Source organism: Sphingobacterium yanglingense, assembly GCF_004363245.1.
GTDB classification, from domain to species: Bacteria; Bacteroidota; Bacteroidia; order Sphingobacteriales; family Sphingobacteriaceae; genus Sphingobacterium; species Sphingobacterium yanglingense.
Map to the genome: position 1 here is coordinate 288,358 of NZ_SNYV01000017.1, position 57,671 is coordinate 346,028.

General features: G+C 40.4%; 42 protein-coding genes (2 of these 42 only partly in view). 8 read left to right on the plus strand and 34 right to left on the minus strand.

Annotated elements, in window-relative coordinates; all coding sequences use genetic code 11:
* Positions 1-2,680, minus strand: partial view of a SusC/RagA family TonB-linked outer membrane protein gene (locus CLV99_RS19260; RefSeq protein ID WP_133586138.1) — the 5' portion only. The gene continues 500 nt to the left of window position 1, outside the view; only the first 2,680 of its 3,180 coding nucleotides appear in the window; its start codon is at positions 2,678-2,680; its stop codon lies off the left edge, out of view.
* 311 nt (positions 2,681-2,991) lie between these two features.
* Positions 2,992-3,888, minus strand: a complete 897-nt coding sequence (locus CLV99_RS19265; RefSeq protein WP_133586139.1) for a hypothetical protein — start codon at positions 3,886-3,888, stop codon at positions 2,992-2,994.
* Between the two features lie 915 nt (positions 3,889-4,803).
* Here CLV99_RS19265 and CLV99_RS19270 point away from each other — a divergent pair.
* On the plus strand, positions 4,804-5,226 hold the full coding sequence (locus CLV99_RS19270; RefSeq protein WP_133586140.1) for a hypothetical protein: 423 nt from the start codon (positions 4,804-4,806) through the stop codon (positions 5,224-5,226).
* An 83-nt stretch (positions 5,227-5,309) separates the two neighbouring features.
* Here CLV99_RS19270 and CLV99_RS19275 read toward each other — a convergent pair whose 3' ends face one another.
* Genes CLV99_RS19275 through CLV99_RS19285 form a run of 3 tightly spaced genes read right to left on the minus strand, consistent with a single transcriptional unit; the run spans position 5,310 to position 10,559 of the window.
* Positions 5,310-6,671 carry a RagB/SusD family nutrient uptake outer membrane protein gene (locus CLV99_RS19275; RefSeq protein ID WP_133586141.1) on the minus strand — a complete coding sequence of 454 codons (1,362 nt, stop codon included), beginning with the start codon at positions 6,669-6,671 and terminating at the stop codon, positions 5,310-5,312.
* Positions 6,672-6,682: 11 nt separating this feature from the next.
* Entirely contained in the window at positions 6,683-9,901 is a 3,219-nt protein-coding gene (locus CLV99_RS19280; protein WP_133586142.1) for a SusC/RagA family TonB-linked outer membrane protein, read from the minus strand.
* Position 9,902: 1 nt separating this feature from the next.
* Complete coding sequence (locus tag CLV99_RS19285) at positions 9,903-10,559, minus strand: TlpA family protein disulfide reductase (protein ID WP_133586143.1); 657 nt, start codon at positions 10,557-10,559, stop codon at positions 9,903-9,905.
* Positions 10,560-11,232: 673 nt separating this feature from the next.
* On the opposite strand from CLV99_RS19285, the gene CLV99_RS19290 reads away from it, so the two are divergent.
* Complete coding sequence (locus CLV99_RS19290) at positions 11,233-11,598, plus strand: hypothetical protein (protein WP_133586144.1); 366 nt, start codon at positions 11,233-11,235, stop codon at positions 11,596-11,598.
* Positions 11,599-11,886: 288 nt separating this feature from the next.
* Here the strand turns inward: CLV99_RS19290 and CLV99_RS19295 are convergent, their stop codons facing one another.
* A complete protein-coding gene (locus CLV99_RS19295) occupies positions 11,887-12,780 on the minus strand; it encodes a hypothetical protein (RefSeq protein ID WP_133586145.1) in 894 nt (297 codons plus the stop codon).
* A gap of 187 nt (positions 12,781-12,967) precedes the next feature.
* Between CLV99_RS19295 and CLV99_RS19300 the strand changes: the two genes are divergently transcribed.
* Positions 12,968-13,345, plus strand: a complete 378-nt coding sequence (locus CLV99_RS19300) for a hypothetical protein (protein ID WP_133586146.1) — start codon at positions 12,968-12,970, stop codon at positions 13,343-13,345.
* A 105-nt stretch (positions 13,346-13,450) separates the two neighbouring features.
* Here CLV99_RS19300 and CLV99_RS19305 read toward each other — a convergent pair whose 3' ends face one another.
* The 22 genes from CLV99_RS19305 to nagA all read right to left on the minus strand — a co-directional run bounded on the left by CLV99_RS19305 (position 13,451) and on the right by nagA (position 42,659).
* Positions 13,451-14,272 carry a hypothetical protein gene (locus CLV99_RS19305; protein WP_133586147.1) on the minus strand — a complete coding sequence of 274 codons (822 nt, stop codon included), beginning with the start codon at positions 14,270-14,272 and terminating at the stop codon, positions 13,451-13,453.
* Between the two features lie 63 nt (positions 14,273-14,335).
* Complete coding sequence (locus CLV99_RS19310) at positions 14,336-15,136, minus strand: DUF6597 domain-containing transcriptional factor (protein ID WP_133586148.1); 801 nt, start codon at positions 15,134-15,136, stop codon at positions 14,336-14,338.
* 99 nt (positions 15,137-15,235) lie between these two features.
* A complete protein-coding gene (locus CLV99_RS19315) occupies positions 15,236-15,784 on the minus strand; it encodes an SRPBCC family protein (protein WP_133586149.1) in 549 nt (182 codons plus the stop codon).
* A 44-nt stretch (positions 15,785-15,828) separates the two neighbouring features.
* Positions 15,829-16,377: a hypothetical protein gene (locus CLV99_RS19320; RefSeq protein ID WP_133586150.1), complete on the minus strand. Its 549-nt coding sequence runs from the start codon at positions 16,375-16,377 to the stop codon at positions 15,829-15,831.
* Positions 16,378-16,384: 7 nt separating this feature from the next.
* A complete protein-coding gene (locus CLV99_RS19325) occupies positions 16,385-17,551 on the minus strand; it encodes a TlpA family protein disulfide reductase (protein WP_133586151.1) in 1,167 nt (388 codons plus the stop codon).
* Positions 17,552-17,568: 17 nt separating this feature from the next.
* The gene (locus tag CLV99_RS19330; RefSeq protein ID WP_133586152.1) at positions 17,569-18,690 is read right to left on the minus strand and encodes a TlpA disulfide reductase family protein; all 1,122 of its coding nucleotides are present in this window, start codon (positions 18,688-18,690) and stop codon (positions 17,569-17,571) included.
* A 6-nt stretch (positions 18,691-18,696) separates the two neighbouring features.
* Positions 18,697-19,974: a M43 family zinc metalloprotease gene (locus CLV99_RS19335; protein WP_133586153.1), complete on the minus strand. Its 1,278-nt coding sequence runs from the start codon at positions 19,972-19,974 to the stop codon at positions 18,697-18,699.
* A gap of 19 nt (positions 19,975-19,993) precedes the next feature.
* On the minus strand, positions 19,994-21,460 hold the full coding sequence (locus CLV99_RS19340; RefSeq protein ID WP_133586154.1) for a RagB/SusD family nutrient uptake outer membrane protein: 1,467 nt from the start codon (positions 21,458-21,460) through the stop codon (positions 19,994-19,996).
* 23 nt (positions 21,461-21,483) lie between these two features.
* Positions 21,484-25,017 carry a SusC/RagA family TonB-linked outer membrane protein gene (locus CLV99_RS19345; RefSeq protein WP_133586155.1) on the minus strand — a complete coding sequence of 1,178 codons (3,534 nt, stop codon included), beginning with the start codon at positions 25,015-25,017 and terminating at the stop codon, positions 21,484-21,486.
* Positions 25,018-25,069: 52 nt separating this feature from the next.
* Positions 25,070-26,107: a FecR family protein gene (locus tag CLV99_RS19350; protein ID WP_133586156.1), complete on the minus strand. Its 1,038-nt coding sequence runs from the start codon at positions 26,105-26,107 to the stop codon at positions 25,070-25,072.
* 563 nt (positions 26,108-26,670) lie between these two features.
* Positions 26,671-27,249, minus strand: coding sequence for an RNA polymerase sigma factor (locus CLV99_RS19355; RefSeq protein ID WP_133586157.1), 579 nt, complete (start codon positions 27,247-27,249; stop codon positions 26,671-26,673).
* A gap of 171 nt (positions 27,250-27,420) precedes the next feature.
* Positions 27,421-28,071, minus strand: a complete 651-nt coding sequence (locus CLV99_RS19360) for a hypothetical protein (protein ID WP_133586158.1) — start codon at positions 28,069-28,071, stop codon at positions 27,421-27,423.
* Positions 28,072-28,122: 51 nt separating this feature from the next.
* Positions 28,123-29,151 carry a TlpA disulfide reductase family protein gene (locus CLV99_RS19365; RefSeq protein ID WP_133586159.1) on the minus strand — a complete coding sequence of 343 codons (1,029 nt, stop codon included), beginning with the start codon at positions 29,149-29,151 and terminating at the stop codon, positions 28,123-28,125.
* Between the two features lie 7 nt (positions 29,152-29,158).
* Positions 29,159-30,292 (minus strand): TlpA disulfide reductase family protein, encoded by a 1,134-nt coding sequence (locus CLV99_RS19370; RefSeq protein WP_133586160.1) that lies wholly within the window; start codon positions 30,290-30,292, stop codon positions 29,159-29,161.
* 69 nt (positions 30,293-30,361) lie between these two features.
* On the minus strand, positions 30,362-31,300 hold the full coding sequence (locus CLV99_RS19375) for a hypothetical protein (RefSeq protein ID WP_133586161.1): 939 nt from the start codon (positions 31,298-31,300) through the stop codon (positions 30,362-30,364).
* 2 nt (positions 31,301-31,302) lie between these two features.
* Complete coding sequence (locus CLV99_RS19380) at positions 31,303-32,760, minus strand: RagB/SusD family nutrient uptake outer membrane protein (RefSeq protein WP_133586162.1); 1,458 nt, start codon at positions 32,758-32,760, stop codon at positions 31,303-31,305.
* Positions 32,761-32,771: 11 nt separating this feature from the next.
* Positions 32,772-36,335, minus strand: a complete 3,564-nt coding sequence (locus tag CLV99_RS19385; RefSeq protein WP_133586163.1) for a SusC/RagA family TonB-linked outer membrane protein — start codon at positions 36,333-36,335, stop codon at positions 32,772-32,774.
* A 95-nt stretch (positions 36,336-36,430) separates the two neighbouring features.
* Complete coding sequence (locus tag CLV99_RS19390) at positions 36,431-37,615, minus strand: FecR family protein (RefSeq protein ID WP_133586164.1); 1,185 nt, start codon at positions 37,613-37,615, stop codon at positions 36,431-36,433.
* A 229-nt stretch (positions 37,616-37,844) separates the two neighbouring features.
* A complete protein-coding gene (locus CLV99_RS19395) occupies positions 37,845-38,441 on the minus strand; it encodes an RNA polymerase sigma factor (RefSeq protein WP_133586165.1) in 597 nt (198 codons plus the stop codon).
* Between the two features lie 694 nt (positions 38,442-39,135).
* Complete coding sequence (locus CLV99_RS19400) at positions 39,136-39,843, minus strand: N-acetylmuramoyl-L-alanine amidase (protein WP_211348581.1); 708 nt, start codon at positions 39,841-39,843, stop codon at positions 39,136-39,138.
* A gap of 30 nt (positions 39,844-39,873) precedes the next feature.
* Positions 39,874-41,538 carry a glycoside hydrolase family 10 protein gene (locus CLV99_RS19405; protein WP_246032812.1) on the minus strand — a complete coding sequence of 555 codons (1,665 nt, stop codon included), beginning with the start codon at positions 41,536-41,538 and terminating at the stop codon, positions 39,874-39,876.
* An 11-nt stretch (positions 41,539-41,549) separates the two neighbouring features.
* The gene (gene nagA / locus CLV99_RS19410) at positions 41,550-42,659 is read right to left on the minus strand and encodes an N-acetylglucosamine-6-phosphate deacetylase (RefSeq protein WP_133586166.1); all 1,110 of its coding nucleotides are present in this window, start codon (positions 42,657-42,659) and stop codon (positions 41,550-41,552) included.
* Positions 42,660-43,545: 886 nt separating this feature from the next.
* Between nagA and CLV99_RS19415 the strand changes: the two genes are divergently transcribed.
* Both CLV99_RS19415 and CLV99_RS19420 read left to right on the plus strand, forming a co-directional pair.
* On the plus strand, positions 43,546-43,932 hold the full coding sequence (locus CLV99_RS19415) for a RidA family protein (protein WP_133586167.1): 387 nt from the start codon (positions 43,546-43,548) through the stop codon (positions 43,930-43,932).
* Between the two features lie 136 nt (positions 43,933-44,068).
* On the plus strand, positions 44,069-44,767 hold the full coding sequence (locus CLV99_RS19420; protein WP_133586168.1) for a hypothetical protein: 699 nt from the start codon (positions 44,069-44,071) through the stop codon (positions 44,765-44,767).
* A 4-nt stretch (positions 44,768-44,771) separates the two neighbouring features.
* On the opposite strand, the gene recG is transcribed toward CLV99_RS19420, so the two are convergent.
* A complete protein-coding gene (gene recG / locus CLV99_RS19425; RefSeq protein WP_133586169.1) occupies positions 44,772-46,877 on the minus strand; it encodes an ATP-dependent DNA helicase RecG in 2,106 nt (701 codons plus the stop codon).
* Positions 46,878-46,985: 108 nt separating this feature from the next.
* Positions 46,986-47,972: a hypothetical protein gene (locus CLV99_RS19430; protein ID WP_133586170.1), complete on the minus strand. Its 987-nt coding sequence runs from the start codon at positions 47,970-47,972 to the stop codon at positions 46,986-46,988.
* A 197-nt stretch (positions 47,973-48,169) separates the two neighbouring features.
* Here CLV99_RS19430 and hflX point away from each other — a divergent pair, with 197 nt between their 5' ends.
* Genes hflX through lipB form a run of 3 tightly spaced genes read left to right on the plus strand, consistent with a single transcriptional unit; the run spans position 48,170 to position 50,482 of the window.
* A complete protein-coding gene (gene hflX / locus CLV99_RS19435; protein ID WP_133586171.1) occupies positions 48,170-49,360 on the plus strand; it encodes a GTPase HflX in 1,191 nt (396 codons plus the stop codon).
* Between the two features lie 28 nt (positions 49,361-49,388).
* Positions 49,389-49,748 carry a four helix bundle protein gene (locus CLV99_RS19440; protein WP_133586172.1) on the plus strand — a complete coding sequence of 120 codons (360 nt, stop codon included), beginning with the start codon at positions 49,389-49,391 and terminating at the stop codon, positions 49,746-49,748.
* A gap of 32 nt (positions 49,749-49,780) precedes the next feature.
* Entirely contained in the window at positions 49,781-50,482 is a 702-nt protein-coding gene (lipB, locus tag CLV99_RS19445; protein ID WP_133586173.1) for a lipoyl(octanoyl) transferase LipB, read from the plus strand.
* Positions 50,483-50,534: 52 nt separating this feature from the next.
* Here lipB and CLV99_RS19450 read toward each other — a convergent pair whose 3' ends face one another.
* The 4 genes from CLV99_RS19450 to CLV99_RS19465 all read right to left on the minus strand — a co-directional run.
* Positions 50,535-52,304: a RagB/SusD family nutrient uptake outer membrane protein gene (locus CLV99_RS19450; protein ID WP_133586174.1), complete on the minus strand. Its 1,770-nt coding sequence runs from the start codon at positions 52,302-52,304 to the stop codon at positions 50,535-50,537.
* Positions 52,305-52,316: 12 nt separating this feature from the next.
* Positions 52,317-55,850 (minus strand): TonB-dependent receptor, encoded by a 3,534-nt coding sequence (locus CLV99_RS19455; protein WP_246032813.1) that lies wholly within the window; start codon positions 55,848-55,850, stop codon positions 52,317-52,319.
* Between the two features lie 142 nt (positions 55,851-55,992).
* The gene (locus tag CLV99_RS19460) at positions 55,993-57,111 is read right to left on the minus strand and encodes a FecR family protein (protein ID WP_133586175.1); all 1,119 of its coding nucleotides are present in this window, start codon (positions 57,109-57,111) and stop codon (positions 55,993-55,995) included.
* Between the two features lie 66 nt (positions 57,112-57,177).
* Positions 57,178-57,671 carry the 3' portion of a sigma-70 family RNA polymerase sigma factor gene (locus tag CLV99_RS19465; RefSeq protein ID WP_133586176.1) on the minus strand. It continues 34 nt past the right edge of the window, so the window shows 494 of its 528 coding nt (coding positions 35-528); its start codon lies beyond the right edge, outside the window; it ends in the stop codon at positions 57,178-57,180.

A 57,671-nucleotide genomic window follows, 5' to 3' on the forward strand; every position in this document is an offset into this window, starting at 1 on the left:
TATAATAATCCGTTCCATTATAAACATGTCCACCTATGCGATAATCCAACAGGAATGACAGATTCCAATTTTTATATTGAAAATTATTATTAATACCACCAAATATCTTAGGCTCACGATTACCAATTTCATGTGTAACTAACCCATCAGATTGAGGCATTCCTGATTCCGCATTCAAGACCAAATGTCCCTCAGAACTCCTCAGCCATTTTGAACCAGATATAGCCATAAAGTTCCCGCCATTAAAAGATGCAGCCTTAGCATTACCAACCTGAACATCAGTAACATACAACACATCCATACCAGGCAGAAGGTTCTCAACTTTTCCTTTATTTCGAGAAGCATTAATAGTTAAATCCCATCTAAAGTTTTCTTTCTTGATAGCTGATATTTTAGCTGACAACTCCAAACCATTATTTACAATTTCGCCTGCATTTGTCCACATTAAGATATACCCAGTTGTCTGTGATGTACGAGGTTGCATTAATTGGTTAATACTTCTATTTTTATAATAAGTAAACTCTAACCCTAAACGACTTCCAAATAAATTAACATCTACCCCATACTCTTGTGATTCTGTAATCTCAGGGAGTAATTCTCGATTCCCCCTTAACCAATCATTACGTACACCAACCCCAGTTCCACCATTATATAAAGTATATTCTGCAGGAGTAACCACATAGGTATTGGTAACATAAGGACTAGCATCTTTACCGACACGAGCCCAAGATGCCCTAACTTTTCCAAAAGAAAGAATATCATTCTGTGGGATAAATTCAGAGAAAATAAAACTTCCCGATACCGAAGGGTAGAAATAGGATCTATTATCAATTGGTAAAGTCGAAGTCCAATCGTTCCGTCCCGTTACTGTTAAATAGGCAAAGTTTTTGTAAGCAGCCCGATACTCTCCATAAAAACCAACAAGTCGCTTTCTAGTTTTTTGTTGTGCAGCAGCACGGTCGGTAAGTGCTGTGTTCGTATACGCATAAAAACCAGGAATTATAAAATTCCATCCTTTTCGTCCGTTGTACTCAACATTCGTCATCTCTGCAGTAGACCCCAGTAATAAGTTCATATCAAAATCTCCAATTTTCTTTTTAAAATTCGTCATGATATTTGAACTTACAAACTGGAACTCCGTATCATTTTCTGACAACAGTCCTTTTTGATAAATCTGAGAAACTCCCGAACCTGGCTCAGTAAAACGATTAGTTTTTTGCATATATCTGTCGATACCGACTGTATAGTTAAGATCCCACCAATCGGTAATATCAATACTAGCTTTGAGACTACCAGTTAGACGTTTAGTATTATCAGTTTTAGGCATCTTATTCATTATCCAATAAGGACTATCAAAGTCAGACACTACTTGTTGCCAATCAAAAGGTCTATATTTTGACCCGTCTTCATTCAACCAATGTGACATATCCATATCCCCAGGCCAAATAAAAGCACCTTGAACAGCACCCGCACCACTATATCCATACAAGCCACCTGAAGTTAAAGAGCTTAGCTGGTCTGCATTTGAATAGGCAACGTTAGCGCCCACCTTCAAAATCCCATAATTCTGTTGGCCGTTAAATCTAAATGTCGTTTTATTATAGTCAGTCCCCGGGAGAATTCCATTTTGCCTAAAATCGGATGCAGAAAGATAGAAATTACCTGTTTTTGAACCACCAGATAGACTTACAGAATTGTCCCATGTTGTTGACCCTTGAAAAAAGTCTTTCATGTTATTGTATCTAGCATCATTCGGTCCAAATTTGGCACCCCAAGATTGCATAGTAGTCGTAGCATCCCCCTCCATCAATGTACCATCCTGCTGATAAAAACCTCTTTTATAAAGATTTTGTTGTTCAGGAAAGCGATTAGCCCAATTTGACACAAAACGAGAGTTTACAGCTACACTAGCAGTACCTTCCTTTCCATTTTTTGTGGTGATTAGAATGACCCCAGCTGCTGCCCTAGACCCATAAAGAGCCGCTGCTGCAGGCCCCTTAAGGACCGAAACATTCTCTATATCTTCTGGGTTAATATCCATAACCCGGTTGCTGTACGTAGAGTTCGTCGAAGAACCTCCATCAAACAAGCTATTCCCATTAACACTTGTCGAATTATCATATATAACTCCATCGACAACAAATAAGGGCTGATTGTCCCTTTCTAATGATGTCCCTCCACGCAATATGATACTTGCACCAGCACCGGCACCGCCACTTGTTTGCGTTACATTAACTCCCGCGATTTTACCTGCCAAAGAATTTACAATATTGGCCGTCTTATTCTTCATGAGTTCCTCACTCCCAAGGTCCTGTACCGAATACCCTAGGGCCTTCTTCTCTTTCTTAATACCCATCGCTGTTACAATAACCTCATCGATAGCCTCTTCGGATCCGATCAACTTGATATTGTAAACATTGCCTGATCCCACCAACTGTGAAGTCTCTCCAGAACCAACTGCTCTAAAGATCAATGTTTCGCCTGGCGCAGCCTGGATTGAGAAAGAACCGTCTACATTCGTCTGTACCGAACGCGTAGTACCTTTTACAATAACAGTCACGTTGCTCAGACCACCTCCATCCGAAGAGGTTACCTTACCCGAAACTGCTTTTTGCTGTGCCATCAAACAGGATGCATAAAGACACACCCCGAAGAAAGTAAATAAAAATTTCCTTTTCATGTGTTTGATAGTTTGTTAAAAATTGTGTTTATTTTCTAATAATAGGTTTGTACACCAATAATTTAGTTAGACAAGTGTACGAAAAAAAAAGCGCTTATGCGTTTTTTTGCGCAACTATTTTTCAAAAGTTCACAAATAATAATTCTGCCAACTAACAAATTATTCGAACAAAAACCAAAAAAAGACACACACACCTGAACAAACACCCTTAAAAACTGCAAATCAAACAGATAACATCACAACCACTATTCTTCAGGGATGATTATCAAAAAAGCATGCAAACGCAAAGTGTATTATTACTCCAAAATAAATTATTTCTCTTTCGACTTGAACCACAGCAAAAAATCATCTGCATCATTCTTCGAAACTACAATCTGCTGCGTATAACCTTCAGCCAATTCTAAGATCACTCCCTTATCCGGTCTAGGTTTAGTTCCCGATATTATATCACGGTGTACCACCGCATTACGGCCAGCCTTTCTATACACCTTCTTATCCAAACAACTATACAGTACTGTTAATGTATGATTATCTTCATAAAATTCGCCTACCCCATAATATATTTTATTAATCCCCTCACTATGCCATATCAGTTTTACAGGGATATCCAACAGCCTGATATCCTCACCATCTCGGATCGCGATGACCGGATTCTCCTCCGCTATCGTTTCCTCCTCCTTATCTCCACCTATTACTTCCTCTTCTTTTTTTGTCAATAGCTCGAAATACGCATCTTTGAGCGATTCTATACAGCAGAAAAAACTATATACCAAAGGGACAATTAGTGAAAACGGAATCTGAAACAAACGATAATTCATCCTTACCAACTGCCTATTGGTAATCCGCTCATACACTTCATCGTATGCTTCCATAAACAAAAAACCTCCGACAATAGCCGTTATCATCTGTATAAACATGCGTCCGTAATAGCCATCCTTCCAGGGTTGTCTGACATCGAGATACGCCGTCATTCCGTAAATATATTCCATCACACAACCCACCAATATCCAAGAAAAAAACAGATCAAAATAATAGGCCCAATTGAAAACTACAAGTTCGAAAAACCGTGACCCTTTGCCCATTTTAACGCCCAAAAGCGACATACAAATAGCGATTATAACTGCCCATACCCAACGCAGTATGCGTTTTTCTTTATCACTAAATTTAGGTGATTCGTCATCCCCATTCTCCATAAAATGTAAAATCATAACTCCTCGGTTTAAACACTAAAATACTGGCTAACATAATATTACAAAAACAAACTCACAATTTCAAAAAACTTGGCAGGATATCACCATATCTCACGAATATCCGTGGATAAATACGGGAAAAAGTGGGTTCCTTATTTCCTTTGCTTTAGATCAGACAACGACGGATTAAAAAAATATTGGTGAGCGTACCGAGAGCTGAACCATCTTTCCCGATGGTATATCGTTCTGAGCAAAATAGACACAGGCAGTGAGACCCGCTATTTATATCCTTCGGTACGCCATAGGGCTGGATGGGATAGCTCAGGACACAGGGACGCGGGTACAGCGATACAGTGCAAACAAAACCAGTGGGCAGGACGCGCCAAGGCTGCGCCGCTGAGAACAAGGAGCCTTGGCGGAGCAAATAACAGTATAGAATACCAATTGAGATGAAATATCCATGTAGCAGGACTGCACAAACATGAATGAAAACACTTTGGATATTCCATATGACTATTAAAAGGCAAATTATTTACAGATGAAAAGAGTAGACACAGCATTACACATCATGACAGCATGGCTCGCCAGTATGCGATCACTGTCTCTATCCGCAAGATTACGGATCAAGCTGTGCATACCCTTGACTACCACAGTAGCCTTTAGCTTATTCTATCGACAACCAGACGTGTACATGAGCACACGCTTGCTCCGCCAGAGCCTCTTAGCCCAGCAGAGAGTCATCAACAGAATCTGGTACCGGCTCAAGTTTGCCGTATTCACGGGCAGCTCGGCTGTTCGGCCTCTAGGAGGCTGGCTGACCAAGCCCCCAGCATACTCCGAATGTACTTCGGAAAACCCTCGACCGCATCACTGAGAGGCAAACCCGTGATGCACACTAAACAATAAGATTTAAAAACATTTAAAACAATGCTTATGCGTTCTTTAAAAAACAACTGGCTAAGCGCTGGTATTACATTATTATTTTTATTGGGAGCTTTCTTTGTGGTAAGAGCGATGGAGAAAAAAGAAATCAAAGAAACGATTCCCAAATCAAAACAACCTGTACAAAAAGCAGAAGTTCTTTACACTTTCGAATATAAGGGACCTGACTTCAGTAAGGCAAACGTTGAGAACGAAGCGAATTGGGTTTACACTCCGAATACAGAGCTCTGCGAAGGATCGGAAGAAATCCCCTGCCGGATACAGGTATCACAATCTTATGTTGATAATCCAACAACTTCACCTACATTGAAATCAATGACAAACATTACTGCTGATTTAAACCCAATAAGTAATACTCATTTTGTAGATGGAATAGCAGATGCTTCTGGCGTAATTTCGAATAGAGCATTGTAAACCAAATTACCTCACTCTACTTAACGAATCCCCTCCACCTTACATTATTTTGTAGGAAAGGAGGGGATTTTCTAAACTGCCGACTAGTTTTGTTCTATCCCGGTAATCCGAATAATATCATCAGGTAACGGCAAAGCGTAAAACTTATCATTAGGCTCTAATTGAAAGATTTTTCCATCTACGATCCTAGTCGGTGAAATACCGGCACCTTCTTTATTCAACCTTTTTATATCAATCCACCGAAGACCTCTCATTAACAACTCTTTTCTACGCTCACGAAGTATAAGTTCTAATGCTACTTGAGCAGTTGTAACCTGAAGATGGACATAATTGACCTTATTATTCCACCTTGATTTAAGCAAGCTATTTAAATCCGACATTGCTCTCTCAACATTCCCTAATCTAGCATTGCATTCTGCTCGTATCAAATAGAGCTCATCTACAGCTATTCCTGAAAAAAAGATATTTGCATCAGCAGCATAACTCCCTTTAAATTGATGGTAACCACTATTTGCTCTAAAGAATCCAGCTTTTCTCAAATCATTATCATCATAACTTGCGTATAGTAACGTATCAATTTTCGCTCTTGCAGGTCGGTGAAGTCCAAATCCTGCGAACATCTCGGTATAAAAAACAATCTCTTTATTGAATTTCTTGAAAGGAACAGTGTTACCTATACTACCATTTATATCCGAATCAACATTATAATCCATCAACTTATTCTTTATTGCGAGCGCCCTATCCACATATTTCAATGCGCTATCAGGAATCGACATCGAAAGATACGTACGCGCCAATAGTCCGTAGACAGCAGCTTTTGATGGTCGCATAACGTGCTGCGGATGATCCGGAAGACAAAGCGATGCATCCTTCAGGTCTCCAATGATTTGCTCATATGTCTCCCTCACTGAGGAACGTACCGATTTGACATTGAAATCCGACCCCGTCCGCAGGACTACACCTAAGTCATGACCCGCGGTCGACTCATCGTATACCTTCGCATGCTGCCACGCTAACAAAAGGTAATAATATGATCTAAAAAAAAGAGCAGTACCTCTAACATTGTCCCAACTAGACTTATTAACCATTGACCTTCCGATGTCTTCTAATCGCTCTAGACACAAATTTGCGTTATAAACGACTTGGTAGGATTTAGACCAATCATTTCCATAACTATAATATTCTGGATTATAACTGTAAATTAATGAATATCCTGATGCAATGGACGCCAGTGTTGATGGCGTCAAAAAAATATCGTCAGCCATCGATTCCATAAACCCCGGAGTACTTGTATTCATCGTCACTGCATCATCTAATAATGCTTGTAAATCTTCGATTGACGAAGGAGTAACCAAGCTCTTATCAGATTTCTCTTCTAGGAACTTTTCACAAGACAATGTCCCTAAGAGAATGCCTAGACACAAAATAACACATATATTTCTCATAAATTATCAAATTAAAAACTTGACCTAACTCCCAATGCTATCGTACGTGACTGTGGGTAGGTAGATGGATAGTCAGGGTCAACATTAGCATTATTAGCGCGCCACAGAATTCCAAGATTAGATGCTATAGCATAGAGTTGTAAACGTTCAAAAGGTAGGCTTTTAGTGTTCTTCTTAATCAAAACGTCATAAGAGATATTAATATAATTAAGCCTCACGTGATCCCCTCTAACTACATTAACGTCTGAGGTCGCATAAAAGGCATCTCTACCAGAAACACTCGAAAAATCAAAAGAAGACACATCAGTCAAAAATTCATCACCTGCCTGCCTCCATCTCTTAGCATAATCAGCATGCCCCACTCCTCTATCAACCAATGATGAGTATGAAATTGCAGATTTAAAGAGATAGTACTTGAACTTGTACCCGATATTTACAGCGAGCGACAGCCTATCCCAAACAAATGTATTAATCAGAGAGCCAAAATATTCAGGCACAGCAGTCCCTTTGTATACCACATTCTCACTTCTACCTTCAGAATATGCTTCTTTACTGATCTCTGTATAATCCGTACTAAGCTCTCCATTCAGATATCCCTGAGGATTCCCTGCCTCATCCAGACCTCCCCACTTATAAGCAGCTATCGCATACAAAGGCTGTCCAATTACAGGATTAATACTATTACCCGTAGATGTTGACGCTATTTTTGCACCTGAGCTAAAATAATCAGTAGTCTTGCTCATATTGTAATTAAACAACACAGAAGTATTCCATTGCACACCTTTACTCAGATTCCTTGAATTTAAGACAACGTCAACACCATTTCCTTCCATAGCAGCGATATTCTTTATAATTTCCGAACTCCTTCCCCACGCGGTATAATCATAAGGTGTCGTTCCATAAAGATCGGTTCCTTTCTTCCGATAGTATTCCACCGTCCCACTTATCCTTTTATCTATTGATGCAAATTCAACTTTTAAATTGAGTTGAGCAGACTGCTCCCAGCGTAGCTCAGGGTTATTCAATGTAGATATTCTTGCAAATCGTAATCTTGTAGCAGCATAGGTCGCATAACTAGCGACAGGCAATGCAGACCTACTTAAATCTACATTACCACTATGCCCATAAGTAGCGGTCAATTTCAAAAAAGGCAAAAGAGAGTTAAATATGTAAAATTTTTCGTCAGAGACATTCCACCCCATACCAACTGACCATAAAGGCTTCCACTTATCATTTGTATTAGCACCAAAGATATTCGACCCGTCAGCTCTTGCACTAGCTGACAAAAGATACTTTTTATCATAGATGTAAAGTGCATTGCTATATCCAGAGATAAAACGGTTATTAATATTGGAAAGCACTCCTCCAGAAGGCAAACTTGACATATTTCCGGTTATTAGATTAGGATATGAATTCACAAAATCTACATTCGTATAGGTGAGAGGATCATCATAATATCCATAATATACAGAAGCCATGCTATGATTTTTGGCTTCTCTAGCTTCTGTTCCTACTATAAAAGAAACGCGATGCTGCTTCCATGTACGGTCAAAATCCGCTTGAGCCCTCACTGTATGTGACTCTCGACTCCCCAAGGCACTGTTTCTAACTCCGCCTCTAGGTACAACATTTATGACTAGTCCTGTCGATGGGTTTAACTGGCTATAAGAGTTTACCAAATTTCTAGCATAGAAACTTTCCTCATCCGCTATTGTATTGGACTCGCTAGATTGACGTTGATACTGGTATTTAAGGCTAAAATTAACACCAGGTACTATTTTATAAGTTAGTCCCACATTACCAAACAGCTCGTTCTGTCTATTATGCGTCCTATTATGTTTAAAATCTTCCAAAGGATAATACTTCCAGTCCAACAATTTACCACCCGCCACAGTATCCGTATAAACACCCCTATAGTTAGGAGATACCGCTAGAGAATTACCATATTCATCTGCAAAGCTCAAGTATGATGGCCATCTACCAGACACCTGCGTATTATTATACGCGAGTCTTCCAGATTCCGAGGTACTATTTGTATAGTATAATCCTGTCGAAACCGTGACACTCTCTACTGGTCGAAACATATGATTCGCTTTTAGGTTCACCTTGGCATTTTTACTATAAGATACATCCTTACTATTATCATACCCAGCAGAAACATTATAACTATGTTTATAGCCACCTCCAGCTACGCTCAAGTTATGCTGCTGAGTCACCCCTGTCCCATAAAAGTATTTGTCGTACTCATCTCGAATATCCGTATTGATGAACTTGTTAATTCGCTGCGCAGAATCCGCAGCTGATATCTCTCCCATTCGCCTCTGTAAAAAAACTTCAACAGCAGGAGTTAATGCAGAATAAGGTGTTCCATTAATTCGACTATCAAAATACCCTCTATCAAATAACATACGCTCTACATCAATATAATCTTTGGAAGACATCGTAGGATAATAATATAAATCAGGTTTTGCAGACACTATCATATTTGAATTAAATCCGAATCGCATAGGTTGGTTCAGTCTTCCCCGTTTAGTTGTAATCACAATCACACCATTTCCCGCTCTCGCTCCCCAAATACTTGCAGCCGAAGCATCTTTTAAAACAGAGACATTCTCAACATCATTCGGATTTATATTATTGACATCTCCCTCATAGATGAAATCATCCAGAATAATCAAAGGGTCCAACGGCCCGTTTATGGTACTCAGTCCCCGTATCGAAATATTCGTTTCATTCTGTGGATTACCGTTCTGTCTACCTTTAGTAAATGCAAGACCACTAGTGACACCATCCAGCCTCTGTAGAATATTTACACCTGCCTGCTGGCTCAAGTCCTTCTGGTTCAAACTCACTGTTGATCCATTTATCTCATTTGGTTTTAAGGTTTGATAGCCCGTATTTACAACATTGACTTCTTCAATTAAATTAGCCAGAGGTATCATCTCTAATTCCAACAATCCATCAATCTGATCGACAGGAAATACGAGCCTCTCAAATCCTACATTCGTAACAATTAACGTATCTGGCAGTCGAGGTATCAATATATCGAACAATCCATTTTTTGTCACCGTCACATTTTTGCTCACTAGGGCTCGCACGGTGAATTCGACTCTTTCGAGACCACCATCTTTAATTGAAACACGGCCCCTAAAACGGTTAATTTTGTCCTGAGCTAAGCTAGCTACCGTAATTAAACACAGCACCACAGCCATAATCGTATTTAGCCTCATCTTAATGTTCCTTTAGCTTCAATTCGACATTCCTACCATCCACGACCCCGAAAATATTATCTCGGGTCACTTCCTGAGAAGATGTTATCGCTCTAACTACACCTTCTTTTCCTATCCATACATAGTGAGGGATAAATTTTCTAGGAAACACCTGCTTCAGCACTTTATCATTAACGACAAAAGGAAGGCTAATTGCACTTTCTAAATTTGAGATGAATGTGCCAACTTTTTCATATGAATCTCCTGTTCCTTCAATACTATTCACCAATACAAACTGTATGTCCTCCTTAAGTGAAAAATTAAGTGAGTCTAGTTTAGGAAAGGCCTTAACACAACTCCCACACCATGTAGCCCAAAAATCAAGTATAATCAGTTTGCCACGATAGTCATTTAGGGCAATAGTATCTTTACCTTCAGGATGGTTTATAACCTGCATGGGCATATCCCAAAGTTCTTCTGGAATTGTATCGCCAATCTGCAAAGGCTTAATCTTGTTAAGCCCTACGGCTTCCTGTCCACTAACAGGTAAGACCGTAAGGCAACTAAACAACACACAGAATATTATAGTTAGTGATAATGTTCTAATTGTTAGTAGATTGGAGGGAAATTGGTTTTCAAAAAAGAGCATACCTCTCCCACCCCTTAAAAAATTGTTCATTTTAAAAGATTTAGTTTTAAGGCAAAATCGTAAAACTGCAAAATCGACCTATAGATCGGTTTCACTTAATCCACGGTTTTACCGCACTTAATAAATTGATTCTAAAAAATCGGCAGTCCCCTTTTGGTGGTCTATATCTTGGATTTCATAATGTTTATAATTGGGCTGCACCGAAACGATTGGTCACATGGACCACCTGTCGTCGACCGAACTATTCGGGAGCACAGATTAGATTTTTTTGAAGTTGTTTTTTTAGGATTATCATAACTCACTTTTTAAATTTATCTCTTTAAAAATAGCGAGCGGAGGAAAATGAAAAACGACATAGTCCTCTACTCGTCCCCTCCCCAGCCAGGTCGGAAAGACGAGTGAGCTACCTATGCCGTAATTCCAAATATATGAATAAAATATATAGGCACGATCATAGGAGCATCACTCGAAACATCCTACTTCCTATTATTTGGCTGGGGAGAGTTGGACGTATTAAGTTCGCTCAATGTCAAATACATTCTGACATTCAAACTGATATATACAAAAACTACTAATTCATTTTTCCTTGTTTTGTCTTCAAATATAGGAATAAAAATAAAAACCTCCAAATTTAGGAGGTTTAAAAAACTTATTCGGGGGTTTGATATTCTAAAAAGAACACAATACTCTCCAAATTTGTATCATGGAAGACTCTATAGGTAATTATATTCGTCGATATCTCAGAAATAATGGAATATCTAACACAGAAGCAGGAGATTCTATTGGTTTATCCGAATCTGCTTTTGAAAAGGTATTAATGAAGGATGATATACATATCAATAGGTTGCTAAAGCTATCCTCCTATCTTGATAAAAATCTACTAGAATACTATTATGAAAAGGACCCCTTAGTAAGATTTAAGAAAAACGAAGTTGCAGATTTATTACAAAAAATAGAATTCTTAGAAAACTCTCTTCAACAACAAGCTAAGGCTATCATTGACAAAGATAAAATCATAGAGTTTCAAGATAAGCTAATATCTGAACTTGAAGGAAAACTAAATAGCTAACGACTACATCTTTGGTTCCTCTTTGCAATCTCAAAAACCCTCCCTATATTCGACAACAATCTACGGTTAATACACGCTGGATTCTCCCTTAAACTACCTTGAGTCCGTGTTGAGTCCGAGTCCACTCCATGTTGAGACCGAGCCTACCTTAGACCTAGGGCAGTAGCACCTTAGGCCCAGCTCGCACACAGTTACCTTCTTAATAGGTTCTTAATACTATCTATAGTATAGCTATGATGCAGCACATCTACATCTCCCGGTATAATTAAAGTCCTTATTTGTATAAACTCAAAATTCATTTATATAGAAATAATAACGTCCTGACGCAGGATATTCCTGCCAATAGAAATTAATATCCAGAGGTTGCTGTTTATCGATAAAATCAATAAATGTTGTAGCCTTATCACGTTGCCCCCGATGTATCATAGGATTTTCAAAGCGTCCAGATGCAGCGTTAAGCACGAATGATACTACAAGGTTAGCTGTAGGCATTTGATGTACATTATTAAGCTGAATCTTCACCAAATTTTGCTCAAACAACGCATCCATAACAATCACTTCGTTCAAACCAACTGCTTCAAACGCTACGGTATCCTTAGAAAATGGAGATAAATTGATTGAAACCATAGTCTTAGCAAGCTTTCCATAATAAATAGTAGGCTGCCAAGGAATTTCCTTTACACCATCCAAATACGGAAGGATTTTATTTGACCCCATAAACGTCGGATTACCTCTTTCATCCACATATACTTCCAATTTAGGAATATGTACAACATATTGATTGAAATCAAAATCATTATTCTTTAGATCGGTTAATAGTCTTTTAGCAAACGTCCGATAACCTACACTAGGATATGAAAAGTAATTTGTAAAATTCGGGAAGTCTTCTGATGGTATTGATCGCCCTATTGAGGTATAAACTTCAGTCGAATAAAGGTCCCAATAAGCATTTAAAGAATACATACCTGACTCTAACAATCCCGCTTTTTTAAATATATTCTGAATTTTGAGCAAAATTAGCTCTGAGCCTTGATTGTCACCGTTTCGAAAAACTATTTCTCCGTCATCCTCCACTGTAAACCCCACATTATAACTCATCCCTCTTATTAACTCGTCCTTCAGCACTCCGTTCAAATCGTCAGTGACCGAGCGAGACACCTGCCCAAACGCACAAACATTCATGTAGCATATTAAAACTAAAAGAAAAACTCTCATACTAGATTGATGCTATCTTCATAGGGTTTCCATAATATTTACAATTCAAGACCAAAAATACCAGTCCTGACTAGACCAAGAATCATTACCACAGGAAAGCCAGAGGCCCATAAAATGAACAGGAAAAAAGTGATACATAGAAAGGACATCGCTGGTGGTGCCCCTACTACTGACTATCACTCTCCAATGGCTGATTGCATTGTTATTTGCTTTCAAACCACACCTCATTAGTAGCATACTCATCAAAAACAAAGAACACCAAACCGAAAAGGTATCTTTGCCATTTGACTCAAAAGAGCTCTTAAAATCAGCTTTAGTTATTATCGGCACTACTGTAATACTCTTAAGCCTGCCCGACCTCATCCTTGCAACGGTCAAGTATATAAATTTGGTGCAGACCAACGATCCGAACAAAAGCTTTGACCTTACGAATATTGCGACAAGTGGTCTAAAGATAATCCTATCCTTAGGACTCATTTACTTTTCGGCCCCAATCAGTCTATATTTTTGCAGGTCAGGCATAAACCGATAAATCGAATACCAACCGCTTTATAACACTAAGCTTGAGCAATAGGTTCTTTAAAATTCAAATCAAAGAGTCCTTGCCGGTGCCCCTTGTAATCAACACGAAATCAACCTAACCAATCGGTTTCAAATGCCAGGTCTCCTGCACTTTTCCTTTATTCCTCAACGCTTCTAGCTGCAACGCTGTCCCATGTTCAAAAAGCCGAGCTACACCACTGTATCTCTCAAACTCGGGCACATATCTTTCTATTACCTCAAAACCATTCGCAGAGAAAAACTGCTCGGCCTGTTCGAAACTTTCGAAGAGATGCTGCTTTACGCCCTTCTTTCTAAAGAACGCATCCCATTTTTTATCACCATCACTTCCGACACGATCTGTCTCATGTTTCAAATAGATATCTGCAGTAATCCAAGTACCACCATACGTACACAGAAAACGATGGATATTTTTCAGAATTCGCTCCTGTTCGTCCTTATCGAAATATAGCAACAAACCTTCATTCAAGATTGTCACAGGTCCATCCATCATAGGGTAAGTGTCAAAATCCCTAACATCTAATGATTGTATCTCGAAGTTAACAGGAGCATTGATACGCCAAGTATCCAATATCTCTTTTTTCTTATGGACGATAACCTCCAAGTCCGTATCGACATATCGCATAGCTGGGTTTGTCTGACAAAAATCTAATCCGCGATAAGAAAACCCAGATGAGATTTCCAAGACATTACTGGTCGTAGTCCGCTCCAAAAAATATGTCAGCGAGCGATATCTCATCTCAAAATGAACCACACTCACCCAAAATCCAAAATCTTGAGGTGGCTCTACACCAATTCCAAAATATTGTGCAACCTCTTTAGCATAAGGAATCGTATCTGCGGCCGATTTAAATCTTAACAGCTCGCACGCAGTATCTGTAATCTCTTCTAACATCATATATTCATTTTATGATGCAAATTTCAGTTAATCCAGATTATCAAAATTGTAAAAAGTAGACCGTTATTGTGTTTTTTTAACAAACTGATTTCCCAATCTATTGCTCTTCCCTAAAAAAGAGCCCGGTTTGGTATTCAACATCTTATTAAAATCATGGATAAAATGAGCTTCGTCATAATAAAAATCATACAAACCATCTTTTTTGCCTCGCTCCCTGTCACGAACAAAATGATTATAAACCTCTCTAAAGCGGATTATCGAAGTATACTCCTTCGGTGTACAACCTACCTGAGCCTTAAACAGCTTATTTAAATAGCGTTGCGAACCTTCAACAGAAACCATAAGATCTTTAATCAGAATATTACCTTTAGCTTTGTCAATCTCCTGAACGAGCTGTATAACACGCTGATCAGGCATAAACTTTAATCTCTTCAAAAGTAGCCTAATCAGTTGCCCCAAAGCCCCCTCAACATCTCCACTAAAATCCTCTAATATTATATCTTCGTCCGCTTTAGTCAACGAGGTCACCGAATTAACAAATTGTGACAATTCGCCACCAACAAAAGCATAATAACCATAAGGCTTGAAACTAATACCCAAAGAGTTTACAGGTTCGGCACCTCGTATATCTATTTTAGCCGTATGCAGCCCCACAAGGTGCAGGTCATACAAAGGGTGGACAAACTCCTTGTTGTGCATTAGATGACTATACACTCCTTTATAATTCCAAAGTACCACCCAACGCCCACTCGGCACCACTACAGCCTGTTCGTCTGGGTCCAATGTTTCTGGACTCTCGAACGACCATATGGATTCCACATAAGGCTGTAATGCTTCGGGTATAGGATAGTATCTTAAATGCATTGGATTTCTACAATATAAAAATAGGCATTTATCCTTGTTTCAAACAAAAAAGCGCTCAATTGTATTGAGCGCTTTTCACGATAATCATATAAACAAAAACTAATTCATACGCATCATTTCTACAACCTTAGGCTTGGCATTTAAATATTTAGAATACCCTGCCCTATACGACTGCATCTCTATATTGAGCCGTTTGATCAGTGCATCCTTAGCATCTTTATCGCCTTCAACCCGAACCAACCAGCTGACTCTGGAATTAGAATCATCCAACTCTTTCGTAAAAAATGCGAACATTACATCCTTTATGCCTTTTGGCAGCGATGTATCCTTATAATCAAAGGCTAAAAAACGATGCTGTTCATCTACCTGCTTTAACAACTCTTCTCGTTTACTACCATCCGCAAAAGTAACCTCACGTAATATCGGCTGGATATTATCTTTATTGACAATAGAAGTAACATATCCTTCAGAAAGCTTGCTCACTAAAGTATAATCTTTCAACAGCGACCATAGAGAATCACGCTCGATAGGCACATCCAACTCTACATTAACAGACCACTCCACTTTCTTGGCAGCGGCCATCTGTGCCTTACTATGACCAATATTCAGAAAAATGAATAAGGCTAGAGCAATCAATTTAAAGTTCATACTTAATAAATTTAATCTTTTGATTTGAAAAAACAGAAGAAGTATTATTGCATACGCATCATCGGAACGGCTTGCGTTGTACCTTTTAGGTACTTCGCAAAACCGGACTTATAGGCCTGCACTTCGGCTTCCATCTGTTGTCTCAACAATTCTTTTGCGTCTTTATCTCCCTCAATAATGACATCCCACACGATCTCCGCACCGCCCTCTTTTCTTTCTCTAGCAAAAACAGCTATCTGAGCTGACTTAACTCCTTTAGGCAAAGAGCTATCTTTGAATTTGCTGACATAGAACCGATGTTGCGTCTCAAACTGCGTCAACAATTCCTCTCTTGTCGTACCATTCTTAAGTTTTACCTCACGGAGGATCGGCATAATAGCGTCTTTATTCTCAATAGATAATACGTAGCCATCACTCAATTGAGGCACTATACTATGATCGATCATCAGGCTCCAAAGTGAATCCCGCTCTACCGATACCTCTAGCTTACCTTCTACAGTAGGCGTAATGCGTACCGCAGCAGCCATCTGTGCATACACAGAACTACTAGCAAGCCCGAAAATTACGCCCAATAATAATACAATCTTCTTCATATCTAGATTAGTTAGGCATATATTTAGCCAGTTCTTTTTCTAGGTTTTCACCTCTTAAGTTTCTAGCTACTACCTTACCATTACTATCCAATAGGAAATTCATCGGAATAGCCGTAATGTTATAATACTGTGCTGCTTCATTCTTCCAACCTTTCAGATCAGAAACCTGAACCCAAGGCATTTTATCATCTTTCACTGCCTTTAACCAGTTGTCCCTTTTGTCATCCAAAGAAATTGCAAACACATCAAATCCTTTGCCTTTGAACGCGTTGTAAGCCTTTAATACATGCGGGTTCTCCGCACGACAAGGGCCACACCAAGACGCCCAAAAGTCTACCAAAACGTATTTTTTACCTTTTAAGAAGTCATAAAGATTAACATTCTTGCCATTTGCATCAGGCTGTGTGATATTGATGAATTTAGCCCCATCTTCCGTTTTCTTAGCAGCAGCTTCCGCCTTAGCAATACTCTCTTTTACTTCTTTCGCTTCAGTCAACCAAGGATATTTCTCGATCAGCGGATTGACATACTCCAAAATAAAATCTTTATCTCTTCTAGAGCTTACATATCCTAATGCATACACCATCTGTGGTTCATTTTTGAAAGCACGAACGAAAACTTTCGCCGAGTTACTGTTTCTTTCAAACTGATCCATCACCAAGTCGGACAATGATTTGGTCAATGCCGTATCTTTAATCTGCATAGCCATATATTGACGCTTGCCAGCAGCAATAGAAGTCTGGTAGTTCTGATACGTTTCCCAGTTCAACATATTAATTAACTGATTATCCTTTCCCTCGGACTCAATAAAGATATAGGGTGGGTTTTTGATTTTCATTTTTGCCGTATCTTCGCCGCGGAAATCGATTTTCAAATCATCTTTATCAGCCCAAAAGGTAATACGATCCCAAGCAAAAACATCCAACGTATAAAGACGAGGATTCTTAACGGGCACCTTAATTTCGTACGTACTATCCGCCTTCAATTGGATTGTCTGATAGACCTCTGCATCTTTTCCCCCTTTGTCTTTCAATACAAAAGGAAACTTCTCCTGATGCTCTTTACTTGGTGGAAAATTAACTTTCCCTTTCACCGTGATATAATCACGCTTCTGCGCAAACACACCTGTAGTCATCAATAGACCAGCAACAACACTTAATATTATTCTTCTCATCTTACTATGTTAATATATTAAAATTTAATGTTAAAAATTTCTTCTAATTTCTTCTCCATCTCTCCCCCACCTTTAGGATCAAAGCCGATCTCTTTCATAATAATTTTGCCCGTTGGATCAATCAGGTAGGATGTAGGGACTGCGCTGACGTTAAAAAATTCGTACGACACCTTCCGGTCATCATATAGCTGTGGCCAAGGATTAGCTTCATCGCTTACAGCCTTGAGCCATGCTGACTTATTCTGATCGATGGAGATATTCACGATTTCAAAGTTCTTTCCTTTCAATTTGCTGTACACCTCTCTGATACGTGGGAAAGATGCCCGACATGGCGAGCACCAAGATGCCCAAAAATCCAACAATACATACTTGCCTTTATGTTGCTCAAAAGACTGCGTCTTCCCATGTTGATCCGGCAACTCAAAGTTCTTTACAATAGCTCCTACATACGCATTTTTCAATCCTTGAATCTTAGCATATAAGGTCTTACCTGCATCCGTGGATTTTGATTTATCCGACATGCGGTTGTAATAATCTTCCGCACGCGGCGTAGGTAGATTGGATAATGTATTTAAAACCAACGTAGCCGAAACGATTTTATTACCGTCAAAATATTTATTCAGGAGTGAATCGTAACCTTTGCTGATCAAGCCTTCGCGATAAGTATTCGCCACCTCAAATTGAGCATTCCCCTTTTGGAGTGCTTCTTCACCATATTTCGCGATAGCAGCTTGTCGTGCCCCCATAAACACTTTAGGCCGCTCCTCATTATAGCTAAAATAGGTCACAGCAGAAGGCATACCTTTTACAGTAGCAGACGACAATCCTTTTACAATGTCGAACTCCACATTGATGGTACCCGATTGATCAAAAAACAGCACAAGTGGCGAATACATACGTCTTTTTTTCTGATCATATTGGATAGAAATAGCACGAGATCCAGCAACAGGTTCATTAACATTGATCTCAAATTTACCATTCTTAATCTCTGCAGAATCTTTGGCACTCTGGGTATAAAAATACACCTTATTATACCCTTCGGTATCACCTGTCACAGTACCGGCTACTTTTACTTTTAATTGGCCTATTGCCATTTGGCTGCATAATAATGCGAGGCCTGTATATAATAATCTTCTCATAGTTTTTTATTGTAAGGACCAGGCTTTACGTACTGGCGAACGCTCCATCACGAGTCGTATACGCTCCACCTGTCCCTGTGTCAAACTGTTTCTTAAAGAAGCATAGCGTATATCATCCATTGCGTTATTGGCTAAAAACTTATACCCATCAACACTGACCTTCATCAGCCCCGTTGAGACATTGGCCGTCTGTGAGCTCCCTGTCAAATACTTGCGTGTGTCTGAAACATAATCGGTTATTGTAGTTCCCGAAGAATTCGTAGGATAGGTCGCATAGTAGGATGCGAAATAAGAAGCAAGCTCTATACGGTTACTCCTATTCGGGAAAAAAGCCGTACGATGTAAGGCCAACCCATAGTTATCGTAAAACAAGTTCTGTGGCACATCTGCTTCTGATTGAACAACTTTATCTATCCCAGCAATTGGAGTCCCCTCAGCCGGAACTACTTGATAAATTGGTCTACTTGTCCCAATGTTTGTATTGGCAGGCATCGGTAAGACATAGATATTGACAAACTTACTCTTATTCCACTGATATGCTGGTGTTGCATCTATTTTTGTTTTAAAATTATTTGGAATATAGGCCGCAGTCGGACTTGTCTTCCAAGAAGCATCATACTGAATCTTATTATAACCCGGTATGGGCAACGCTGCGCCTGTAGCATTATATTTTGCTAGTCTAAATTCAACATTTGCATTTCCCCCATTCGGATCCATCCCCACTTTATTACTGAATATCTCATTCACGTAAGCGATACCCTCTTGTAGCATTTTGGGAGTTATGGATTGATAGGTCAATGGATCGTATTGATCATCTGTTGCACTCAGCTCAAAAACGTGAAATATCACATCCACATATCGTTTTTCACCGGCATCTTTTGGTTGACGAATAGTAACCACTTTCGTTGCCGATTTAGCATTACCAATCTGCACATGACAACTTATTGACGTTTTTGACAAGTCTGTTGTACTATAAATAGTCCCATCAATCAATTGCCCATCTACAAAAACCTTTACTTCTTCCTTTGGTAGCACCGTATAATCGACGAACATCAACGTATCTTTTGCGGCACCAGACTTACTTTCTAACCTTACGGTACGAAATGCTTCAATTACAAATTGCAATGCCGCTTTACCATCAGCAATCAAAGTAGGACTACCTGCAGAAAACCCTATAGAATCAATATCGGCCACAGTTGGCTGATATACCTGATACTCAAAACCATCTTTCTTACAGCTCTGTAAAGCCAGTAAAACCATAAGGATATATATAATATTTTTCATCTCTTTCTTTCCTTAAAAATTAAAACACAATGGTTGTCCAACCTTCATTCGGAATGATATCCGGATTTTCCTGTAACTCAGCGACCGGAATAGGCAATGCATAATGATAATCGCCAGGCGTTACCTTCACATTATAATCCTTATTAAAAAAACGTAGGTTTCTATCAATATCTCCGATTTTGTACCGTTTCAGATCCAACCAACGCTTATCTGTATCACAGAAAAACTCTTTACGGCGCTCCTTAACGATTTCATCCAATAACGTCTGTCCACTCAATCCGCCAACTGCTGTAGCACCACGGAAGCCTTTAAACTTATTAAGCGTAGCTAAAGCTTCATCAACCTTTCCATTACGATAGTAACTTTCTGCTAAGATTAAATAAGCTTCTTCAGGAGCGAATATATGCATGCGCATTTTTTTCGTTGTAGCATTATCGGGCCAGCTCGCTGCCAGTCTATCTCCTGTAAAATAAATCTGCTTACGAAAATCGCTCGCATCAAATGAAGCAAAAAAGTCTAAAGGAACTTTCAAACTAGATGGATCTCCAAAATTTGCTCCGTACATCGGGCTCATAGATCCAAAAGCCACACTCTGTACATACACCGCAGGATATTCTGTATTTAAGTTTGTGTGAACATTTAAAAACTCCGTCATTGTTTTCGGAATATAGGTATCTACACCATCGACTGCACTAAAAGCATAGCGCTCTGCCTCGGTATAGTCAGTACTTTCCTTAGAAGATGACTCTGCTTTAAACCAATATATCTGTGCCAAAAAATTTTGTATGTATCGTTGATTAAAGAAAATACTGTATCCGACATTAGGCCCTACTTCTTCATATAAAGCCAATGCTTTCTTCAAATCTCCTATCAACACCCCATAAACTTCGGAAGACTTCTTGCGCTTCATGTTGATGCCTACCACTTCCTTACCTGTATGTAGGTATAGTGGTATCCCCAGCTCCTCATTGTCCATTGGTGCAAAATACTGTTGTAGCTTGAAGATATAATAAGCTCTATGTACCAACATCTCCCCCTGCACCCGTTTCAATTCTGCAGGATCAGCCCCTTTCAACTCTTCCGATTGATCAATAAGCGCATTTAAAAATCCTATAACCTCATAATACTTGGTCCATATAGCATCTGTCGTGGCACGATCATTCATTAAAAATTTATCCGCATAAAACCGCTCCTGTGCATTAAAGTTACCTGGCGATAGATAGGTGCCCATATTGGCTTCGAAATCAATATTATCAGAATGCGCCTCTAGCATCATCTGATGAGCCTCGGTCACCACAGGCATAATACCGACGATAGGCTGTGTACTGGAGCGTGTGAAAGCATCCAGATAGCCCGCTAAAACAGACTTCAAGTCAGCGAGTGTTTCAACAGCGCGTTGATTTTTAGGCGGAAGATCTAAAAATTTTGTACAGCTATTGAACAATAGCCCTCCAAATATAATGTATACGATAAATATCTTTTTCATATGTACTTAAATTTATTGCTCTATTAAAAGCCAACATTTAAAGAAAATGTATAACTACGTGTAGTTGGATAACCGAATGCCAATTGTGTCTCTGGATCTGTACCCGAATATGGCGATATGGTAAATAGATTATTTGCCATCAACCCTAACTGCAACTGCTTAATAACTTTTTTAAACATAGTAGGGTTAGCACGCCATTGCAAAGCAATCTCTGTACACTTAATATAAGCGCCAGACTCAATATCCTTATCTGTTAGATAACCAACATAGTTTGAGATATTTTGCGAATAGAAAGGAATGTCTGTCACATCGCCGTATTGCTTCCAACGGTATTGTTGATTTTTCAGGCGATTCGTACGGCTCGCTGTGATATCATCAGTCTGTCCACTTGGGCCTTCGCGACGATCCTGAAAGCCCTTGATCATATTACCATCTGCAAATACGAAATTGCTCGTTAGCGTATAATTTTTATACCGTATTCTAGTATTAAACCCGCCATATAGCTTCGGATCCTGCTGTCCTAAGTGATAGGACCTATATTTTGTTTTCAGATCTGCATCCTTAATCGTAGACAAGTCAATCAGTTCGTCACCAACTACATTCTGATCTGTATCCAATCGCTGTGCATACACCATCATGTGTCCATTTGTCGGATCAATATGGCTATACTTATATCCAAACCAAGATTTTAAGGCGTAGTTTTCCACATTCTGTGTGCTTAAGCTTGCCACGGATGGGGTACGTTTGTAATACACCTCATCAAGATTATTCTTAACAGTAGTTAAATTAGCCCCAAGCTCCCACAACCAGTCTTGATTTTTAATGGCTTCGACCCGGGCAGACAATTCCCAACCTTTGTTTGACAGCGAACCTACGTTGACCGCAGCAGACGAACGTCCAACTGAGACAGGCAACATCACTTTATCCAACAAATCTGTCACCTTATTATCGTAGTAATTCGCCTCCAAGTTTACTCTACTATTCAAAACCGATAGCTGTACACCATAGTTGATATCCCGCTTCTTTTCCCATTTCAACACCGGATTACCATAATCAAAACCGTTTGCCTTTATCACGTCATCATAGACCAATGCAGACAATTTGTACGTATGGAATGGGTAAACTGAGCGATTGATACTACCTGTATAACCATAACCGTAGGAGAACACCAATCGATTCAGCCACGAGGCATTTTCTTTTACAAATGCTTCTTCGTGTGCATTCCATTTTGCACCGGCAGACCAAAGTGGTGTAAACTGATTGGCCGAGCCGATAATATCCACACCATCTGAGCGGAAGTTGGCATTCAGCACATATTTATTATCATAGGCGTAAGCCGCTGATCCTATAAAAGATACCGATCTATTTTTCTCATAATAGGTACCTCCAAGAAGACTTAAATCTAACTCTTTATACCTCGTTTTTTGTATATCATCCCAAGAAGGGTATCCTCCCATACGGTAATCTTGCAGGTAGACAGGGTTGTAATGAAAGAACCTGTTATTAGTCCGCTCCGACACCTCATTGGCAACAAATCCCTGTACAAAATGTTTCTGTGCAAATGTCCGATTATATTCGACCGTATTCCGTACGGTATAATCAATCGTTTTACCTGAGTTTTCTTCCAAAAACCCTTGATTAAATTTTTCCAAAAGTCCTGCTCCAACCGTCTTAGCCTTATTTAACCAATTGTCCGCATACGAACGGTAAGTGCCCGCACGAGATTCATCCATAGTCTGCACATTGGTATAGTTCAATACTGCAGATCCCCGATATTGGAATCCTTCTAAAAACTTCCATTCCACACCGATCTGCCCCCTTACATTACCATAATCAGTCGTCAAGGTGTTTTCGCGCAATTCACGCACCATGTTATAGTTTTCGTAGTTCATATAAGACGATATCCCTACATCTCCACGGATATCCCTATAACTATTATCCCATGCATAGGAACCATCGGTATTATAAGGGCGTTCATAAGGATTGGCAAACATCGCATAACGGAAAGGATCCAATTTAGATTGTCCTTCTCTGTTTTTCTTAATAGTCGAATACAGGTTGAAATCTACCAATAGCTTTTCTGTAAAATTACGCGTCAACTTGGCATTCATTCCTCCCTGCTTAAACTTATTTTCCATCAATGTACCATTGGCATCTTGATAGTTTGCGGAAACATTGTACTGTAGTTTTGTGCTTCCTCCCGACATTGCCACATTGTGCGACTGTTGATATGCCGGATTGTATAGCACATCGATCCAGTCTGTATTGATTTGAGCTAATTCTCCAATTTGTCTTTCTGCCTCTGCCGAAGTAATCATACCATTGTCTGCCTGTCTCAACAACTGATTGACACGGCCACCATACATCGGGTGAAAACTCTGATAGATCTCACGTTCGAAAGCAATCTTCTCTGCAGAATTCATAAAATTGAATCCATTTTTAGGACGCATCGTTAAGCCTTGCTTCGTGGTATAGTTGATATAATCCTTACCTACTTCGCCACGCTTTGTTGTAATAACGATAACACCATTAGCAGCACGGGCCCCGTAGATTGAAGCTGCAGTAGCATCCCGTAGGATGTCAATTGAAGCGATATCTTCTGGTGGAATATTACCAATACCATTGGTTAATAAGCTATTGATATTGGAACTTGTATTATCCATTCCTGCATCTTCTCCATTCTGTAAGGGCATTCCATCTAAAATAATCAATGGCTCGGCACTACCCGTCATCGTATTGCTACCCCGGATCACGATAGATCCAGTCTCTCCTGGTCTGCCAGATCCTGAGCGTACATATACCCCTGTCATCTTACCCCGCAATGCTTTATCAACGGTTGTGATACCTGCTCCTTCTAGGTCTTCACCCTTTATGGACGATACATTACCTACCAACTTGCTGCGCTCACGCTTCTGCAAACCTGTAGAGACAACGACATCTTCTATCTCTTGTGCTCTAATCTTTAAAGCTACCATGACCGTCTTCTCCGCACCGACGATTAACTCAGCAGGATGATAACCAATACTGTTAGCGACAATAGATTGTGCAGGAGCAACACGCTGCATCTTAAAATTACCGTCTTTATCGGTAGATGTTCCAATCTTCGTCCCTTTAATCAAGAGCGTCGCACCTACAACTGGCTTCCCGTTTTCATCTACAACTTTTCCTTTAATGGTATCTCTTTGAGCTGTTTGCATAGCCACAGCAGCCGTTGAGGTAGCCGTTGCCTTTTCAGTCTTTTTCTTCACCAATACCTGTTGTCCAGAGATTTTGAATTCGAGATTCGTCTCTTTCTCCAACAGTTGGATAACACGTTCGATAGTACAATTGGTACAATCAAAAGAAATTGCAGGAGAACTCGCTACTGCTTTGTCGTACAGAAAAACATATTTGCTTTGCTTTTCTATCTGATTGAAAATAGTCGTCAACGACTTTTGCTTAGCCGAAATATTAATCTGCGCTAAGGCCATTCCCACTTGAAAAACAGCGAGGCACAACAGTATCCACTGTATCGGATACGCTCTCAGATGCCTGTACTTCATGAAAAAATGCTTCATAATGGTTTTGAGGTTAAATAAAAATTATAGTTGATTGTTAGTTAGTTTTGTATTAGTTCTTTTCAACCTGTACTTCGATATCAAAGAATCGAAGCATATCGACAACTTCTTTCATCGAATCTGTCCGTTTGATCCTTCCTGAAATTTTCTTAGAGGTATCCTGTTGCTTAATACCGATCGACACGGGGTACCAGCGCTCTAGCTCTTTCACGATAGCTTCCGCTCCGGCATCTTCAAAATAGAACTCTCCATCTTTCCAGGCTATAACAGCCTCTGGGTTACTTAAGGTCTGTACTGTCGGTCTCGTCTTCCGATCTAACTGAACCAACTGTTCCGAAGGCTTTAATATGATAGGTCTGTTATTTTCCGCAGCTCCGGTCACTTGTACAGCCCCCTCTAATAGGGTAACCGCTTTCGTTCCTTCTTCCTTATATTGCCTTATGTTGAAATGCGTACCTAACACTTTTACCTGCTGCCCTTCCGTTTTTACAATAAATGGCGACTTTTTATTGTGTGCAACTTCAAAATACGCTTCTCCATCGATCGCGACTTCCCGCTTATCACCTTGAAAACGAGCTGGGAAAACGATCTTCGAAGAAGCGTTAAGCCATACACCTGTACCATCGGAAAGAATAATATGCAGTTGCTTCCCTCTTGCGGTCTCCACTATTTGTTGTTCCTCAAGCAGCTCTTCATCATCAAGCTTACGAAAATCCAAAGCATAATTTTCGTCCGCTAGGTACGCTATATTACTATCCAACCCTTTCGTTGCATCCAAGAAAATGGTATCTCCATTGGAAAGCACCAACCTAGAAACCGAGCCCGCATCTGCAAAAACTTCTTTCAGATCCTTCTCTGCTAAAAATTCTTGTCCCCCCATACCTCGGTATATCCATATTGATGTTGACAAGATCACTGCAAACATAGCTACTGCCGCAACCCATCTATTTTTATAAATAGGCACCGTTCTAACCTCGATAATATTATCAAGACTGTGGTCTCCATCTTGCTGGGCTTTATTTATAATACCCCGCCAGATTTCGTCTTTTTTATTGTTACTTGGTTTATTGGATAGCCAACGCATCATCATATTTTTGAGTTCTATAGTTATAGTCTGTCTTTTTTTGAAAACATACTATATGGAAATGAAAAATTTTTAGATTTTATTAATGTGTTATTAAAAATTACGGTTGAAGAAGGTTTTTATGCGCCTAAGTCACCGGCGCTGGTGATAAGGTTTTGCTTGATCAAAACCTTAAGAAAAATCAAGGCTTGGGTATTGTTACGCTAAAAACAGTTCAAAGTCCGGAATGTATTTGAGCCGTTGCACTTCTTAAATCCATTCTCGTCAGACTTCTTCTGTTTTCTTAACGCTACAACACCCTAGGCCGTTTAATTTTCACTTTATACTAATTGAATACTTATCATTTGACAGTTTAAGTCATCTGTTTGGCACCAATACATAAGCATTTACGTTGCACCTTCGTCAAATGTCACCTTGGCGGGTTGCCAATTGTAGGAATAGTAATCCGTTGTGGCAAGCCGGCACAGTGACGAGTTTTGGTTACTTTTGAGGGAAAAGTAACATGCCTTGCGCCGGCAGAGAGGCGCAAAAAAAACTTCATTTAACATCGCGACTTGAGCGACACACCTTTAAAACTTTATAAAAAACAAAAACAACAACCAGGTCGCTTTATCACCGAAGCGCAGTTTAAAGCGCTTCAATGCGGATGAAATTTGGTTTCTCACCGTTTGTACTGAAATGCCCAGTTTGTCTGCTATCTGTTGAGCAGATAGGTTTTCAAACCGGCTTAATAGAAATACCTCCCGCATTTTGTCTGGCATCGCATCTATTTCCTTTTTCACCAATTGATTTTCTTCGGAAAAATCGTCTTGTTCCCCCTCTTGGAAACTATAGTCCCAATATTCCTCTTGCTCATTAAGGGGAACAAAAATTGGAAGGCGATCCCTATGGGCGTAAAAATCATAAATCTTATGCCGTAACATAGACAACAGGTAAGCCTCTATATTACTCTTCACGTGCCAATAGCCTCTATTTTTCCATATAATATAAAATACATCTTGAGTGATATCGGAAGCATCCTCTTCTCGGGGTAATTTTTGAAGAGCCATACGATACACTTTTTTCCAATAACCATCGAATAGCTTCTTAAAAGCATTGGGATCAGCATCATTGATCGCCTGTACCATTTCAAGATCTTCCCTTTTCACAATATGCGTGATTTATCCGTTATTAGGAGAGTTAGTGTAAAATTTAGATGTCAAGTATAAGAAAAAACAGTGTAAAAGAAAAAACCGTTGATGAAATCTTTCACCAACGGTCTACACACTAACTATAAAGTATCACTTAGCAACCTATTGAAGTAAGTGTCAAACTCATTTTTATTTAATATCTGTAATAATCGCTTTAATCTTCCCGTTGGATACCCCTGCGTTATCGACTAAAAGATCAAGCTCAGCAATAAATCCACTAAATCCATGTACTAGTAACGTAAGCGGAGAAGACATGGGCATAGCCTCATTCGTGTAAAGAAAATCAGACCATAGTTCATTTTGGTCGTGGCGAAATCGTCCAGTTTTAAATTGCATACCAAAACGTTCAACCACTGCAGAACTAGTTGTATCTACCTCCGTTTTTTGATCAACATTCATTAATGCACTTCTATAAAATATATCAAAACTAAAATCCTTCAGAATGACCGTATCCTGACCATTATACCCTTCTATCTTTCTCACATAAACGGTCTGATTTTTAGTATCAATATCATACTCCGGTTCGGCAACATAAGCTGTAAGCGAAATACCTTCGCCTTCAGATGTTACAACCAATGGTTCTCCTGCGGCCCTTCTCTGAACAATATTTTCAGCTAACTCATAACGGCTATTCTGAAATATGCTAGTATCCCCGTCTAAAGAAATATAATCCATCCGAATGACAACTGCCCCTCGTCCAACATCAATTGGCAACTGCCCATAGACCAATACAGGCAATAAAAGATTTATTACTGAAAATATATTCAAAAAAAAATTCATGATTGCAATTGATTAATCATCTCTATAGTTAGTATTGACTAAATAGCCTGTTTAACTTCCAAACAGCTTGGCCAAATAAGCTTCCAGCTCCTTGCCACGCAAGTTTTTCGCAACGATTGTACCATCAGGGCCAATCAAAAAGGTAGTTGGCAATGCCGTAACTGCAAATCTACTAGTTGCAATAGCGTCATCGCCAGTCACATCATGCATTTGTACCCAAGGCAGCTGCTGACTTTTCAGCGCCCCCTTCCATGCGGCTTCGCTTTTATCGGTAGAAATACTCAAAATCTCAAACGGAGCCTTTCCTTTATATTTTGCATACACTTCTTTTAATGTCTTGAACTCTTCTATACAAGGTCCACACCATGATGCCCAGAAATCCAAAAGCACGTAATTACCTTTTAACGAAGAGAAACTAACTTCCATCCCTTTTTCATTTAATAAGGTGAAATCTTTGACCACAGCCCCTTCTTTAGAAAGCAATGCGCCCTTAATCTGGTTGCCGGCAGATTTTCCGTAGAAACTCTTCTTCACATCCGAAGAAAGCCCTTCGTACGCCTTCAAGGCATCCTCAGGAATCATCACCTTACCATAACGATCCAATAAAAATGCTGCTCCAAAAGAATTAGCATTCTTTGCTACAACTTCAGCCATAACCGCAGCTTCATTACCGCCCTGCTCCTGCACTAATGCAAAATACTGGTTCAGCACATCGTGTGACTTAGAACCAGAAACCTTTGAGGTGTAAAAGGACTCCAAGTCCCCTTCTACAGTAACCGTTCCTGGTCCGTCGACCAATACTCCAAAAGGAGCGTAACCACCATGTTTCTTTGACTCCGCTTCCGAAGCCAACATATGCCTCGTTGGAACGGTAAATGGAAGTTCAATACGCCACCCACCGTTTTCAACAACTGTCGTATCACTATCACCCGTGATATTATTGTATAAATATACTTTAGTACTATTGTACTTTGGATCGACTTTCCCAACCAAGACTACTTTATCCGAAGTTTGCGCCTTTACGGTAAAGAAAGAAAGTACTGAAAATGCAAATACTGCTACAATTGATCTTATTTTCATCTCCCTATTATTTTAAAAGTTCCGCTAATTTCTCATGTAATTGCTCACCTCTCAAATCCTTAGCAACGATTCTTCCTTCTGGATCTATCAGGTAGTTCTGAGGCACACCACGTACACCATACAACTTCGCTACTTCATTATTCCAGAATTTCAAATCACTCACATTCGTCCACGCCAACTTGTCGTCTTCAATGGCCTTCAACCAGTTTGCTTTCTTACCTGGTTGATCCAAAGAAACACCTAATACCGTAAAGTTATTATCCTTAAACTTCTCATAAGCAGCAACCACATTAGGATTCTCTGCACGGCAAGGCCCACACCATGAAGCCCAGAAATCTAACAATACATACTTCCCTCGAAAATCAGATAACTTCACTGGGCTATCGTTCACATCATTCTGCGTAAAATCGGGTGCCATCACACCTACAGCGGTTGTTTTCGCTGCGTGAATCTGTTTCGCAAACTCCAATCCGACCTCTGATTCACGGACTGCTTTCGTCAACGCATTATAAGCGGGCTCCATTTCTAGAACCGTCTTTCCTGCCTGTAACTGATCCTGAATAGCGATCAAACTAAAATAGGAAGTAGGGTATTTAGCAATATAATCTTCTTGTAACTCTCTTTTCTTATTGGCAAATACCATATATTGATCACGAAGAGGAGTTGCAAATGATTCGTCTTGACGTTGCTCAGGAGTAGCGCTACTGTATTTCATATTGATATCTTTGATTCCATCCTCAGACTCCTTCAACATATCTTGATAAGCGGTATAAGCCGTCTGTAATGCAGAACCTTTGATTACAGCTGTTTTCAAAGAATCTTTAGCATTGATAACGGTCTTTCCTTTGTCCACATAAAATCCAACCATATCCGTATTATAGCTCACACGATTCCACCCTTTATTTTCTTGATCATATATCATGTACACCATCGTTGGACCGTTAGCTTCACCTTTAAAAGAAAACTTTCCTTTTACCACCGCTACCGAATCCAACACCTCACTACTTGGTGTACGGATGGACATAAATACCTTACCTTCTTTTTGAGGGTGCTGTATTTTTCCTTCAATACTGAAACTTGATTTTTGCGCCATCGCCGCACCAGGTAGCGCCAACAACATCATCATTTTTAAAACTCTCATCTATCTATTTATTTTAACGTATTAGCATATATCAAGATCAGCAGGTCCTAGTACCTGCTGATCGTATTTTTATTGAAAACTATCTAGTTTTTGGCGGTATTTATTACCTGAAGCTTGAATATCCCAGTTGTATTTATCTTTGAAATACTTGACAAATACATCGTATTTCTGTCTACGCATAGCATTTCCTTGCAGATATTGCTTGTCAATATTTTCATAGGACTCTAACAATAATAATTTAAAAAAAGCAGCGTATTCATCCTTAAAGGAGAATGAGGCATAAGGATCCAAATATCCCCCTTGATCAGCTAAAGCTTGCCATTCTCTATCTCTCTTGTCTCTATCGTAATCAATAAAATACTGATCCCTTATTTTTGTAAAAGCAGCTCCTCCGTCGTACGGCTTTCCAATTTTTTCAAAATTAGGGATCTCTTCTGTAATCCGACTTCCAATCATCTTACTCAATTCTCCCCACGTTGCTCTGGTTAGGGCAGAATCTATATAGTAATGATTCTCTATGTCCACCACCGGTTGAGCGCCATAAGTTTCATTAGGCCATACAAAAGCGAGTCTATTCCGAGCGATAGCATTAAATTGGTATCCCCAAAGTGGATGCCCATAGTTCTTCACGAAGAATATTTCGTTAGGCATTAATTGCTGTGCATATTCTTTGGAGACATTAGACAATAGAGTTTGCATATAGATATACGCGCTTTCTCTCTTATCTTCATCAACCTTATAAACTGGGTAGCGGGCATTATTCACATCCTGCCCCAAATAAGAATTGTAAACTTCTCTAGATTCGTTAAAATCCATTCTTACCCATACATTGTAATCTGCATAAAGAGATTTCTCAATAGGATTAGCATCTTGCTTAGGTTTGAATAACTCTTCAAACCCGAGTTCATCAGTAGGTAAAATGCTAGACTCCTTTTTACAGCTACTCACTGTAAGTGTCACTATAATTAACCCTATAGCAACATAGAAAATATTATTTATCTGTTTCATGACTATCTTGGATTTAATGGCATGCCTGGACTATTTTCAGATTCCGATGGTGGGATCTGCATAATATAACGCGGATCATCTTTTTTTAGCGTAAATACTTTAGCATCTTTGTATACATGTACAATCTCTGGTTTTCCAAATCTTCTTAAATCCAAAAATCTTAATCCTGCATCAAAAGCTAACTCTAATCGACGTTCTTCCAATACGCGATTCAGAACAGCCGCATTATCCGCAAAATCGCTAACATTCAAAGTTTTCACAAAATCCTTACGCATTCTACTTTTCAAAATCAAATTGATATCGTTTAACGCAAGTTCAGATTTATTTAAACGAGCCTGCGCTTCAGAACGAATCAAATAAGCTTCACTAGCTTTAAAAGCAACATAATAAACTAGCAAAGTCTGTGAAGCATACATTTTATAAACCGTTTTACCTGTTTTGATTTGTTGAGTAGCATTTTCTTCCATAGGGTCATAAATAAACTGTCGATAGTCGCTCAGTTCCCCGTAACGCTTACTCAAATTCAATATTTCTTCTACAGGCTTCATAGCCCCAGTCCCATAATAGTAAGGATTATTATTTGCCTTACCTCCTGTAAAGAACATCAGTTCCTTATTAACTTGTGTATCGACGAAACCAAAGTTTAGATTTAATACACCTTTTAATCCACCACTAGAATTTTCAAAAAGACCTTCAATTCCCGAAAGGTCAGCTAAAGGATATTCGTTAATCACTAAAGACGCATATTTGATTGCAGACTCATAATTCCCCATCATCAAATCAACTCTTGCACGAAAAAGTTGCATGGTATTGTATGAAAAACGATATCTATCGGTAATTTTCTTCCCTGATAAAAGCGTGCTCGCTTGGTCAATATCTAATAAAATCTGCTCCCATACTTTTCCAAGAGGTGTACGCTCATTATTTCCTGTATTGGTATTTACATCCTCCGCATTTAATGGCATAGGCACACCTGGCAGATTTAAATTAGCCGGGCTATATACATCCGCATAATAATTGATTAAGTAGAAGTAACAATATGCACGTAAGGCATAAGCTTCTCCTTGCACTTGTTCATAAAGTGATTTTTGAGCCGGTTCGATTGTCATTTTCTTTAGATTATCTAACACCGAATTAGCATAAAATATGCTCTTATACAGCTGTCCCCAATAAGGATCAGACTGCGTACCTGGTGCTAATAAAGACGAAGAAAATGTAAACCATCGTTCATGCTCCTGAGTTGGCTGATTGTCTGCATTGAAATTAGCATAGACATTGTCCGTCAACATATCCGTCTTAGCGAAAAAATCCGTCTTTGGATATCCTCCTAATAAAACGGCTTCAAAATCTTCCAAAGACTTTGGCATCATACTATGTACCGGCTTAATATCCAACATATCCTTACACCCGGAAAAACCAACTGCAAGCACTAAAAATGCATATTTTATATATTTTTTCATTGTTCTCTCAATTAAAATTGTACCATTAAAGACAAAGAGTATGACCTTGGGACTGGCAAATACGTATTTCCAAAGTTGATAGCTGCTCTTTCTCTTGTATTCGAGTACTGAAGGTTTCTAGAACCCTGAGCTTCAGGATCCTGCCCTTTTAACTCTTTATCTTTCCATACATATAAATTATTACCTTGAAGCGCTAAGCGGATATTCTGTATACCTAAAGCCCGTAAACGAGGTGTGAAATAATCATAGCTCACAGACAAGTTTTGCAAGCGAATAAAATCACCTTTTACGGTACGTAAATCTGAATTATCAAACATTAATCCGTTTGTTGGCGCTAGAGCAGTCAATGCATTATCAGTCGCTCCCTCGAGAACTGGTATATTGGTGTATGCCTCATCACCTGGCTTCTGCCATCTATCTACCCACTCTTTAGACATATTTTGTGTTGGATCTGGGAAACTAAGAAAACTACCATTAGACATGTTACGTAAACGCATCACATTACCAAAACTACCAATAAATAACCCTGACAAGGTTATTCGCTTATAGGTGAATGTATTCGTAAATCCAAGCTGCGTTGTAGGATTCATAACACCTGAATAGGCCAATCCATTAACATTTGTCATACCATACAGTACCTTTTCTCCTTCTTTAGCAGTATAGAATGTCGCTCTACCTTGTTCATTCAGGCCCGCAAAACGATAAGACCATAGTCCGTCAATAGGCTCACCAACAACAGCTGTTGCAGAGTAATTCGTACGTCGAGGATCTGTCAGATTTTGTACAGTTGGTTTTGTATACACATCTAATACTTTGTTTTTGTTGAAACCAAAGTTCATATTAGTTGACCATCTAAAGTTCTCATTATCTATATTAATCGTATTGAAAGAAAACTCCCAACCTTGATTCAACATAGAGGCCCAATTGACTTGCACCTGATCAAAACCAGTTACTTGAGATACCTGGCGGTTACCTAATAAATCAACAGCTTTCTTGTGATACCACTCTACATTGAACATCAAACGTCTTTTAAAGAACCCAGCTTCTAATGCAGCGTTGGCAGTATAGGTCTGTTCCCATTTTAGATTTGGATTCTTTGGAGCGATAATCGTCACATAATTTGATGGATTCACAGCATCACTCACGCCGATCCTAGCGACTAAATCAGAATAGGCTTGGGCAGCCACATTCCCCTGGCTACCATAAGATCCCTTTAACGTCAAATACGAAACCCAGTCTACATCTTGCAAGAATTCTTCTTCCTTCATCTGGTAGTTCGCTCCAATCGCCCATAATGGTTGGAATAATTGATTTGTCTTTAAACCAAAACGATTCGAGCCATCGGTGCGGACATTAAAACTCATCGTATAGCGATTATCATAGGTATAGTTAACCGCACCAAAATAAGAAAGATTAGCCCCATCATTCAAGTTTTCAGTCCAGGTTGGAATAGCCAGTTTCTTCATATAATCAAACTGAGGGATTTGTTGGTGTCCTCTATCGTGCGAATAACCATATATCTCAGTACTAACATCACTCGTTCTAGACTTGCGCACCTCTTGACCTATCATTACATTCAGATAATGTAGATTGTTAAAAAACGGATTATAGGTCAACTGATTACGAAAAGTAATCGATCCATTATATGAATTTTTATCCTTTCTGTACCCTCCATCTTTCCAGGTATATACATACTCTCCATTTACAATTTCACGATTATCCTTTTTTCTAATTCGAACGAAATAACTATCATCAACCGCGATATCCTCATCCGTTGTACTTTGTTTAGCATAAGAAAATAAGGATGTAAACGTTAAATCTTTCATGATTTTATATTCTAGATCTAACGATCCTCTTAATCCAAAATTTCTCGAATCACGCCAACCTTTATCTCTGTTCTCCAAGAAATTATACTCCAATCCGTTAAGATAGAAATGGCTATAAGTACCATCAGGATTTGTCGCAGGTTGCGCACGGGTAGTATAAATAGCATATTCAAAAGGATTCTCTTTTGAATCTACGGCGAAGAAACTTTTATTTTCACGTGCATTTATATCCATCATTACCCCTAGACGGATCTTATCATAAATTTTGGTATATACTTTTAATGAACCAGTATATGTTTTTTGTCCCACACCTTTCGCCGTAGCCTGGTCGTCCATATAAGAGCCTGATGCATAAAAAGTCGTTTTTTCATCCCCACCAGAAACACTTAGATTCTGTCTATTGGTAATCGAGGTTCTGAACAAATGCTGAAACCAATCCGTATTTACTGTCTCCAGATAATTAACGTTCTGATTAAATTGATCCCATGTTAATTTCTTGTCCATCACATCGATGAAATAACGTTCAAAATCAGACACGGTATTATATTCCCCTGCAGCAGGACTATTCGCGTTAAAGAACCCTCTATTGATCATTTCACGATTGACATCGATACGCTCTTTAGAATTCATCATATAGGCATCTTCAATACGCGGGCGTTCACCCAAGCTCAGGTTACTCGTAAAACTTAAACGCGTCTTCCCTGCCTTACCTTTCTTTGAGGTAATTACAATTACTCCATTCGCCGCGCGTGTACCATAAATGGCAGTAGCTGCGGCATCTTTCAATACGTTGATACTCTCTATATCCTCGACATTGACACCACCAATTCCCGAGGCGATCAGGTTACGGTTGGTCATGATATCATCTACAGATACATTGACCGCATCATCTAAGATAATACCATCGACAACCCATAGTGGTTGTGTGTTACCACTCAATGTCGCCGTACCACGAATACGGATCTGTGGCATCGCTCCCGGTGCTCCTGATGTACTCATCACCGTCATTCCCGGTACCTGCCCTTGCAGCAACTTATCAATATTCGGTTGGAAGATCGTTTCTAACTGCTCCATATTGACAGTAGCAACCGAACCCGTCAAGGATTTTTTATTCAAATTCTGATATCCTGTTACAACGACATCATCTAGCTGATTCTCTGCTGGTGTAAGACGTACTTCTGTCCAAGTTTTCCCCTGTAATGGTATCTGTAACGTTTCAAATCCCATGCTCTTGAACACCAACGTAGCATTCGTACTCGTTACAGAGATGACGTAAGTACCATCTACATCAGTACCTACGGTATTACGTGGATTATCTTTTTCGCTTACAGTGATACCTTGAAGTGGCTTTCCTTTGTAGTCCATTACACGTCCACGGACCTGTACTTTTTGCTGTGCAATCGATTGTGGTTTTGCAGTAATCACAATCGTTTTATTATCTATACTATATTGCAACGGTTGATTCTTGAAACAATGATCTAGCACCTCTTGTACCGTTGCATTTTGCATATCGATATCTACAGGTCTATTGGATTTGACCAATGACTCATTGTAAAAGAAATCACAGTTGCACTGTCTCTTGATTTCACTAAAAACTTGAGAAAGTGTCATTCCCTTTCTCTTGATGCTGACGCGCTGTGCGAAAGCCGCCATACTCATTTGCGCAAAGGCTAGCGCAACCAGTAAGATAGTTGTACGTTTTCCCAAAGCCATACTTTTCAGTAATGCCCTGGCATTAGATAAATTCATTCAGTAATAATTTATTAGTTCAATATTTACGGTGTACGACTGCTTATTCCCATCAAAGCAGTGGTTAGTTAGATTGAATTTGTATTCGTGTAAAGCTATACCATCAAGACGACCCTCCTTTCCTTCACGCCAACTGGCATAATATGGTATCGGATCTGCCCCGTTCGATTTAATATTTCTAAGACTTCTTCTAAACTTCTATTTCTGGATATTACTCCAGTGAATCCATATCCCTTTCCTCTGGTCACCACCTGAACCTCTACTCCATACCATCTAGAAAGCTCATTCCCGATCTGATCAAGGCTTGCATCAAAGAAGGCAAACTCTTGATTTCTCCAAGCATTAACCTTATCCATTTGCGCAGGTAACACTTTCATATCAGCTCCTCCCCAGGTTACAATACTACTCTGTCCCGGTTTTAACGTATATGCCCGGCTATTGGTCGCCACCTCAACACTTCCTTCCATTAGGGTAGTAGTGGTCCGGTTCTCTCCATAAGCTTTGACATTAAAATGTGTCCCCAATACTCGAATCTTCTGATCATTGGAAAACACTAAAAATGGCTTCTCTTTATTCTTTGCTACTTCAAAATAGGCTTCACCCTCTAATTCGACTTTACGCACACCACCAATGAAATTAACATCATAGGTCAGTCTCGACCCCGCATTGAGCCATACCTTAGTACCATCCGTCAACATCAAGGCTCCTGTCTTTCCTGCTGGAACATTTACCTGTTGAATCATAGGCTCTTTCGCTTCCTCCAGCTTTTTTAGCTCAAAGAAGGAATTACCATTCTGCTTTTCTGTACTCGCATACACGGTCTCATTACCATCTGACAATTCGACAATTTCTCCACTTGGCAAGGTTAAAGTCACTCCATCATTTGCTGAGGCATTTTCTGCTGCTTTAGCAATGACCTTTGTGGAGATCGCATCAGAAGGCGACACCATATCCTTACTTCTTTGATAACCGATAAAACCAATAATCACTGCTGCGGCAACCGCAACCCAACGCAGGTAAGGGATCAACGGACGGATTTTCGAAGGAGATTCTTCTCCAAAAATCATGTTCTCTATAATAGGATACTGTTCTTTCGAAAGCACGGTTAGCTCTTCGATGTGGTCATCCTGCTGCAACTTAGCCTCAAACACCTCGTCAATATACTGCTCCAGTTCGGCACGAAAATCCTCCTCAGAAAATGTATCAACCAACCAAGCAGCCTGCTCGGGTGTACATTTCCCTACCAAGTATTGTTCAAAAACTTGTTTTTTGTTATACATAACTTCAGTTTTTTAGTGGCGCGCATTTATCTATATACGCAGTAATACGACAAAGTCTATGCTCTAAAAATTATATTTTTTAAAAAAATTTAACACCTTATTAAAAAACAGCGGTAAACTGACTCCAATAGTATTGAATGAGCTCAGAGCTCTACCAGTAACCACCCTGTAAAAAAGTATCGATGATGTAGATTATTCCAGACGAGGGATATTTCAGAAAGATAGCAGCCTATCTATTATTAATCCAAAAACCAAGTAATACTATAAGCAACCCAAATAGTTTTTCACCCAGTTCACTTTTTAGAAAGCGCATTGCTTTGGCCATATGGTCTTTTATGGTACCGACAGATACCCCGTAGGCCTCAGCAGCTTCTTCATAACTTTTACCCTGAAATTTACAAAACAGGAAAATCTCTTTACGCTTAGTCGGCAACCGCTCTATTGCTACAGACAATGCTTCGGTCATTCGCTCTACCGTATCATTCTCTTCTTCCAAATCGTAATATAACGTTGCCTGTGTCAACAAAGCTTTACGGACCGCCTCATTGGAGGCTGATTTTCGGAAATAATCGACAACAAGATTACGCGCTATAGTATGCAGTAATGGCCAGATTCCCTGATCTAGCTGTATGCGCTCGCGCATATCCCACAAACGCACAAAGGATACCTGATGAACCTCCAGTACGCTATCTTGGTCAGGGAGAAGCTGATTCAGCTTATGCAATAAAAGTGGAGAGTGCAGATTATAAAGCTTAGAAAAAGCCTGCCGATCTCCCTCTATTAAAAGAGAAATCCATCTACTTTCACTAAATTCTTCTTTTTCCAAGCGTCCTTACTTTAAACGAAACAAAATTATGAATTTTTTATTAATAACGATTTTATAAATATGTTCGCTACAGAGCTCCTGATTAAGAAGGGAATATCGTATTGTGTTGTTATTATTTTAAATGAAGGTTTTTATGCGCCTCTATGCCGGCGCAGGGCAACAAACTTTTGCTTGATCAAAAGTTTAGCAAAAATCAAGGCTATATCTTATTTCTTGTTCCAGTAGCGCCATGGTGTAAGCGCAATTCCTAGGTCTCCTAATCTAAAGGCCCCACCCAAGGACTGGAATCTGCTGGAGATAATGCAACATGTAAGGGTTGTCATACAACATGCCTACTTTCACCGCCAAATAAGCTAAGGCCGCTTTGAAGCCTGTCGATGGAATAGAGGACGTGGTAATCAATAAGCAACACCTAAAAAACGACCTTGTAGCATATGAAATCTAAGGCCGTAAAGCTATCACACAGACTGTTGTATATATTGCTGTAACTAAGGATTTCCAGTCTATGGGTGGGGCGAGCGTTGTGGCGACCTTGGAAACCGCCTTGATAGCTTTATGTGCTGTGATGAACATAGGCTACACAGTCTTGACTTTTTTTGCTTCGTTTTTTTGGTCAAGCAAAAAAATGAAGATCCCGTCCTGATAAGGACAAATAGAATAATTTAAACCTTCTTTTAATTTTAATCTTATTAAACTACTGCGATGGTAAGGGCGTAATTTTTAACGTAACAGGAAGCCCCAACTCTTTGCGCAGGGCATGCATGAATTTATCTCCGGGATCGCGCTTTTGAGTGATATAAGTTGGGTTACTCTCTTTCCACCACATTGTCTTCTTGAATGCCTGATATTCATGATGTCCTATCACATATTCAATTGTATATTTCTTACGGAGATACTTGATAAGCTTTGTATTGGCCTGTAGTTGTTTTTCAGTCAATGGATTGTTGGGTGTACCAATATTCTCGATACCGATAGCACAATAATTAAGGCCTATCGTATGTCTGGCAAATTGATTTTCCTCCAGCAACTGATAGATACGACCATCCCGACCGATCACAAATTGTGCAGACACATTTAAAGAACTCGCCGTCTGCAAATCCCTCCTTCCGGGAAGAAATATAGGGTTAAACGTCTTAATCGTCGCATTCACACTCATATTCTCGGTATAATGCACTACAACTATACGCGGTTCTATCAGAGCGGTATCCGTATGAATACCGTGCCTTTTCAACAGGTATTCCAACGAAAGCCGCTCGCGGTCTGCATCCCATTGTATAGGTCGCTTTATGACACTAGGCTTGGTCTGTCCGGAAAGTCCTAAAATACTCCCGAAGACCAAGCCTACTGATATTATTATTCTCCATGAAAGCATCTTATTTTTAATAATCCAAGCTACTCCCATGTATAGTTCTTTTTTATTTAAAAGCTATTTTTAGTTATGCTGCACACTCTTAGCAATATAAGCACTTTCATTGCCCAAGCGGTCTACCGCACGCACTGCCACATCATAAAGTGTCTTTCCATCTTTCTGCTTCGGAAGCTCCAATGAAGTAACTCCAGCATCGAGGATATCTGTTGTCCACACCTCACCATAGCGGGTATACACAATCCAATGCGCTACTTGATCAGGCTGTTTCTGCAACCATTTCGCAAATACCGTATTCTTCTGGTTCGTCAACAACAAAGTCGGACGCAACAGTAGATTAGCCTTAAGCCATGGGCTCTTTGGAATCAACGCCTTTTCCTTGTACGGACCATTTTTCAATGCAGGCAACATGGCCGGGTTTTTCGTAAGGCCAGCAATACTCCAATGTACCGCTCCAGGACTATTCGGCACGATCTCACGAGATGCAGCAACCTGATTCACGATTTCCTTTGTTTTATCCGCAGCTCTTACCTCTACCGTATTCAGGCCAGGCCACAAATGTCTATTATATCTATTTTCAGACTGCCACCATTTCAACAGCGCCGTAAAGCTCTGTTTTTGTGGTTCAATCGGCCAATAAAGCTGTGGGGTAAAATAATCAATCCACCCTTCATTAAGCCACAATTTCGCATCAGCATATAATTCATCATACTGTGAAGAACCGGTTACTCCTGAAGGATAGCCTGGTTTCCAAATGCCAAATGGGCTCAGACCAAACTTAACAAAATTCTTCTCCGCTTTGATCTCCTCGTATACCCGTTTTATAAAGCGGTTTACATTATCCCTACGCCAATCTCCTCTGGACAGTGCGCCACCATCTGCTTTATAAGCATTCCAAGTTTTGTTATCTGGAAAGTCTGCTCCGCCATTGTATTCTGCGTAAGGGTAGAAATAATCATCAAAATGAATTCCGTCTATATCATAACGTTTTACGATATCATTGACCACCTTTGCCGCATGGTCCTGCGTACGCTGATCTGCAGGATCAAACCAATACATGCCATTACGTAATCGCACCACATTATCTGGTGTACGTTTTACCATAGACTCAGCAGTAACCGTCCCCCCATTAGAATGGTGTGCACGATAAGGGTTGAGCCATACATGCAGCTCAAGACCACGCTTATGTGCTTCCTGCACCCAAAAATCCAATGGGTCATAGTAAGGTTCAGGACGCTTGCCAATCTCTCCGGTCAAGAAGTAAGACCATGGTTCGAACTGGCTATTATACATGGCATCTGCAGATGGGCGGGCCTGAAAAATAACCGCATTGAAATTATTATCCTTCAGCATATCCAATAAAGCAATCGCTTCTTGCTTCTGCTGTTCTGTAGTCAGATTACGTTTAGAAGGCCAGTTGATATTAGCCACCGTAGCTACCCAAGCAGCTCGGAATTCGCGCGGTACAGACGGAAGATCGACCACCAAAGACTCTTCTTCTTTAGCCTTTACTGGCGGTGCCATTTCAGCGGACTGCGCCACTAATGGAGGTTTAACATCTTTTTTCGGAGTTTCCTTCTGAACGACTGTAGTCGCCTTAGAATTAGAGACCTCTGTCTCTGCTTTCTTCCTACCTTGCGTTTTTTTATCCTTACGTGAAGCACAAGAAAACATAAAGACAGAAATTAATAGTGCAGCAATGACTGCGCTTTTAATCGTATTTAAAGTCATAGTACGCAAAACTACACTTTCTCTCCCTCAAAATAAACCTTTTTCACATTAAAGTATTGATCAAAAACCAATACATTCGCTTTTGCGCCCTCCCCTAAATGTCCGATATCTGTTCGTTCTATCAGTCGGGCTGGGTAAGTCGTTGCCATCCGAATGGCTTCATCCAATTGAATCCCTACCTTCTCAACACAATTTCGGATAGCCCCTAACATGGTCAATGCTGATCCACTCAGCGTGCCATCAGGCAGCACATAATGATCCTTGTTAAAAACGTGTTGATAAATTCCACTTTCACACCCCGTAACCGCATCGGTAATCAAGTACAACCGTTCACCCAATTGCGTTTTACTGATCTTTACCACTTCATAATCGACATGAATGCCATCAACCACTATTGAAGCACATACATTCTTATGATTGAATATGGCACCCGGTACGCCCGCTTGCCGATGATGCAATGGCGACATCGCATTCCAAAGATGTGTTGCAGCTTTAATCCCCTTATCGAATGCGTTCGACGCCTCATGAAATGTCGCATCAGTATGTCCGGCACTGATCAACAATCCTTTTTCTACCAAATAATCAAGACAGTCCTGTTCCAACAATTCCGGAGCTACCGTTATAATCCCGACAACATCTTCATTGCCTTCCAACAAGTGGCGTAGTGTAGGGATATCGGCTTTGACAATAAGAGCTTCTGGATGCGCTCCTCTCTTTTTAGCATTCAGAAAAGGTCCTTCCAGATGCAAGCCCATCGCCACCCGAGGAGAAGCTTCCTTAAACACACGAATCGCCTCATCAAATACTTGAATGGTATTTGTTGCCAATGTTAAATAAAAAGAAGTACATCCCTGCCTCAATAATTCCTGCTCTATTTTATCGAGCGCATCTGCATTTGGTATTTCTGAAAACAGATTTCCTCCTGCCCCATAAATCTGTAGATCGATCAATCCGGGACATATGTTATCTCCCTCTACATTGACCTTCTCAAATCCTTCTGGAATCTGGGTCTCGGGTACTATTCTCTCAATCCTGCCATCCGAGATTAACAGAGCATGATGGTGTATAATATTATATCCGGAATAGATTGTTCCGTTGTACAAAGCTAGCTTTCTTTCCATACTGCAATTTAAAAAAAATCATGATGTCCCTGCATCAGGCACAGACACAAAACAATCACAATGTTATCTTTAGAGCTCTTGAATGCCAATGCAAGAGAAAACATCATGAAAAAAAAACATTTTGTTAACATTTTGTAACAGATGATATCAGGAGAAATGAAGATTTTTATGCGCCTCTATGCCGGCGCAGGGCAACAAACTTTTGCTTGATCAAAAGTTTGGCAAAAATCAAGGCTGTATCTTATTTGTTGCTCCAGTAACGCCATGGTGTAAGCGCAGTTCCTAGGTCTCCTACACTCAAATCCACGCTAGGACTGGAATCTGCTGGAGATAATGCAAGATGTAAGGATTGTCATACACCATGCCTACTTTCACTGCCAAATAAGCTAAGGCCGCTTTGAAGCCTCTCAATAGAATAGAAGACGCTGTAATCAATAAGCGACACCTGAAAAACGACCTTGTAGCATATGGAAACTAAAGCCGTAAAGCTATCACACAGATTGTCGTACGTATTGCAGTAACCAAGGATTTCCAGTCTAAGGGTGGGGCGAGCGTTGTGGCGACCTTAGAAACCGCCTTAATAGCTTTACGTGCTGTGATGAACATAGGCTATACAGTCTTGACCTTTTTGCTTCGTTTTTGTGTCAAGACAAAAATGAAGGTCTCGTCCTGACAAGGACTATTTTAAACTTTGACCTTATCAATTTACATTCCGCATTTAAAAGCAACAAATATTCGTAACTTCGTATCACACGAAACCTCAGACTATGGGAAAAGCCAAACAAAGCACAAACGGTAGTATAAAAGCAATGCGCATCATCAATATCATTGCGATTACAGTCTTTGTCTTAGGAATCCTTTATAAAATATTTATAGCTAAATAATAATGTCACAGAAAGAAATCTTCAACACAGATAAGGCACCTGCAGCAATCGGGCCTTACAACCAAGCTATCAAAGCAGACAAAACATTGTATGTATCGGGCCAGGTACCTTTCAATCCGGAGACGATGGAATTGGTCACTACAGGTATAGCAGATGAAGCCCATCAGGTATTAAAAAATGTTGGTGCCATCTTAAATCACGCTGGTTATGATTTCAAAGATGTATGCAAAGCTACCATCTTCTTATCGAGCATGGATGATTTTGCAACAGTAAACGAAGTGTATGCACAGTATTTCAACGAAAACCAGCCTGCACGCGAGTGTGTCGCGGTAAAAACATTACCGCGCAACGTAAACGTAGAAATATCGGTGATTGCCTGGAAAGCATAATTCCAATAATACAACCTTTACAAACACATTTCAGCCCTGATCACACAGGGCTTTTTTTTAACAAAAACTTTAGACCTTGTAGCGATTTTTACTCATCTACCGTATTAAGTACATTATAAACGTTAATTCAAAAAAAATGGTAAAAACTAACCTCTTATTTTGCTACCTACTGGGTCTAATTACTTTATTTTCCGCCTGCAGCAAAGACGATGGTAAATATGACGAACTCATTCGTCTTGCTGACGTAAAACTACAGGAAGCAATCAAGTTGGCTGAGAACCAGCCTTGCAAGCCCGTAGAAGAATGGCGTATAGACACACTATCTTACAGATATGTCCCTGTGCACCCCAGTTTTGAAAAGGAATACAATGCGCTGATAAAAGAATATCGAAATCTTGCCGAACAGGCTAGCAAAGCGTACAAGCCCGGTAAACATGACCCAATAGCATATAACACTACACCTGTAATACTACCTCCTAACTTTGGGTTACGCTGCAAAGAAGGTAAAATGATCGTCGCATCGGCATTTGACCTTGAACTTACAGAAATCGACCAAAAAATAGAAAATTTATTGCCTCAAATCCGCGACTTCTTCAAAGATGTACCTTGCACTGACGCCAGCAAATGGAATATCCTCACAATAAGAAAAGACTGCGAATTTATACCTGTTGCCTATACTGAAACCCGTGAATTAGGCCTTTTTTTCAAAAAAACAGAACAATTAAACCACTTAAACTACGCTAGGTATCACAAAACAGGAAAGGAATGTCCAACACAGAATCCAAATCCTCCAAAAGGGATCATCTGTAAAGACGGGCATCCCACATTACAATAGGTATTTACGAGATTTTATCCCAGGATATACCTGGAGCCCGTTGATTAAGATAGATGGACAATTGCTGGTGCTGTGGTGCCAGCAGTTGTGGATCTTCCTTGAATATTTCGATCACCCGACTACGGGCTTCACTCAATATCGCCTGATCCTTGGCCAAATCTGCAATCTTCATTTCCAACACGCCCGACTGCTGTGTCCCCGACAGATCTCCCGGGCCACGCAGTTCAAGATCCACCTCCGCGATTTCAAAGCCATCGTTCGTCCGTACCATCGTATCTAACCGTTTGCGTCCTTCTTTACTTAGCTTATCTCCTGACATCAAAATACAGAATGACTGTTCCGCTCCACGGCCTACACGCCCACGTAGCTGATGCAATTGGGACAGACCAAAACGCTCAGAGTTTTCAATAATCATGACCGACGCATTTGGCACGTTGACCCCTACCTCAATTACGGTAGTCGCGACCATAATCTGGGTTTCGCCTTTCACAAAACGTTGCATTTCAAAGTCCTTATCCTTCACAGGCATCTTACCGTGCACAATACTGATATGATACTGCGGCAGAGGGAATTCCCGCATCAATCCTTCCAGACCTGCCTCCAGATACAGTAAATCCATTTTTTCACTTTCCTTGATCAATGGATAAACGATATACACCTGTCGACCTTTAGTAACTTCCTCCCGTATAAAACCAAACACACGCAGGCGCTGATTTTCGAAAAAATGAACTGTCTTTATAGGTTTACGTCCAGCTGGCAATTCATCAATAATAGAAATATCCAAATCTCCGTACAGCGTCATTGCCAAGGTACGTGGTATAGGTGTCGCCGTCATAACCAACATATGCGGGGGCACGACATTCTTCCTCCACAATTTAGCCCTTTGTTCGACTCCGAATCGGTGCTGTTCATCAATCACGACAAAGCCGATATTCTTAAACTTCACTTTGTCTTCAATCAGCGCGTGCGTACCTATGAGGATATCCAGAGAACCATCCTCCAGCCCCTGATGTATCAAACGTCGTTCTTTTGTCGGTGTAGACCCCGTCAGCAGTTTAATCGAACAGATATCCTCACCAATTAGTTCTTTGAGCCCATTATAATGCTGCGTAGCCAAGATTTCAGTAGGTGCCATCATACAGGCCTGAAACCCATTATCCAATGCTATCAGCATACTCATCAGTGCAACCACTGTCTTGCCAGACCCAACATCTCCCTGCACCAGCCGATTCATCTGCGCGCCTGTGTTCGTATCCTGCCGGATTTCCTTGATCACGCGCTTTTGCGCATTAGTCAGCGGAAAAGGCAACCGCTCATTGAAAAAAGCATTAAACCTATCGCCCACCTTATCAAACCGATGCCCTTTGAATTTTTGGGTATTCAACTGCTTATTACGCAGAAGTCGCAGTTGTATAAAAAAAAGCTCTTCAAACTTCAACCGTCTGATAGCGGCATTCAGCTCATTCACATTTTGAGGAAAATGTATAGCCAACAATGCTTCTTTATGACCAATAAGATTGTGCTTCTGAAGAATATAAGCAGGCAATAGCTCTTCTATCCCATTATACACCGCTTCCAGCGCTGTCTGCTGAAGCTTTTGAATACCTTTGGTATCCAGATTGAACTTCTTTAATTTCTCCGTTGAAGAATACACCGGCTGCATCGTCATATTGCCAACCTTCTTCTCCGCAGAACTGTACAGCTCCATCTCTGGATGGGTCATCGAGATCGCACCGTTGAACTCCACAGGCTTACCATAGATAATATAGGGACTACCGATTTTCAGGCTTTTTTTAAGCCAGGGTATACTCTGGAACCAAACCAGCTCCATAGTTCCTGTCTCATCACGAAACTGTGCCACCAGACGCTTCCCCCGACGCTCACCGACTTCTTTCAACGAAATCAAGCGGCCCAGTATCTGCGCTCCGATCAAATCTGCATGTACCTGTCGTATTTTATGGAATTTAGTACGGTCAATATACCGGAATGGATAATACTGCAACAAATCCCCAATAGTAAATATCAGCAGCTCCTTTTTTATTACATCAGCTTTCTGCGGACCTACACCTTTGAGGTATTCTATTGGAGTTATTAAAGATAAATTAGCCATTCCTAAGAACGGCTAATTTACAAAAACTAAATTAAAACGTTTCTGTATTTCGGCACACATGAAAACCGCTACAGAAATGCCTACTGATATATAGGGGATTGGTCGGATTTATTTTAAATTGTTTATCATATTAACCAGATTGCTCTTTGTCTCTCTTTTTATCTCTTCTTTACCGATTGTAATAACGCCTTTATCCTCAATCTTGACCTTTCTGATTGCATAAGCCACAGCTCCGTTACTTTCCGAAACAAACACAATATGCAGATTCAGGCCTACAGGCACAAAACCATAGTGTTCCGAAAAGAAATGATCTTTACTGTCGTAAGTATCCAAAAGGGCCAATACATTCGGTTCCCCCTCATAGGCTAAAAACACACCTGAGTTCTCCTTGTTATATTCTGCAGGCACCACAACTTTGATCTGCGTCTTTGGCCGTGCGTCATTATAAAAGCGGTCCACATTCGCCCATCCGAAACTATCTCCCCAGATATCATATCGTGCGGTCTCTGTATTAGGTCCTATTCCTGCTTCTTTTCCCTGTCCTTCAGGATTGACTTCCTCCCAGACCAGGTCTCCTGCCTCATTGATATTTCCCTTCCACAGCTTCATATCCATGTCCAACCCGCCAGTATTAGCCGCTGGTACTGTCACCGAAAATGTACATCCCGGTTTCAGAACTTTATCCCCCTGTTTAACCTGAATATTATATTCTCCCCCTGTCACCAAAGGCAATAAATTTCCTGAAGCGTCTTTTCCCATCACAGGCTTGTTGGTCATTACCATATTTCCTCTGTCATAAATCTCAACAAAAGAAAGGGCCACATCTCCGGAAACCAGATTATTACTGGCATCCCGAAGACAGTTGGGATGTATCGTTACTTTAGCTCCTTTGGAGGAAGTAAAAACCACACCGTCTTCTGCCTTAAAAGTCTTCGTCTGCGTTAGATCCTGTAGCGACTGAGCCCTCATTTCTTTAAAAGCTGCGGCTGATGGTCCAGCTATCTCGGTTTCTATTCCGTCATTCTTACAAGATGTCGCGATAAAGGATGCACACAGCAATACCGCCAAAGTTTTAAAAGTAAATGTTCTTTTCATGTCTTTAAGATTTTAATTGTTACTATTTAATCTGTTTACATGATGATATAAATGGTTGACGCAGATTGTTACCCTCTAATAACTATTTTTTTTACAAAAAACATTCGCCCTTCTATTTATTTAACTGCTCCATAAAAAACCATTATCTTTGTTTCCTTGTTCTTAGTAGACAGTAAGACAAGAGATAACAGACATATATGGGAAAAACTAAGATATACGACACCGCAATAAAACAAGAAACCGCTATTTTGGTATCGGTTATCACACCCGATATTTCAGAAGCTATAGCACAGGAGTACCTCGAAGAGTTACGCTTTCTCGTAGAAACTGCCGGTGGCGACACTAAAGGTGTATTTACACAGAAAATGGCGAAACCTGAACATGCTACGTTTGTCGGTACCGGTAAATTACAGGAAATCAAAGAATATGTAGAAGCGGAGGACATCGACATGATCGTTTTCGATGACGAACTATCGCCTTCCCAACTTCGTAATATAGAGAAAGAGCTGCAACGTAAAGTCCTAGACCGTTCCAGCTTAATCCTCGACATCTTTGCTAAGCATGCACAGACCGCACAGGCAAAAACACAGGTCGAGCTCGCTCAGCTTCAATACCTACTGCCACGCCTTACCCGCTTATGGACTCACTTAGAGCGTCAGCGTGGGGGTATCGGGATGCGTGGTCCGGGAGAGTCTCAAATTGAAACCGATAGACGGATTATCTTAAACAAGATCTCGTTACTGAAAGAACGGTTAAAAATTATCGACAAACAGAACGAAACACAGCGCAAGAACCGTGGAGAGATGATACGTGTCGCTTTAGTCGGCTATACCAACGTTGGTAAATCGACTATCCTCAACATGATATCGAAAGCCGATGTTCTTATTGAAAATAAGTTATTCGCAACCTTAGATACGACTGTACGGAAAGTAGTCATCGACAACCTTCCGTTTTTAATGTCCGACACCGTGGGTTTCATACGTAAGTTGCCTCATCATTTGGTCGAGTCTTTCAAATCCACCCTAGATGAAGTTCGCGAAGCAGATGTATTGATTCATGTGGTAGACATCTCCCACCCGGACTTTGAGCATCATATTATCGCGGTCAACGAGACTCTAAAAGATATCAAAGCACTGGACAAGCCGACTATTACCGTATTCAATAAAATTGATGCCTATAAGCCTCCTGTTGAAGTCGATGAAGAAGGCGAAGAAATAAAGGTAACACTTGACGACTTTAAAAACTCCTGGATGGCCAAAAACTCCGATCCAGCAATCTTTTTATCCGCTACAAACAAGACGAATATAGAAGAGTTTAAAGAGAAGCTCTATGAAGTCATAGCAGACCTACATAACAAACGGTATCCGTATAATAATTTGCTTTATTAGGTTATAAAGTTATAGAGGTTATGAAGTTATGGTAAAATCACACAAGGATTTAAAAGTTTGGCAAGAGAGTATGCTTCTTGTAAAGGATGTATATGAGATTACAAATTCCTTTCCTGCAGATGAACGATTTACCTTAGGTCAACAAATAAGTCGATCTGCAATTTCGATTCCCTCCAACATAGCCGAGGGAGCTGGTAGACGTGGAAACAAAGAATGGACTAGGTTTCTCTATATAGCATTAGGATCATTATCAGAACTCGAAGCTCAAATTGAAATAGCTAAAATGCTAGGTTACATCAACGATAATAAAATCATTATAGAAAAAATCACATTTATACGAATTATGACAACGAAGTTGATCGCTAGCCTAGATGCTAAGGCTACATAACCTCGTAACTTTCGTAACTACATAACTTTTAAATGCAAAATAAAACTGTTCAATTCACCGACTGGGGCTTGGTTGACTACCAAGAGGCATGGGATAGACAAGAGAAAGTATTTGCGGAGACCCTGGCCATTAAGCATGATAATCGGGTAAACGACACGAAAAATCCGACGCCCAATCATCTTATATTTACAGAGCATCCCCATGTTTATACTTTAGGAAAAAGTGGACACCCGGAATATCTTCTTTTGGATGAGGAGGGGTTAAAGGAAAAGGATGCACGATTTTATAAGATCAACCGTGGTGGTGATATCACCTACCATGGCCCCGGGCAAATTGTAGGGTACCCGATTTTAGATCTGGACAATTTCTTTACCGACATACATCTTTATTTGCGGACGCTAGAAGAGGCCATTATACTGACATTAGCGGACTACGGAATACAAGCAGGAAGGTACGATGGTTTTACAGGTGTATGGCTTGATGCAGACAATGACAAGGCCCGTAAAATATGTGCTATGGGTGTACGTGCATCCCGTTGGGTCACTATGCATGGTTTTGCATTCAACGTCAATGCCGACCTCAATTATTTTGGCAATATCATCCCCTGCGGTATAGATGATAAAGATGTCACTTCCATGGAGCGTGAACTTGGCCATAAATTAGATATGGGCGAAGTCAAGGATAAGTTGAAGAAACATATTGCGACCCTGTTCCATATGGAACTGACAGATTAAAGGAATACAAACAATAAAGGCACCTATCTAGGTGCCTTTATTATTTTAATTACTATTCCAAAGTCGGATTGAAAGTACCTCCCCAATCTTTGTTCTGCAATAGTTTTGGGTTTTTATCAATCGATGTCTGCGCAATAGGGAAGAAATAATAACTATCCGGAAGGATGTTTTCTTTCGCTCCTGTATTTGGCACCTGGCGCACAATATACTTGAACTGATTCTCTTTCAATTGGTATGTTTTAGCCAATCCGGCTGCCACAGTCAGATCCATTTCCGAGCCATCCGCATTAATCGCTATAGCCTCTACCCCATATTTTGTTTTCTTGTCGAGCACATCAAGCCGTCTCATTCTCCTCAGATCCCAGAAACGATGTCCCTCGAAACAGAACTCCACATTTCGCTCTGCCAGTATTGCATCACGCATGCTTGCCTTATCTGTTGCCTTGATTCCATACGCTCCATTGCTACCGGGCTCAATTCCGGCACGGATACGTATTTCCTTCAAAATCCCCATTGCAGCATTAAAATCTCCCGTCTCATTTGCTGTTTCTGCATAATTCAACATCACTTCGGCAAAGCGCATAACAACATAATCTACATCATACTGCGTCTGTACTTCAGTCTGTTTCAGTGACAGTTTTGAGTTTTTCAGGATAAAGAAACCACTGTATCTATTCAAATTTTCAGAAGGTGTATTCGCTTTTGGATTCACCCCAAAGTCATCCAATGCCGAAGCTACCCCAACAGAAGTGTACTGCCGTTTTCCCGCTTTACCCGACACTTCATAGATCTTACCATTCCAAACGATCGATTTATTAAAACGAGGATCTCTATTTTCCCAATAAGACTGTAAGAAATCTGCATCTGTTTTATAATAGGCACTAGTAGGGTCATTATAAAGCTTACCATCTTTCATTGGAAACGCTTTCACAAAGTCCCAAGAAGGAACAGCCCCTGCAGGGCCACGGCTTTCCGACCCAGGTCGTACGCCATTATCCCAATTGGCCACTTTATTCGGGTATTGATTAATCACAGCAAAGACCACTTCAGCCCCCTTTTCTATCAAAGCAATATTCTGATAATCAGCAGTCAGACTATAACCATTCCCTTTCAATCTATCATACGCAGCCTTATTTGCTGCATGTGCCTCTGTCCAATAGGCATTACCAAAAGGATTGCTCGGATTGAACTGCGGGGAAGCTTTATATAGCAACACCTTAGCTTTAAAAGCGACCACAAAATTGCCATCAATCCGGCCATAGTCTTCACTCGTTTTAGCAATAGTAGCCGGCAATAAGGCAAGCGCTCCATCCAGATCCTTCACCATCAGCTCAAAACATTCCTTTGTACTATTACGGGTCACCTGCAAATCTCCTTTTTCCCGATCCTGAGGCTCCGTAATATAAGGTACACCACCATGATGTTTCACCATATTAAAGTACATATACGCCCGCATAAAAAGAAGCTGACCTAAAGCTTTATCCTTATTTTCCTTAGCCAACCCTGTACTTTCATTGATCTTTTGGATAGCTGTATTTATCTTACGTATAGTTGTATAATCCCAAGCCTTATAGGTTGAACTATTTACTGTAACGGCATCCAATGGAAAGTTAATCCCGATCAACTGTTCCGAGTTATTATCTGCGCCAGCGCTCCAATTACCAAATATCTCATAGAGATTCGACAAATAGGCATTCACTAGACTAGGGTCATTCCACACCTTATCCTCGTCCAACGAATTTAAATCATCGATATCGAGTACATTTTTACAGGATGTAGCGATTAGAACCGATGCTATAATTATATAAAATATCTTCTTCATTATCGTTCACATTTAAAATTTAACATCAATACCCAACGCATAAGTTTTCATGACGGGATAAGAATCGTACATCTTCTGCTCAGGATCATGAAACTCGGTCATCTTGGAGAAGACAAACAGGTTTGTACCATTAAAGAATACATTTACGCCTTTGATCTTCATACGATCTGTCAAAGCCAGAGGAAGACTATAAGACACATTCAGGTCACGTAGACGCAAATAGGCACCATTACGGATCCAGAAAGAAGAAGCCTCTGTTCCTGACTCTGCCCAGTTGGCACCAACCACCCTTGGGTACTGCGCTCCTGGGTTCTCGGCAGTCCATACATCACCCGCCCATATCGGATAGTAGGGTCTGAATCCACCCCCATGCTGACGTATACCAGGGCCATCAAGGTTACTAATGATACGATCGTAGGCCAATACTCCCTGGAACAGTGCCGAGACTGAAATACCTTTCCAAGAGCCATTCAAACCGAAACCATAGTTGATTCGTGGTGTATTATTTTCCGACAATAGCATCATGTCATTTTCATCAATTTTCCCATCTGGGCCTCCCGAATAATTGGCTCCGCGCTGATCTTTATATAAGATCATCCCAAGATAAGGATCCCGCCCATAAGTCTTGAATCCCTTAGCCTTAAGCGCATCTAATTGTTCCTGAGTACGCACGATGTCAATGGCTTCGAGCCCGACAATCCGGTTTTCCGGTCTACCGACCCTAGATCTAAAGTTCTGTGCCCCACCTGCTGCATAAGATGGCTCTTCATCATAGATATCCCACTTATCCTTTGCATACCCCATATTAGCACTGATACCATAGGATACTTCACCAATACGATCATTCCAGTTTAAGGATACCTCCCCCCCTCTATAGCTTCTAGCAGCATAGTTTTCAGGTGCCAACTCTCGACCATAAGTATCTGGCATAGCATTCTGCCTACGCCCTAGAATGTCCGTCTCTTTTCGCACAAACCCATCCAATGAGCCACTCAATCTACTGTTTAACATTGCGAAGTCTATCCCCACGTTATAACTTTTGGAAGTCGTCCAAGTTAGGTTCTGAGTAGGGTTATTACCATAGGCAATTCCGTTATAGTAACGGTCGCCAAAAATAGACCCTCCGCTCGGTGTATACTTCTCACGGTACAAAAACTGTCCTATACGTTCGGCACTCACATTCAAATCATTCCCTGTTGATCCGTACGAGGCACGTAACTTTAAGTCATTCACCGTATTCTTTAAATTCGTAAAGAAGCTTTCTTCGGACACACGCCAAGCAGCGGACATGGAAGGGAAGAATCCCCAACGTTTGTCATTTGGAAACAATGGCGAGCCGTCATAACGGAATGAGAATTCGGCGATGTAACGGTCAGCATAATTATAGTTGACACGTCCGATTACACCTCTTCTCGAATCGACCGTTTCTTTGGCCGTAGTCGATCTATAGTTACGATCCGTTGGATAGATAAACATCTGATCTAAACTCACGATCGGGCTTTCTGCACGCGAATTGATAAAAGTACCACCTTCTTTAAATTGCTCGTAAACCAAGATTCCATCCACAGCATGTTTATTGAATTTACGGCTATAGTTCAAGAACCAGTTGACCTGATATTGCCAGGTCCTTTCGGGAGTATAATCCATAAAGGGTTGTGCTTGACTAAACGTAAACACATTGATCTTGTCTTCCGAAGGTGGAGCCGGGATAAATCGGTTTCCATTAGGATCTAAAGAAGTAAAAGTATAGTTCTTCTGGAATGTCATGAATCTCTTTTTCATGTAGTCCTGAGCCACGTACGAACCGACCACTTTAGTCGACAGCCCCTCTATCAGCTTATCCAATTTATAATTGAGTGTCAGAATCGGATTCACCTGTCTGACTTTGCGATTGACGTAGCGATTTCCGATTACCTGGTCGATTACGTTCCAAGCCTGCCACGAACCCATGGGGGTCTGTACCGGGTATTCCGTAGGACTATCACTTGGTGTTCCGTCTGCATTTAGATAGAATGGATACATCTTCGGCCAGTTGAATGTCACCCGATAAAAATCGGCAACATCAAAATCAGCATCATCTGCAGAGGTGCTAAATGGCCAAAAAAAACGATCCGAATTCGTCTGGTTCATGGCTATATTTACATCCACACTAAAGTCGTCCGAAAGCTGGGCACTTACATTACTCCGTAAGTTAAATTTTTCATGCTCCAGCGTTTTATAAGAACCTAATTCTTTACGGTAACTTACCAGGTTGTAATAGGTAATCTTGTCTCCACCACCATTCACGGAAATCGACTGACGATGACTAAATGGATTACGCCATATCACGTCATTGACACTGTATTTTTTATCCAAAAAATAATCAAACTCTTCCTTTCCGTTTGGGGCTACAAAAGGGTTCTTACGATCCCCTTGCTCCCAGTTAAACTGGGCAACCCTATTCTGATAAGTCAATTCATCTGCCGCAGTTGTAATATCAGCGAGCAACGTCTGTGTCGGTGTACTGAAATTATAACTACTCTGTACATTAAATACCGGCGCCTGATTGATTCCTTTTTTGGTGGTCACCACTACTACACCATTACCGGCCCTTGTACCATATACTGCTGCTGTAGCGGCATCTTTCAAAAAGCTCATCTGGTCGACTTCATTTGCTTCGAGCGCATCGAATGCTGCTTTATCACGTACTATCCCATCAATAACATATAAAGGCTCTGCAAAGCTACCTCGTATCCGTAAACTTGAAGAAGCACCAGCCATACCTGACGTATTGGTTACATTCACACCTGGGGCACGGCCCGCCAACGTATTGGACAGATTAGATGGTGCTATGTTTTTCAATTGATCAGCATTCACAGAACTTACAGGTCCCGTTAAGTTTGCTTTGCGTTGTCGTCCATACCCTACTACCACCACCTCATCCAGTGCATCGACCTCATCTTGCAGTACAACTTGTACCCCCTCCAACTTATCCACGGTTATGATCTGTGTTTTGAAACCAAAATAGCGCACTTCAATGCTATCTCCTACTTTACCTGCTACAGAAAAACGTCCATCTGCAGATGTGGCGGTAGACTTGCCCCCCCGTACCGCAACTGTGGCACCCGATACCGGATTGCCCTCTCCATCCACGACACGCCCAGTCACCAACTGCTGTACCGCATATTTTGCTACAGCACGCTCATCCCGTTTTATTACCACCGTATTATTATGGATCGTATAGGTGAGATTGCTTGCATTAAATACCTTAGAAAGGGATTGGTCCAGGCTTTCATCACTAATCTGTACGGTAGTGCGCTCCTCGGCGAGCAGGCCATGCTCATACACAAATCGTACTCCCGTTTGTTTTGAGATTGTACCCAAAACTTGTTCAACTTTTCCGTTTTTAACTTTTAAGGTTACTTGACCATTGGTCGTTGCGAAGCTGGTGAACATTGAGGTTACTAAAATTAAACCGGTCAATTTCATCTTAATCAGCGTTTTCAAAAATCGGGCCTCCCGGTTAGTAACGGGCACAGCGATTTTTGAATATTTTTTAATATTCATAAATTTGTAAAGAATTTAATGGTTTATAACAAATTTGAATTCATCATTAGCGGAGGTATGGCAGTACCTTCGCTTAGTTTATAATTTGGTATTCTATCTCATATATCGCCCTCCCAGTTTAGGTTTATTATTTCACAATCAGTTATTTGACAATCAGCCTATCTTCTTCTATTAGATACTGATATCCTGTCAGGTCCTTTAATACCGAGCACACTTTAGCCAGTGTTACATTACGTTCGATACTCCCGGTATATTTCTTTGTATCCAACGTCCTATCCACCTGCAACTTCACCCCATACCAACGGTTTATCTCCCTAAGAATCGTCTTGATATCTTTGTTATTGAAATTGAAGAAACCATCTTTAATGGCCAATGCATCTTCAAGAAGTGTCGATTCCTCTGCTTTCAGTGTACCATTCACAATCCCTGCCTGGTATCCGGCCTCAAGAACGGCTTGTGCAGTCTGTGTATTCAATTGTAGTCGACCTTCGGTAAGCACCACCTGCGGTGCATCTTCGGTATAATTCCGAATCGAGAAAGCAGTCCCTAATGCTTTGATTTCTAAACCATCTACCTCGACAATAAAAGGTTTGGCCGCATCCTTCGCTACTTCAAAAAAGGCCTCTCCTTTCACTTTAACCCGACGCTCCGTCTTTGAGAAAGCCGATAGATATTCGACTTTTGACTCTGGGCTCAACCACACCTTGGTGCCGTCAGAGAGTTTTAGGGAATAAGAAGACCTAATCGGAGTGATGATCCGGTACCGACGGTTATTCGTATTTGCAGTACCCGGTGACTTTCCAACATCCTCTATACCGAGCTGCTTCACAAACTTGTCGTCGACTTCAAAGCGTGCCTGTGCATCCGTTGGCAGAATATCGTTCTTTTGCCCATATACAGTGTCCTCTACAATATAAGCGGGCTTATCACTTTTGGCAAACCACAATACCCCGATGACCGACACTGCAATCAATAGCGCCGCCACAGTCCCCCACCTTATCCAATTGTATTTAACAACCGGAACATTCTGCGCTACCACACGGGACTGAAATACACTCCATTCCTTATCTATTTCTAGTTTCAGCAGATCTATTGGGGTTTCTATCCGACCACTTTCTATGACATTCCGCAAATACGTGCGTGCTTCTGGGTATTGGATCAATAAACCGGACAAAAGAAGCTCCTGCTCATCATTCAATATATGCCCAGCTGCCAATAAAGACGCCAGCTCCGCCAATACAATTTTGTCGTTTTCTATCATAATTTGTTTATAAGTAACTTGAAAATCAAAAAAGGGTGTCTTCGGATTTACTTTTTTTAATATTCTTTAAATAGCGCTATAAAGGGCTGTTAAAAACAACAGAACAAGTAAGGGTACAAGTTTGCTTTTCAATATCCGTAGAGCTCTTTGCCGTTGGCTTTTAACCGTATTCAAACTTATATTCAAAAGCTTAGCAACCTCATCGTATTTCTTTCCATCAAAATAGATAAGCTTACAGATATGCTGGCATTTATCTGGCAAGGTGGAAAGTTGTTTATGGAGCACTCCGATTATCTCAGCTCTAATCAAACTAGTCAATTGATCTTCATCTTCTCCTTCGACTTCCAATATCGTATGCACCTTTGCAGCAGTCGCTTCTCTTCGTTTATAATTTAAGCATTGATATTTGACGGTACTATATAGAAAGCTTTTGACAACAGGTTCTGGTTGTTTGAGGATATCATTTCTATCAAGAAGGATAATAAAAGCCTCTTGTACGATGTCTTTGGCTATTTCCTCGGAATCAACGAAAGGATACGCATAGACTGTCAACCGTACAA

Coding starts and splice junctions, on each gene's coding strand:
- CLV99_RS19265 (WP_133586139.1), bottom strand. CDS start 3,888: ATGATTTTACATTTTATGGAGAATGGGGATGACGAATCACCTAAATTT.
- CLV99_RS19270 (WP_133586140.1), top strand. CDS start 4,804: ATGCGTTCTTTAAAAAACAACTGGCTAAGCGCTGGTATTACATTATTA.
- CLV99_RS19275 (WP_133586141.1), bottom strand. CDS start 6,671: ATGAGAAATATATGTGTTATTTTGTGTCTAGGCATTCTCTTAGGGACA.
- CLV99_RS19280 (WP_133586142.1), bottom strand. CDS start 9,901: ATGAGGCTAAATACGATTATGGCTGTGGTGCTGTGTTTAATTACGGTA.
- CLV99_RS19285 (WP_133586143.1), bottom strand. CDS start 10,559: ATGAACAATTTTTTAAGGGGTGGGAGAGGTATGCTCTTTTTTGAAAAC.
- CLV99_RS19290 (WP_133586144.1), top strand. CDS start 11,233: ATGGAAGACTCTATAGGTAATTATATTCGTCGATATCTCAGAAATAAT.
- CLV99_RS19295 (WP_133586145.1), bottom strand. CDS start 12,780: ATGAATGTTTGTGCGTTTGGGCAGGTGTCTCGCTCGGTCACTGACGAT.
- CLV99_RS19305 (WP_133586147.1), bottom strand. CDS start 14,272: ATGATGTTAGAAGAGATTACAGATACTGCGTGCGAGCTGTTAAGATTT.
- CLV99_RS19310 (WP_133586148.1), bottom strand. CDS start 15,136: ATGCATTTAAGATACTATCCTATACCCGAAGCATTACAGCCTTATGTG.
- CLV99_RS19315 (WP_133586149.1), bottom strand. CDS start 15,784: ATGAACTTTAAATTGATTGCTCTAGCCTTATTCATTTTTCTGAATATT.
- CLV99_RS19320 (WP_133586150.1), bottom strand. CDS start 16,377: ATGAAGAAGATTGTATTATTATTGGGCGTAATTTTCGGGCTTGCTAGT.
- CLV99_RS19325 (WP_133586151.1), bottom strand. CDS start 17,551: ATGAGAAGAATAATATTAAGTGTTGTTGCTGGTCTATTGATGACTACA.
- CLV99_RS19330 (WP_133586152.1), bottom strand. CDS start 18,690: ATGAGAAGATTATTATATACAGGCCTCGCATTATTATGCAGCCAAATG.
- CLV99_RS19335 (WP_133586153.1), bottom strand. CDS start 19,974: ATGAAAAATATTATATATATCCTTATGGTTTTACTGGCTTTACAGAGC.
- CLV99_RS19340 (WP_133586154.1), bottom strand. CDS start 21,460: ATGAAAAAGATATTTATCGTATACATTATATTTGGAGGGCTATTGTTC.
- CLV99_RS19345 (WP_133586155.1), bottom strand. CDS start 25,017: ATGAAGCATTTTTTCATGAAGTACAGGCATCTGAGAGCGTATCCGATA.
- CLV99_RS19350 (WP_133586156.1), bottom strand. CDS start 26,107: ATGATGATGCGTTGGCTATCCAATAAACCAAGTAACAATAAAAAAGAC.
- CLV99_RS19360 (WP_133586158.1), bottom strand. CDS start 28,071: ATGAATTTTTTTTTGAATATATTTTCAGTAATAAATCTTTTATTGCCT.
- CLV99_RS19365 (WP_133586159.1), bottom strand. CDS start 29,151: ATGAAAATAAGATCAATTGTAGCAGTATTTGCATTTTCAGTACTTTCT.
- CLV99_RS19370 (WP_133586160.1), bottom strand. CDS start 30,292: ATGAGAGTTTTAAAAATGATGATGTTGTTGGCGCTACCTGGTGCGGCG.
- CLV99_RS19375 (WP_133586161.1), bottom strand. CDS start 31,300: ATGAAACAGATAAATAATATTTTCTATGTTGCTATAGGGTTAATTATA.
- CLV99_RS19380 (WP_133586162.1), bottom strand. CDS start 32,760: ATGAAAAAATATATAAAATATGCATTTTTAGTGCTTGCAGTTGGTTTT.
- CLV99_RS19385 (WP_133586163.1), bottom strand. CDS start 36,335: ATGAATTTATCTAATGCCAGGGCATTACTGAAAAGTATGGCTTTGGGA.
- CLV99_RS19390 (WP_133586164.1), bottom strand. CDS start 37,615: ATGTATAACAAAAAACAAGTTTTTGAACAATACTTGGTAGGGAAATGT.
- CLV99_RS19400 (WP_211348581.1), bottom strand. CDS start 39,843: ATGGGAGTAGCTTGGATTATTAAAAATAAGATGCTTTCATGGAGAATA.
- CLV99_RS19405 (WP_246032812.1), bottom strand. CDS start 41,538: ATGACTTTAAATACGATTAAAAGCGCAGTCATTGCTGCACTATTAATT.
- nagA (WP_133586166.1), bottom strand. CDS start 42,659: ATGGAAAGAAAGCTAGCTTTGTACAACGGAACAATCTATTCCGGATAT.
- CLV99_RS19415 (WP_133586167.1), top strand. CDS start 43,546: ATGTCACAGAAAGAAATCTTCAACACAGATAAGGCACCTGCAGCAATC.
- CLV99_RS19420 (WP_133586168.1), top strand. CDS start 44,069: ATGGTAAAAACTAACCTCTTATTTTGCTACCTACTGGGTCTAATTACT.
- recG (WP_133586169.1), bottom strand. CDS start 46,877: ATGGCTAATTTATCTTTAATAACTCCAATAGAATACCTCAAAGGTGTA.
- CLV99_RS19430 (WP_133586170.1), bottom strand. CDS start 47,972: ATGAAAAGAACATTTACTTTTAAAACTTTGGCGGTATTGCTGTGTGCA.
- hflX (WP_133586171.1), top strand. CDS start 48,170: ATGGGAAAAACTAAGATATACGACACCGCAATAAAACAAGAAACCGCT.
- CLV99_RS19440 (WP_133586172.1), top strand. CDS start 49,389: ATGGTAAAATCACACAAGGATTTAAAAGTTTGGCAAGAGAGTATGCTT.
- lipB (WP_133586173.1), top strand. CDS start 49,781: ATGCAAAATAAAACTGTTCAATTCACCGACTGGGGCTTGGTTGACTAC.
- CLV99_RS19450 (WP_133586174.1), bottom strand. CDS start 52,304: ATGAAGAAGATATTTTATATAATTATAGCATCGGTTCTAATCGCTACA.
- CLV99_RS19455 (WP_246032813.1), bottom strand. CDS start 55,850: ATGAATATTAAAAAATATTCAAAAATCGCTGTGCCCGTTACTAACCGG.
- CLV99_RS19460 (WP_133586175.1), bottom strand. CDS start 57,111: ATGATAGAAAACGACAAAATTGTATTGGCGGAGCTGGCGTCTTTATTG.